Raw genomic sequence first — 55,191 nt, 5'->3', positions numbered from 1 at the left:
AACTGAAAAATGGAAATTGTAAATTGGGGGTGGGTGTGCGGGCACGCTGGTGCTTTGCGTACGCTTCAGGCGGTGCGCATTTTTGACCCGTTTTACTCACGCGAAGCGCCTTGACCGAGGACCCATTCTTCGCTGAAGCTACGAAGGGCAAGCTGAGTTCGAGTAGGAGGACGAGGACGATTCCGGGGTCAGGCCGGGGTCTTCTGCGTGCGCGGTGGGAGCTGGATTCTCGCGGTGAAGGTCTGTTCGGTGTCGAGGTCGCCGAGGCAGCCGAGGTAGTCGAGGAGCTCCATGGTGCAGGCGTTGGTCCAGCCGAAGCCGGGCTCATTGGAGGGGTAGCCAAACTGGATCTTGCCGGTGACGTCGCTGGTCATGCCTTCGAGGTCGTATTTCTCAAAGAGCATGCCGGTGCGGCGGAACTCGGAGATGACGAGGGTGACGAAGCGGCGGGCGATGCGGCGGGCTTCGTGGCGGTAGCCGTAACGGTGCAAGCCCATGACGGCGAGGTAGTTCAGCGGCGCCCAGCCGAAGGGTTTGTCCCACTGGCAGCCGCTGAGGTGCAGGCTGGTGAGCAGGCCGCCCATGGCCTCAAAATCCGGGAGGCGCTCCACCACGCGCGCCGCCTGCTCACGGGTGGCAAATCCGGCCCAGAGGGGCCAGAAGGTGGTGGCGAAGGGGTAGGCGCGGCGGCGTCCGGCGCGGCCGTCGAAGTCGTAGAAGAGGCCGGCTTCTTCATCCCACAGGTGCTCATTGATGGCGGTGGCGCGCTGCTGGGCGCGCTCCTGCCAGACACTGAGCGAGGCGGTGGCATCGAGAAAGGCGCGTACTTTGGCGATGTCCACCTCCAGGCGCCAGAGGAGGGTGTTGAGGCAGGCGGGCATGATGTCGAGGATGTCGAGATTGGCGAAGCCAAAGCGGCCGCTGACGTCGAAGCCTGACTCGCGCATGCTGCGGTCTGCATGGTAGGCGTGGGTGGTGAGCGCGCCAGTTTCTGGGTCGAGGAAGGCGCTGGCATCCTGGACGTACTCGCCACCGGCGGCGAGATTGAGGCGGAGGCGCTCATAGTGGTTGCGGCCGTGCTCATCCACTTCTCCCAGGGCGACTTCGGGGGCGGGGCCCTGGGCGAAGTCGTAGTAGCGGGAGAGATTCATGCCGGGCACGAGATGGGGAGGCACCGTCCAGTAGTAGTAGAATTTTTCCAGCAGGGGGAGGGTGCGCTTGAGCCAGACGAGGTCGCCGCTGGCGCGGTAAACGGCCAGCACCAGGCGTCCGAGAAAGGGCGGGTGGGAGCGGGTGAGGTAGTAGGTACGATTTGCCGTGAGGACGGTGCCGTAGTGCTCCACCTGGTAGAGGCACTGATCGGCGATGGCGCGGGCCATGGCCACGCGGCCCTGGCGGAGCAGGCCGAGGGCGATGAAGTAGCTGTCCCAGCCATACATTTCATTGAAGCGGCCGCCGGGCACCACGTAGCGGCCTGGAAGAAAGAGCAGGCCGTGCTCATCGATGCGTGCGGGGTCCGGAGGCAGCACCTTCAAGCGCAGAGTGGTCATCTGGCCGGAGGAGAGGGATTTTTCGAAGATGTGCTGGACGCGGGGGAGATCCTCGGAGCGGGAGACGTAGATGGGGCAGCCCTGAGCGCCCTCCGCGCCGAGTTTCACATCGGACACGGCCTCGGCCACCTGGCGCAGCCCGCGGCTGAGTCCATGCCATTCCGTTTGAATGTGATGCACGAGGCGGGCGATGTCGCCCGTGGACGGAAAGGGTTGTTCTTCCTTGTTCACGGCTGGGTGGTTTTTTACCTCCTGCGGCCCTGCGGCATGCGATTTCTCAGGGGTAACCACTATTCGGCCCACAGGTGGGTGGTAGCTGTGCCGACATTGCAAAATAATCTGACCGCCCCTCAACCGAGATGACACTATGATCTCCAGCCGCAGATGGACGAAGGAGGAACTACGAGAGCTGATCGAGACACGTCTGAGCGGCGTGAAATTCATTGTGGTCTCCAACCGGGAGCCGCACATGCACCGGTATGGGGAAGGGGGGGATCTGGAATGCATTGAGACGACGGGGGGGCTGGCGACGGCGCTGCGGCCCATCATGGCGGCCTCAAAGGGGACGTGGATCGCCCATGGGGCGGGGAATGCGGACCGGGACACGGCGGACGCGCAGGGGCGGCTGGCGGTGCCGCCGGGAAACCCCAGCTACATGCTGCGGCGGGTGTGGCTGACGCCGGAGCAGGAGGAGGGGTATTACTATGGATTTGCGAACGAGGGGCTGTGGCCGCTGTGCCACATCGCCTTCAAACGGCCGGTGTTCCGGCTGGCGAACTGGGAGGCGTACCAGGAGGTGAACCGCATCTTTGCGCAGGCCGTCATTGAAGAAGCCGGGGGAGAGCGGGCCATCGTTTTCGTCCAGGACTACCACTTCTGCCTGCTGCCGCGGATGGTGAAGGAGATGGGCGGGGAGAAGCTGATCGTGGCGCAGTTCTGGCACATCCCGTGGCCGAACCGTGAGATGTTCCGCACCTGCCCATGGGGCCAGGAGCTGGTGGAGGGGCTGCTGGGAAATGACCTGCTGGGCTTCCACATCCGAAACCACTGCCAGAACTTTTTTGAGACGGTGGACAGCACGCTGGAGGCCCGGGTGGACCGGGAAGGATGGAACATCACGCGCGGCGGGCACATCACCAGCGTGCGGCCGTTTCCCATCAGCATCGACTTTGTGGCGAATGAAGCGCTGGCGCTGAGCACGGAGGTGGAGGAGGCCATGGAACGATGGCGCCGGAAGCTAAGGCTGGGCGACCGCCTGCTGGGGGTGGGCATTGAAAGGCTGGACTACACGAAGGGCATTCCGGAGCGGCTGCGCGCGCTGGATTATTTCATTGAGACTCATCCTGAATGGCGCGGAAGATTCAGCTTTGTGCAGATCGCGGCGCCGAGCCGCTCCCACCTGCCGGAGTACCAGGCGGCGGAGGACGAGATCGAAAAACTGGTGGAGCATGTGAACTGGCGGTGGGGACGGCAGGGGTGGCAGCCGGTGACCTTTCTCAAGAAGCAGCATGGGCTGGTGGACATGGTGGCGCTGCACCGGCTGTGCCGCTTTTTCATCGTGAACTCGCTGCATGACGGCATGAACCTGGTGGCGAAGGAGTTTGTGGCGAGCCGTGCGGACAATGACGGGGTGCTGATCCTGAGCAAATTCACCGGCGCCGCGCGCGAGCTGGACACGGCGCTGGGGGTGAACCCCTTTGCCATCCATGACACGGCGGAGGCCATGCACCGCGCGCTGACCATGGAGCCGGAGGAGCGGCAGCGGCGCATGAAAAGCATGCGTGAAAAGGTGGCCAGCAACAACGTGTACCGGTGGGCGGCCAACATCCTCAGCCACCTCATGAAACTGGATACCGCCGAGAGCACCGTGAACCATGACACCTGACTGGACCGACCCCGCCACCCGTGAAGCGCTGCACGCGTGGCTGACATCGCAGCCGCGCATTCTCATCGGGTGTGATTTTGACGGGACCATCGCCCCTCTGGTCTCGCACGCGGATGATGCGCGCCTGCCCATTCCCACGCGGCAGGCGCTGCAGCGGCTCATGGCGCAGCCCGGAGTGGCGCTGGTGCTGATCTCGGGCCGCTCGATTGCAGATCTGCAGCAGCGGACGGCGCTGGAGGGCGTGCTGTATGCAGGGAACCACGGGCTGGAGATGGCCTCGTATGAAGGAGGCACGCTGCTGGCGCCAGCGGCAGAGGCGACGGTGGGCGTGCTGGGTGAGGTGATGGCGCGGCTGGCGCGGGACCTGGCGCCGCTGCCCGGGGTGTGGATCGAGGACAAGCGGCTGAGCGCCTCCGTCCACTACCGCATGGCGGAAGAAGGGGCGCATGCTGAAATCGAGGCGCTGGTGAGAGCCGCGGTGGAAGGCGTGAAGGGGCTGATGATACGGCCCGCGAAACGCATCTGGGAGATCCGCCCCGCCATCGAATGGGACAAAGGCACGGCGCTGCGCTGGTTCATGTCCCGCTGCCAGGTGCCTTCCAGCGCGACGGCGTTCATGGGGGATGACGTGACGGACCTTGATGCCTTTCGTGAGCTGGAGGACGGCTGGACCTTCATGGTGGGGGCCGAGGTGGACTCCGCCGCGCGGGTGAGGCTGCGCGATCCGAGTGATACTGCGGCGCTGGTGGAATGGATGGCGGCGGTGCGGGAGGGGGCGCGGTTTGAAAACGTGCCTGCATGAGGCGGGGAGAGCAGGGATTTTGCCGCCGCTGTTTCAGCGCCTGTGTTTTCAAGTCTTGACTCCACCGGGGTCAATCGACATCCTCGCGGCCCTCGGACAAATTCACCAACCATCTTAATCAATCACCTTTTTTATGGCCATCAAAGTAGGAGTCATCGGAGTCGGCGGCATGTTGCAGTATCACGCGGCGGGATTCCGCAAAGCAGGGGCGGAAATCATCGCCGTGTGCGACGCGGCGCCCGGAGCAGCGGCCAAGGCGGCGGCGAAGTGGGGCATCACGACGCCGTATGAGACGGTGGAGGCCATGCTGGCTGCGCCGGAGGTGGATGCGGTGAGCGTCATCGTGCCGAACAAATTTCACAAGTCCCTGGCCATCCAGTGCCTGGAAGCGGGCAAGCACGTCTTCTGCGAGAAGCCGCCGGCGCTGCATGCGGATGAGGTGAAGGAGATCATCGCCGCCGCACAGAAGGCGGGCAAGCAGGTGCTTTTCAACTTCAACAACCGCGCGCGCCCGGAATCGCAGGCGATGATGAAATATGTGAAGCAGGGAGCGGTGGGCACCATCAACTCCGCGCAGGCGAAGTGGATCCGCCGCACGGGCATTCCTGGATTTGGCGGCTGGTTTACCACGAAGGAGCTGGCCGGTGGCGGCTCCCTCATCGACCTGCTGCACATGGTGGACCTGGCCATGTACTTCATGGGCTATCCCGAGCCTGCGCATGTGCTGGGGCAGACCTTCTCCGACTTCATCACGGACAAGCAGTTCAAGGGCCCCTGGGGCATCCCGGACCGCGTGGGCGGCATCACCGATGTGGAAAACTCCGCGCACGGTTTTGTCACCTTCAAGAGCGGGCAGGTGCTCTCCCTGCAGGTGTCCTGGGCGGAAATGGTGAAGCGTGAGGAAGTGTCCGTGGTCTTCCAGGGCACCAAGGCCGGCGGCTGCGTGCAGCGCCTCTTCGGCATCGACGGGCTGGACAACACGGCCATCGACGCGTGCGAGCTCTACGTGCAGGAAAACGGCCACAGCGTGAACCGCAGCATCACCGTCCCCGCGTGCGAGGACATGGGCCGCATCGACTCCGCCGCGAACTTCATCGAAGTGCTGGAAGGCAAGGCCGAGCCGCTGAACACGCTGGAGCAGGCTCTGCGCCTGATGCAGGTGATCGACGCGATCTATGCGTCTGCAGCCAGCGGCAAGCCGGTTTCGATCTGAGCCTGATAAGATTCACTGCAGCGGGGAGAATGAGCGTGAGGCTTGTTCTCCCCGTTTTGATTAAAGGTGAACTGGGAGTGCGGAGAGATAATCAAGCTGTCCAATCCTCAAGCGACAGGCCCGGGGTGTGTTCAGGCATCATCCAGCCGCACCGCCGGTTTTGTGGCGGTGCGTTCGGGTGCGGTGAAGGTCTCGTCGTCGATGCTGCCAAACAGTCTGAGCCAGCCGGGGGGATGACCCGTGACTTCCGCCTCTGTCTCCATGGCGGCGATCCGCAGGCGTTCGCGTGCCCATGCCGCCACGGGCTTGTGCTCACGGCGCGCAGATTCCTCAAGGGAGCGCGCCAGCGCGCTGTCGAGTTCGAGGGTGAGCGTGGACATGCCTGTTCTTACCTCAGAAAGAGGTGAATGCCAGGCGCGGCTCACTTAGGGGGCAGGCGGGGACGACGGGTGCTGTCTGGACCGCTCCGGGGGAAGGCGGGTGCGTCTAACACTGTGACTGCTGACATCTTGGAAGCCCACATTTCGTGCATGAAGATGCTGCGGCCGGTGTCTTTCGTATGACACTCTCTTTATGATGGACGCCCACCAGCATCTGCTCTCACGCTACCACCGCCAAGGTGACGCGGAGGCTTTTGCCGTGCTGGTGCGGGAGCATGGGGGGATGGTGTTTGCGACGGCGCGGCGGGTGACGGGAGATGCGGCGCTGGCGGAGGATGTGGCGCAGGAGACGTTTCTGGAACTGGCACGCAGCGGGCAGGGCAGGGTGAAAACGGTGGCGGCGTGGCTGCACCGCGTGGCCTGGAGCAAGGCCTGCAACGCGCGGCGCGGTGAGTCCCGCCGCAGGCGGCATGAGGATCAGGCGGCGGTGGCGGCGGAGATCGCCAGCAGCAGTGCGAGCGGCGAGCCTGCGTGGGAGGAACTGGAGACGCAGGTGGATGCCGCGCTGAACGAACTGCCGGAAGCACTGCGGGAACTGCTGGTGGCGCATTATCTGGAAGGCCGCACGCAGCAGGAAATGGCGGCGCGCGCCGGAGTGAGCCAGTCCACGATCTCGCGTCAGATCGAGGCGGGAGTGTGCGAACTGCGCACGAACCTGCGCCGCCAGGGCATGATGTGCGGTGCCGGGCTGGCGGTGTTCCTGAGTGCGCAGCACACAGCGGCCGCCGCCCTGCCTGCGACGCTGAGCGGCTCGCTGGGGAAGCTGGCTTTAAGCGGCGCGGGAAGCAGCGCCGCGCCGCCTGCCACGGTTTCCGCGACCTCCACATTCCTTGCCATGACCACGTCCACGAAAGTCCTGATTGCCACGGCCACGGCCACGGCCGCCGCCGCACTGAGCTTACCCCTGATGCAAGAGCCTCTTCCGCCCCATCCACCTGCCGAGGCGCGCCGGCCTGCGCCGCGGGTGACACCCGTCGTTCAGGGCAAACCGGAGCCTGCGGCCGTTTCCGCAAGGCCGCATTACCGGCCTCCCGCTGTCTCTCCCCAGGTGCAGCAAAAAGTGGATGCCATGCTGAAACGCTTCGCTGGAATGAAAAAGGGGCAGGCGCAGGAGAGCGAGGAGCTCAACGCTCTGCTGGACCGCGTCATCAGCGCGACGACGAATGATCCTGAGTTCAGTGAGGAAATGGAAAAACGCGCTTCCGCACTGCCTCGCACTGACACCAAAAAGCTGCTGAGGATCGATTTTGACATTTTTGATGGCGCGAGGGGCCGCGCCATGCTGGAGGCCGCTGTGTCAAATGATCCGAAGCTGATGCGAGACTGGTTTCTCAACACCCTGGACGGGGCGATCTTTGAATTCGCGTTTGATCCCAATCTTGAGCGCACCAGCAACGGGGTGAGCCTGGAGGCTCCGCCCCAGCAGCAGCCCGCGGCTTCAGCACCGCCGGAGGACTGAGGTTATCCGCCATGATGATTCCTGATGAGAATGATGAGATCCCGCCGTAACCAGAGGCGGACCTGCCACCATGAAATGCAGCATTCTCAGCATTCTTTCTGCGCTGCTGATTCCTTGCACGCGCGAGGCCGCGGCCGCTGACGGTGACAACGCCGCGCCAGCGGCCACGGTGGTTGAACGCGCAGGCATCACGGGTGCGGGATGGGCGGTGGTTGCAGGAGAAGCGGGAGCGAGCCGGGTCACGCTGGTCTATCCGAATCATCCCGACGACTTTGGCGGCACGGCGGGCACGGGTGCGAGCCATTCGGCTGACGGTGGAAGAACATGGACGCAAGGCCCGGACGACTGGCCGGTGGCGAAATGCATCGATCTCTGGCAGGATCGCATGAAAGACGGCAGCCTGGCGGCCTTTGGCATTCGATGGGTGCCGGACCCCAAAAAGCGTGGCGAGCAAACAGGTGCGGATGTGCCCGCTGACGCGTATGCCATCGCCGTTTCAAAGGACCAGGGGCGCACCTGGAGCACCGGGGTGGCCACGCTGCATTGTCCGCCGGAGATGGGGATCATCGCACGACCGCTGCCGCATCTCCTGGAAGATGGAAAAGGGGCGTGGCTGATGCCTGCGTATGCCTGGGGAAAAACGGGCACGCGTGCACTGCTGCTGCGCTCGGCGGACCACGGGCGGAACTGGTCTGTGCTTTCCACCATCACCACCGCGGCGGAAATGGTCAAGGCGGGTGCCGCTCCCACCACGCCGTGGCTGGAGACTGCGGTGGCACGCACGGCGGATGGAGCGCTGCTGGCGGTCATACGAACCGGCAGCAGCGAGCAGGCGGCACTCGTCGCCGCGCGTTCGGCGGATGGCGGGACGACTTGGTCGCCGGTGGAAAAAATCGTGGCGGGTCCGCAGCGGCAGATCGTGGCGGGGAAACTGCCGAGCCTGCTGCTCATGCCGAATGGCACGCTGGTGCTGCTCACCGCGCACACCAAACTTGGCTGCTTCCTGCATCTCTCTCACGATGGCAACGGGCGCGAGTGGAGCGCCGCGCGGGTGGTGACCCAAGTCAGCGGCGGAAACACGTGCATGACCGCGCTGGATGCGGAGACCGTGCTGGTCTTCACGCCGAGCAGCAAGCGCATCTCCTGCTGGAAGGTCGCGCTGCCAGCCGTGTCTTCCGCGAGGCGATGAAAAACCCGACGGATAGAAAAAGAGCGATGCCAGCGCAGACCGGCATCGCTCCATGATTTCGTTTTGCGTTATCGCGCGCTCAAGAAAGGCCGCCGCGGTCGCTGCTCAGCGTGGCGTCGCCGTATTTTGCGCGGGTGGTTGGCGTGTAGTCCAGCGGGGTCCAGGCGGCGTTGTTGGCGGAGGAGGCGACGACGGCCTCGATGAAGGCCATGCCGGCCACGCCTTCCTCGATGGTGGGGTAGTCCATGTCGAGCGGGTTCGGCGGGGTGCCGGCATTCACGGCGCGGACGTGGTTGGCGAAGTTCTTGTAGATGTTGGCGAAGCCTTCGAGGTAGCCTTCCGGATGTCCGGAGGGGGTGCGGGTGGCGGCGGCGGCGGCGCTGCCGAGGTAACCGAGGCCGGTGCGATAGATCTGCTTGGGCTTGTCGAGGGAGGTGACGATCATGGTATTCGGGTCGAGCTGGGACCACTCGATGCCGCCGAGAGAGCCGTAGACGCGGAGGCTGAGGTTGTTTTCACAGCCGACGCTGATCTGGCTGGAGTGCAGCACGCCTTTGGCGCCGTTGGTGAAACGGAGGAGCACATTGCCGTCGTCCTCCAGGCGGCGGCCTTCCTTGGCGAGGAAGATGGTGAGGTCTGCGGCGAGCTCCTTGATGTGGAGGCCGGTGACGTATTCAGCGAGATTGATGGCGTGGGTGCCGATGTCTCCCATGCAGCCGGCGGCGCCGCAGATGGCGGGGTCCACACGCCAGGCGGCCTGCTTCTGGCCGGTGTTTTCCAGCATGGTGGCGAGCCAGCCCTGGGGATACTCGACGACAACTTTGCGGATCTCACCCAGCTTGCCTTCTTCGATCATCTGGCGGGCCTGACGCATGAGCGGGTAGCCGGTGTAGTTGTAAGTGACGCCGTAGAGCTTGCCGGTGGCCTTGACGATGCCCGCCAGTTCCTTGGCCTGGGCGAGATTGAAGGTGGCGGGCTTGTCAGAAAGGACGTGGAAGCCGGCCTCCAGCGCGGCTTTGGCCGCAGGAAAGTGCATGTGATTGGGGGTGACGATGGAAACGAAATCCATGCGCTTGTCCGCCGGGAGGGAGGCCTCCGTGCGGATCATTTCTTCAAAGTTGCCGTAGCAGCGTTCGGCAGGCAGGAAGAAGTCGGCGCCGCTGTCCTTGGAGCGCTGGGGATCGGAGGAAAATGCGCCGCAGACGAGTTCAATCTGCTGATCGATCGATGCTGCGATGCGATGGACGCCGCCGATGAAGGCGCCGCGTCCGCCGCCGATCATGCCATAACGAATTTTCCGGCTCATAAAAAGGTGTTCGGGGTTCTAGGTTCTCGGTTCAGGGGTGGGAGGAGTGAACGGCGAGTGTGCGCAGAGGGGGCGGGGGGTCAAGTGCATCCCGCCAAAGTAGTCATGAGCTTTAGCTCGTTCTGGCAAGAGCGTCTGCGCCTGAACGTGGTTTTTTTGCCCCCGTGGTGTCGGCCCGCCAAAGCCTCTGCACGGACAGGAACGCAAACAAAGCAGCGCGCCGAAAGGGCACCATTGGCCGCAGGCAGTCCGGGGGCAGTTGTGCGCTCCCAGAGCGAGCTAAAGCTCGCAAGTACTTTACACAAAAAACCCCGGAAAGGGTGGCCCAACGCGCTCAGGCGTCCTCTCCGGGGCAATGTCGTCGAAACACCGCAGAGCGATGCACATGGCGACAAATTTTTATGCGGCCATGAGGGCCGGACCGCCGTGCTTCATGCGGCTGCGGAATTCCGTGGGGGATTCGTCGGCGATGCGGCGGAAGCTGCGGTTGAAATGAGACAGGCTCTGAAAGCCGACATCGTAGGCCACTTCGGTGATGCGGGCGGCGGGCTTCATGAGCATGCGCTTGGCCTTTTCGACGCGGGCGCGGTTCACGAAGTCGGTGAAGGTGAGGCCGGTGGCGCGCTTGAAGAGCTTGCAGAAGTGGAAGGGGCTGACGTTCACGGCGCTGGCCACGGCCTCGAGGGACATGGGCTCGGCGAGGTGGGCGTGGATGAAGGACTTGGCATTGCGCACGGCTTCGGGCTCATGCGTGGCGGTGGCAAACAGGAGGCGGTGGGCGCTGTCTCCGAGCTGAAGGGCAAAGGACTGCAGGATGGCCACGGCGGCCTCGTAGCGGGCGGGCTCCATGACGGGGACGTGCTCAAACTGCAGCTTTGCCCCGCGGATTTCCGCGGCGGTGCGGTTGTCGTCAAGCAGCGCCTTGGCCACGGGGGCGAAGGTCTCGGCCGTGGCGGGCTGAAGGCGGACGCCGCCGGTGAGCATGACGGCGATGGTGTTTTTTCCCACCCGCACAGGGACCTGGGTTTCCACCACGCCGGCCACGCCCTGTTTTGTGACGATGGAGTCGATGTGGGCGTCGTCTTTGGCCGCTTCCAGGCTCAGGGGCAGGCTGGTGAGCGTGTGGAAGGCTTTCTGGTAGTGCTGAAACAGCTCGCTCTCGGCGAGGTTCATGATGAAACGTTGACGGGGGGTGGTGTGGGTGGTGGTGGTGTTCATAGCGCGTTCGTGGTTTGAGTTCACGAGGGCTATGATGCCGCGAGGCGGAGTTTGCGATATTGTGGGCCGATACGGTACGTGGGCTCGTGAGAGACCGCAATTTTGGCATAGTGGTTTCCAGTAGGCCTGCACGTGCCTTGTCTTTGCCTGCGCGCGGCCTGCTCACTTCAGCACTTCCTTTGCCCACGGCAGGCCGTGAGTGAAGAAGAGGCCGGGCCCGGGAGGTCCATGGAATGCCAGTGATCGGCGTGCGGGCCTGCGCGGTTTAACCTGGGGCGTGCTTTGCCCCACCGTGGCCGGCCCTTCCCACATACAACCCATCCACACCCGGCACTCGATCTATTTCATGAGAGGCGGTGCATGCGCTGACTCGGCTTGAAAAAAGGCATTTTGGAGCTATTGTTTCTTCAGACAAACCAACCAACAGAAAGGGAAGTTATGAATGCGAATGGTGCTGCTCTTTCCGCGCTGCAGCCGCGGTTTCCCACGGTGGCGGAGTGGAAGGCCATTGTGGCCAGGTTTCAAAAGCCGTCGCTCTGGCGGGCGGTGGTGCAGTTAGTGGATACCCTGGTGCCTTACGTCCTGCTGTGGGCGGGCATGTATTTTGCGCTGAAGGTGTCCTGGTGGCTGGCGGTGCCGCTGGCCGTGCTGGCGGGCGGGCTGCTGGTGCGCGTGTTCATCATCTTTCACGACTGCGGGCACGGCTCGTTTTTCAAGTCGCGCCAGGCCAATGACATCACCGGCTTCATCACGGGCATGCTTACCTTCACGCCCTACTATCAGTGGCGGTGGGAGCACTCCCTGCACCATGCCACCACGGGAAACCTGGACAAGCGCGGCGTGGGAGATGTGTGGACGATGACGGTGCAGGAGTACCTGGAGTCCTCCCGCTGGAAACGCTTTGCCTACAAGCTGGCACGAAACCCGGTGGTGCTGTTTGTCATCGCGCCGTTTGTGCTCTTCGTCCTTCTGCAGCGTGTGCCGCGGAATGGCAGTGACAGGCGGGAGCGGGACTCCGTGTGGCACATGAACCTGGCGCTGCTGAGCATGGTGGTGATCATGGGCTGGATCTATGGCCCGCTGAACTACCTGATCCTGCAGGCCATCGTGACCGGGGTGTCCGGGGCATGCGGTGTGTGGCTCTTCTACATTCAGCACCAGTTTGAAGACGCGTACTGGGAGGAGCATGAGGACTGGGACTTCACGGCCGCAGCTCTGCAGGGCAGCTCCTACTACAAGCTGCCGCGCGTGCTGCAGTGGCTGTCTGGAAACATCGGCTTTCACCACATTCACCACCTGAGCTCGCGCATCCCGAACTACTATCTGGAGCGCTGCCACAAGTCGCACCCGGTGTTTCAGCAGGTGAAGCCCATCACCATCCGCATGAGCTTCAAATCCCTGGCCTACCGGCTGTGGGACGAGCAGCACAAGAAGCTGGTGGGCTACCGACGGATGCGGGAGGTGCGCCGGGAGCAAAGGCGGGCGAAGGAAGAGCGGTAAGGGAACAGGCTGGCTGCTGTGCTCCCGGAGGCGGGCTGGCTGGCTGGCGGGTGCGCGGCCTGGGGAGCGCCCCGACGCGGGAGTTTCATTTTATCCCAGGGTCTTGGACATCATCGAGATCGCCATCATGACTTTGGACAGCTTCATGCCCATGCGGATGGCGATCATCTCGGGCGTCTTGCCGCGGGCGTAAAGGGTTTGGATTTCCTTTTCTTTGGGGGTGAGGGGGGTGGGTTTGGAACTCATATAGGAAGTGGTGACAGTCGTACCTATGAATACGTTCATCGGCGGGCATGGGACTTCCTGCGCGAAAATTGCGCTGCCTCCGCAGGGCCCGGGGGGGCGTCACTCCGCACTCGTGCCGGTGACAGGGGGATCGGAATTCTGGAAGACGCCGGCCTGGTAGCCTGCCTGCTGAAGGGCTGCGCATATCTTTTCCATGGTGATGGTGTCTGCGTGGTAGCTCACCCAGGCGCCGCCCTGAACGACGCGGCCGGCGCGGACACCGCGGAGGCCATCCAGGATCTTCTTCACCTCCATCTCCTGGGAGGCGGTCTCCATGTTGTCGATCATGAGGTCCAGCTCCTCCAGATCCTCCCCGGGGGATGTTGATGCATGTTTAGACATGCCAAGGAATCGTCCGCCGCGGGCGGGCCGGACTTGTCTGCCGACTGCCTTTCCCCATACCGCGGGGAATGACCAGGTGCCGATGGCCGGACTCGAACCGGCAAGGGAGTTGCCTCCCAGCAGATTTTAAGTCTGCTGTGTTTACCATTTCACCACATCGGCATCCAAGGAGGAAAAGCCTGAGGCGGGGAGTGTAGCGAAAAAGCCGGCCGCCTCAATAGCTGAAAATCTCGCCGTCTTTGAAGAAGCGCTTCAGCTCCACGGCAGCGGCCTCGGGGGAGTCGGAGGCGTGGACGACGTTGGTCATCTTGTCCGTGCCAAAGTCGCCGCGGATGGTGCCCTTGGGGGCGGCCTTGGAATCGGTGGGGCCCAGGAGGTCGCGCACATGGGAGATGATGTTTTCACCGGAAATGGCGACGGCGATGACGGGCTTGCTCTTCATGAAGCTGGCCACGTCAGGGAAGAAAGGCTTGTCGGCGATGTGCGCGTAGTGCTCCTTGAGCAGCTCGTCGGTGAGCTGGATCATCTTGCAGCCGCGGATGCGGAAGCCTTCGTCTTCGAGGCGCTTGAGGACTTCGCCATTGATGCCACGGGCGACGCAGTCGGGCTTGAGCAGGATGAGGGTGGTTTCTTGGGCCATGAGGTCTTGGGGGAAAAAGGGTGTGCATAGTGCCGCCCGCCGCTGCATCCGTCAAGGCTGGGAATGTTTTGCCAGATGGAAACGCGGCGCTAGGGTCCTGGTGTCGTCTTTCCGCCGACCCACGTGTCATGCCCGCACGCACCTACGCCTTTTTTGATCTCGACCACACGCTGCTGCCCTTCGATACGCAGGCGCTGTTCTGCAACTTCGTGCTGCACCGCGAGCCCTGGCGGGTGCTGCTGCACGCGCTCTTTGTGCCGGTGGCCCTGGCGCGGGCCTGCGGCCTGGCGAGCACGGCCACGGCGAAGCGCGCCTTTTTGAGCTACCTGCGCGGCATGCCGCGGGAGCGGCTGGCGGCGTATGCCCACGAATTCGCCGAAGTCTGTGTGCCGAAGTGGGCCTACCCCTCCCTGCGCGCGGAAGTGCTGCGCCACAAGCATCAGCACCGCGTGCTGGTGCTGAACACCGCGAGCCCGGACTTCTACGCGCATGAGATCGCCCATGCGCTGGGCTTTGACTACTGCATCGCCACGCGGTTTGAGGTGGGGGCCAGGTTTCCCGGCATGCCGCGGCTGGTGACGGGGAACAACAAGCATGAGGCGAAGATCGTGGCGATGGAGGAAGTCGTGCCCGGCCTGACGGAGCTCACGGATCAGGAGCGCGCCCACTGCTGGAGCTACTCAGACAGCGCCGCGGACCTGCCGCTGCTGGAATACGCGGGCTATGCGGTGCTGGTGCATCCGAACCGCAGCCTGGCCGCCATTGGCCGCCAGCGCGGCTGGTCCATCCTGCACCCGGAGCGGCCCTACGGCAGCAAAATCGGCGACATGTTCCGCGTGGTGCTGCAGATGTTTGGACTGCACGAGGAATAGGAGGCGACGGGGGGCAAAGGTTCCCTGCTTCTGCGCAGGATCGCGCAAGAGCATTGACTCGATCCGGCCCGCCGTTTTATACAGCCTGCATGAACGACGAGATCGCCGCCTTGGAAAAACAGCTTGAGGAGATCCGGCGGAAGATTGCCGAGCTGCGGCAGGCAGCACCGCCTGTGGAGGTGCCGAACTACACCTTTGAGACGCCGACCGGACCGGTGACGCTCTCCTCCCTCTTTGCGGGCAGGGACATTCTCTTTGCCATTCACAACATGGGGCAGGCCTGCCGCTACTGCACGCTGTGGGCGGACGGGCTCAACGGCTTCGTACCGCATCTGGAGGACCGCTTTGCGCTGGTGCTGCTTTCCAAGGACACGCCGGAGGTGCAGCGGCGCCTGGCCCAGTCCCGCGGGTGGCGCTTCCGCATGGCCTCGCACGGCGGCGGCGCCTACATCCACGAGCAGGACGTGGTGCCGGGAGAGTCGGGCAATCCCGGCATCGTCTGCTACGAGCGAAAGGATGGAAAAATCCTGCGCAAAGGGGCGGCCACCTTTGGCCCGGGCGATGACTACTGCGCCGTCTGGCACATCCTGGTGCTGGCGGGGATGGGTGTGGACTTTGGGGAATGGACTCCACAATACACCTACTGGCAGCGCCCGGAGCGCAAGGACATGGAGGACGGCGGGCAGAACCTGCAGTAGCCGCCCGATCCCGCCCCAAGTGAATGAAGCGCGCCCTTGCTCAATGGGCAGATGGACTTATGATCGCGCCGCAGTCAGCTTTTCCGCATTTTCTGTGAAGCACCTGTAGCTCAGTGGATAGAGCAGCCGATTTCTAATCGGCCGGTCGCAGGTTCGATCCCTGCCGGGTGCGCCAGAGAAACGGGGCGGGCTGATATGTTCAGGCTGCAGCCTGCTTGCATGGCTTGATGCGTTTCAACACCGTCTGCATCCCGGCTTCGGCGATCTGGCGGTCGTAACTTGCCTGGAGGTTCATCCAGACTTCTGCCGGCCATTCAAAATATCGGGACAGCCGTAGCGCGGTATCCGCAGTGATGGAACGCCTGCCCTTGACGATTTCATTGATGCGACGCGGCGGAACGCCGATGTCCTGGGCCAGACGGTATTCCGATAAATCCAGCGGCACGAGGAAGTCCTCGCGGAGGACTTCTCCTGGATGAATGGGGGCGTGCTTTTTCATGGCGGCTGGATGTCAATGGTAGTCCACGATTTCAACGTCATGCGGGCCGTCGGCATCCCAGCGGAAACAGACGCGCCATTGGTCGTTGATACGAATGGAATGCTGTCCTTTGCGGTCTCCCTTGAGGCTTTCCAACCTGTTGCCAGGCGGAACTCGGAGTTGGAGCAATTCCGTGACGGCGTGAAGCTGGGCCAGCTTCCGCAGCGCGGTACGCTGGATGTCCGGCGGGAAAGCGCGGGCTTTCTCCCGCTGGAACAGCCGGGCGGTGTCGTCGCAGGCGAAGGAGCGGATCATGCATCGCGGTAGTCCAATAGTAACGGACGGCGTTATGGATGGCAAGGAGGAACTGACCTGTGGCTTCATGCCCGAGTGATGCATTCTGGGCGGGCGATGTCATTCCACTGACCTGCCTTAGTTGGCCAGCTATCGGCGGAAGTTCATCTGGATGAAAATAGGCCACATGAGCCAAGTCAGGATAAGGCGAGATGACCGGCTCAAACCGAAAAAAGTGCTCCCGGTGGGATTCGAACCCGCAACCAAGGGATTATGAGTCCCCTGCTCTAACCGTTGAGCTACAGGAGCGTAGCACAGAATTTACGAAGGGAAATACGACACATCCTGTTTTCCGCAACTTGCATTTTCACGGTCCTGTTCTACGGTCACGGCATGAAAGCCGAGACGACCGTGAAAACATGGGAGAAAACGAGGCTGCAAAATTTGGTGCGCCATAAATCAGGCCGCTACTATGCCCGTCTCTACCTGAATGGCAAAGAAGTTTGGAAGTCGCTCAAAACATCGCACTTCTCAGTTGCCGAGGCACGCCTCGCCACAGCCCAGAAAGAACACCGTGAACACAAGGGCAGGGAAGTCAGCGCATCCGGCGCGAAAATGACTTTCAAGCAAGCCGCTGAACTGCATTCCAAACGTCTCGCCGGAAGAGTGAACATTAAATCGGCAACACGCCATTATTGGGCGCAGATACTGACTGCTGTCCTGAAAAGCTGGCCCGGGCTGGCTGAAATGGAAGTCAGGAAAGTCACAAAAGCCGCCTGCCGCGATTGGGCAGCAGAATACGCAAAGGATGCCAGTTCTACGCGTTACAACAACTCGCTCGCCCTTGTTCGTCATGTGCTGGCCATCGCTATTGAAAACGGCATCCTGTATTCCAATCCCGCCGAAGGGTTGGAGCGGATGCCAGTTCGCCTGAAAATGCTTGAGCTTCCGACACTCACTCAGTTTGCCGCGTTCATTGAATTCATACGGACACGTCATGGCAGGTTCTCGGTGCACTGCGCGGATTTCGCCGAAGGCCTTGCCTATACCGGCTGCCGGATTTCCGAGGCGGCAAGGATAGCCTGGAAAGACCTCGACTTCGCCTCCAAGGAAATCGTGGTGATGGGAGATGCCGTTGAACGAACAAAAAACGGTGAGATCCGCCGCGTGCCGATGATTCCAGCCGCATATGCGCTGTTTAAACGGCTCCGTGATGCGCGGGCAAATGAGCCTCTAAAAACACCAGTTTTTAAAGTGAATGAATGCCAGAAGGCCATGGACCGTGCAGCCAAAGAAATCGGCATGACGCGAATTACACATCACGATCTGCGGCACTTCTTCGCCACCATTTGCATTGAAAGCGGTGTCGATATTCCAACCGTTTCACGCTGGCTTGGGCACAAAGACGGCGGTGTCCTTGCCATGAAAACATATGGTCATCTCAGGCGCGAACATTCTGTCGCGCAGGCGCAGAAGGTTTCCTTTGCTGCAGCGGCTTAACCGCCTTTACGCCATGATTTGGCAAGCCGCTGCATTGTCGAACTGCGGGACACTTTGCCACCAGTCGTCTTGCGCTGAGTAGCCTCTTTTTTCGGCTGCGCCTGCGCACCAGTTCCCGGTTCCCTGCGCAATTCAAGGAATCGCTGCCAGATGCTCTTTTGTTCAGGCGTCATCTTTTTGATTCTCTCCTCGGCCACCTTCGGCTTTTCCCGCCCATTGTAGATGCCAGCGCTTTCAAGAACTCGTTCAACCTCCTTCGCGGGGATCAGAATCCGCCCATGTTCTGTTATAGCGTTGACATTGCCTCTGTAAATTTCCCGATATCCCCAGGTCTGGGATTTCCCAAACATCTTTGCAAATTCACCAGGAGAATACGCAACGCGATTGATTGTTGTCTCGGGCATATCGGCTCCGGTATGAATTTGTTATGACTTTCTCTCGTTTAGAAAGAGGTACTGATTCGATGCAGGAAAAAGAGAGGGAATGGGAATTTTGAGCGCTTTTGAAATCTGCGTTAATTCAACATCCGTAACACATCGGATGCCTGATTCGATTTTGGCCAGCGTCTCACGTGAAATGTCCCATCCCAGCCTTTGACAGTGCGCCGAGAAGTCCGCCTGCGACATGGAAAGGCTGTTTCGATGGCGGGCGAGCTGTGGTCCGATGGCGTTCTGTGTGTGCTTCGGCATTTTAGCTAGCACCCAAATAGCTAAAACACCGCTTGAAACGGTTCGGAATTCAGAACAATGTTCTGATTACGGAACAATTGTTCCGATTTCAGCACAAACATCCACCATCATGAACATCACCGTAAAGCGTCGCATCGGTCCCGACCCTCACGAGGGCGGGAGACAATCATCGAGTTCATCAGGCTGCCCTGACATCCTGGAACTCGACAGTGGCGATTTCGCCATCATCGGCCAGGACATCACCGCAGCAGCCATCCCAGCGCTTCCCGCTTCCGCAGGCTGTGCAGCAGAGGAGCGGGTCATCCGCATACCACGCGAGATTCTTCTTCGCGCCAAGGGCGACATTGCTCGCCTTGCGTGAGATCGCACCCCTCTTGCCTTCATTCCCACATTCTGTTACAAGGCAGGGTGTGGGAATTTTTGTAGAGTGGTTCGGGTCGCACTGGTTCAACCTGTTGCAGACCACAGGTATCGTTGCCGGTTTGTTCTTCACCGGGCGTTCCTTCCTCCTGGACACCAGAATCCGCCGCATTTCCAACTTGCTCAACATCACCGAGCATCACCGCTCCATTTGGCAGCAGGTGATCGACAAGCCGAACCTTTTGCGGGTGCTGAGCGCAGACGCAAAACTCGACATCAAGCCGGTCACACTTGAGGAGCGCATCTTTGTGAACCTCATTATTCTGCATCTGACCGCCGTCATGGCTGCCATCAGGGGGCGGGTTCACGAGCAACCGGCAGGACAGGATGAGGATTTGCGCGAGTTCTTCAGCTTGCCCATTCCAAACAAGGTTTGGAATGACTCCAAACGATTTCGAGAGCCGGAGGTTGTCGAATACGTTGAGTCGCTTCTGAAGGTGAAGCAGAGGAAGGACCGAAAAAGCTTACGCAAGCCAAGGCGATAAACGCATCAGTTCAGGAGTCTGCCACGGAACCATTGCCATGGTTTTCCATCTCTGCTGCCACACCACCGCCAACACTTGTTGACGCGGAAAAAACACTCGTTGAATGATGCCATGAAGGAACCAAGGCTGCCTCAGTAGCTCACTTTAAAAGTTGGTGAGTCCTCGGGCTTGGTTTTGCGCCTGTCATACAGCCGTGTAGTTGCGATGCTCGCATGCCCGAGCCACTCCTGAACCTTGGCAATGTCAGCTTCATGATCGAGTGCGTTTGTGGCGGCTGTGGCTCTCAGCCCATGTACACACACCGCGCTTGCATCAAGTCCGAGCTTCTGCGCATACTTCCGAACCACGTCTTTGTAAACGCCGTGCCCCGTGAGCGAATTTTCCAACCCTCCTGTCGAATTTTTCACCGGACGAAAGAGCGCGTTGTCAGGTTTGTCTCCATGTCCAGATCGCTCCAGATATTCGCTGATTCGTTGTGAGCTGTGCGGATGCACCGGCAGGAACCGGATTTTGCCGCCCTTGCCTTGAACGCAGAAATGCACCACGCCCCGACGTGATTGCAGATCACCCACAGAAAGCGAACAGAGTTCAGCGCGGCGAAGCCCGTGAAACAGCAGGACTGAAAGAATAGCCCGGTCACGAAGCCCTTTGATCGTGTTTGGCGATGGAGCTTCGAGAATCGCCTTTGCCTGCTCATCACCAAGTGCGGGGGACTTGCCCTCGTTCGCACCCTGATTTGGGCGCTTCACACCATCCGCAGGATTAAAGGGGACAGCATTGCATTCGCACAGGTAGTCAAACAATGAAGCCACGGCAGAGAGTTTGCGCCGAACCGTTGCCGCCTCTAGCACACGTGTCTCAAGCTGTTTGCGCCACGCTATCAGGTGCGACCGCTTCACCAGGCGAAATTCTTCCGCTTGGTGGATGCCTGCGAAGCGCATGAATTCCTGAACGTCACTTTTGTATGCCCGCCGCGTGTTCGCGTTTTCGATGTTTGCAAACCATTCGACTTCCGGTGGCACATTCGCCAAATTCTGAAACTCTGATGCCGTCAGCAAACGCCCGCTCGTTTCGACTACCAACCCTGAAGAACCATTAAGCATTCTAATCACCTCACCATGAATGAATTATAGTAGTGATAAAATACATTATCAATACCATTCCGGCTGGCTGAGCGATTTGAATACTGAGTGTTGCACTTGCGCTACGGTGGAAGCCAAAGTTGAGTGCGAGACCTATCAAAATCTGAATCGGCTTGCACCAAACCTGACCTCAAGAACACTCTTTTTCCTATGACAGCTGAAAAATATACACTGCCACCAGACCCGGCCCGGATGGTGGAAGGCCTCCGCGATACAGGATACGTTTTCAAAACAGCCGTCGCGGACGTCATCGATAATTCGATTGCTGCAGAAGCTTCTGAAATAGATGTGGAACTGAAAATGGCCTTCCGTGGCAGCATCTCCTTGCGGATCTTCGATAATGGTACTGGCATGGACAGAGAAGGGCTGATCAATGCAATGCGATATGGTGCGAAGGTGCGCCCGTCACTTGCTAGCCTCGGCAAATTCGGGCTGGGACTGAAAACAGCGTCCACGGCTTTTTGCCGCAAGCTTTCAGTGATTTCCCGTGCGAATGCTGATGATGAACTCATCAAAGCCACTTGGAGCCTCGATCACGTAGCGAAAGAAGGATGGGAGCTGCTGCTGAGCGATCCAACTGAGGAAGAAGCCAAAGCCTTCAATGCCAAAATTGGCAAGCGGGCAGGCACGCTCGTAATCTGGGACCAGGTTGACCGACTTCTCAGAAATTTTGCACAGCCAGACGGCGCACACGCTCGAAAAGCTCTGACAAAATATGAAGATGAACTCCGGGAGCACCTGGCGTTGATCTACCAGCGCTATCTCGATGGAAAAGACACTCGGGCGAGAACTGTGATTCTGCGACTCAACGATAAGGCAGTGAGTGCATGGGACCCATTCTGCGAAGAGCACGCGCTGCTTGCCAAAGAAGAAACTTTTCCATGCCAGATGCCCAATGGCACCGAATCAAGCATCCGTTTACGAGCATTTATTCTGCCTAGGAAGGAAGAGTTCAAAACTGACGAAGCCTTCAAGGCCGCAAAACTTTCAAATTTTAATCAGGGCATATACATCTACCGGGAAAACCGGCTTATCCACGGGCCAGACTGGCTGAAACTGTTTTCAAAGGAACCCCACTATACCCTTCTGCGTGTCGAATTCTCGTTCGACCACAAGCTTGACGAGGCTTTCCATATTGATATCAAGAAGTCCCAGATCATTCTGGACGAAGCTCTCTACGAGCACCTGACTGATTTTCTCAATCCAGTCCGTCGTGAAGCGGAGCGCATTTATCGGAGCGGACAACGAAGCCAGACCAGCCGCAAGGCAGCAGGCGCTCACGACACTTCAAACCGTAACATTGGCGGCAAGGAAGAATCCATCAAAGGACCAGCAGTTCTTGATTCTGATGAAGCAAAAGGAGAAGCAACGATCCAGAACCCACGGGGCAAGGTTAAACTGAAAATTGGCGTCGCGGCTCCCAAAAACCCCAATGAAATTCATATCCAGCCAGTTGATTCCCTGGAGGACGGATTGTTGTGGCAACCTGCGATTTCGAAAGGACCCGATGGCAGCACCCACATTGCTGCCAAAATCAACACAGGGCATCCCTATTATCAAAAAGTGTATGTGCCTAACCTTTCGACAGGCGTCACCATCCAGGGAATGGATGCTCTTCTCTGGGGGCTCAGTGTCTCTGAGCTGAATTGTACCACAGATGCCGACAAGCGTCTGTTCGATGATCTGCGCTTCGACGTTTCCCGAAACCTTCGGAAGCTCGTGGAGGACCTACCCGAACCTGAGGTCGAATGAACGCCGCCAGCTGCGATCAGATTTGCTCCATGGTTCAGCGCAAGCTTGGACTACAGCTCTCGGGAGAGGTGTCGGACGGCCAGATGTTACTCTGGCCATCCGCATTCCATGAAAACGAGTCGTTCAGCCTTCGGTTCAAACCTGGCTGGCGAAGTGCCGAGGCGATGCTGACACCAGGAACATTTGCAGGAGAGATGGTCAGGTCAATGGGGGCCTGCAGTGCTTCTGCCAAACTTCTCTTCTCAAGCTACGCCCAGTCGCTTGCCCGCGCCGGTGTGCACATCGGAATTCGTGTCAACGGCACCACGGTTGATGCACAGAATCCCTCGGCTTGGGCTACGGATTGGACCTCATTTGATTTCACTCTGCGAAAAAGTGCCCTTGTATTTGACCTGAACAAGGATGTTGAACTGCTGCCAGTTGCTGACCTCCTTATCACGCCACTGATAGGAATGGCAATGTCGCTGATTGGCACCGTATCCGAGGAGGAACATGCAGGGGAAATCGAAGGCGCTGCAGTCCAGTATCTTGCAACCCGATACGAAAGGAAAAAGCTCAACAGGGATGCCTGTATCAGAATTCACGGCACGCGCTGTCATGGATGCGGTTTCAGCTTCGGTGAAAATTATGGAGAAATTGCCTCTGATTATATTGAAGTGCATCACATTGAGCCACTTGCAACGACAGGAGAAGTGCTGATCAATCCAGCAACCGATCTCATACCACTTTGTTCAAACTGCCACTCCGTAGTTCACCGAGTCACTCCTCCGCTTGGAATCGAAGAACTGGTCAGAATCGTAAAAGAGAGGAGGCCAAAATGATCAAGTGCACCAATGGCCTGATTCTGTTTGAAACACCTGCCGGAATTATTTATCCAGACGCTGGTGAAATTTACGCTGTCGTGCATGAGGGAGCCTCATTGATCCGGGGCCACATTGTAACCGAAACAGACTTCACCAGCCTTGGTATAGAATATTCACGCTTTGCTGCCGAGCCCCAGATCGAACTGTTGCCTTCTGCTGACTCTGCGCATCCTGAAATTCAGGTGCGTGTCCTTGCGCGGGAAGGTGAAATGATTGTTCCGGTTCCGCAGCTTGATGAAGGCTTTGCCGATTATGGATGCGATGGCCGCTTCTGGACACCACTGCCATCCGACACTTCGGAGCAGGTATCGAAGGTTGTGGGCCAGATCTCACGAACCGCCACGATAAATCTGAAGCAGTATCTGGACTGCACCGGAGTGAGAAAACACAGCATTACTCTTCTTGACCGGGTTCCAGAACTCCTGGCCGAATCAAAGGCTTATCCTGCCCCGAATATTTCGATGCCAAGAGACTTTGCCGGGACTCTTTACCCATATCAGGCGAGCGGTTTCAGATGGCTTGCATACATGGCGGGGCAAGGCGTTCCAGGATGTCTGCTTGCCGATGAAATGGGTCTTGGAAAGACGGTCCAGATCATCTGTGCATTTCTGGCGTGCAGGGAACGCGGCATGACTCAGCCAGTTCTAATTGTAGCGCCTGCAACACTCCTCGAAAACTGGCGCCGCGAGTTCAGGAAGTTTGCACCATCTGTTGTTCCACTGATCCATCGTGGTGCTGACCGCGCTGGAATTGCGCGTCTACTTGAAACGAGGGATGCGATCATCACATCGTACGACACCATGCTTTCCGACATTTCGCTTTTTCGGAGCATTTCATGGGGACTCGTAATACTCGACGAAGCGCAGGCAATCAAGAACCCCGACGCCCGGCGCACGCAGGCGATCAAATCTCTGAACAGGATTGCTGCCATTGCCGTCACGGGGACACCAGTTGAAAATCGTCTCACCGATCTATGGTCCATCTCGGATTTCCTGTTGCCTGGCAGGCTGGGAAGCCGACATGAGTTCGAGCGGGATTTTCCAGAAACCCGTGATGGGGCTGCCATGCTGGAACAACGCGTGACGCCATTCATTCTGCGACGTCGGGTTGCTGAAGTGGCAACCGACCTGCCTCCACGAATCGACATACCTCAGGCTATTGATCTGGATGAAAAGTCAGCTGAGGCATATGAGCGGATTCGACTCAGCGCCGACCCAAATTCAAAGGGATCGGCGCTTGCGGTACTTCAGAAACTGCGACTATTCTGCACGCATCCTTGGCTTGTCGATGAACTGAAGGACTCGACTAATGCGACCGATTGTTCCACCAAACTCGTTCGCGCGCTTGAAATCCTTGAGGAACTTTTTGGCAACGAGGAGAAGGCGCTCGTTTTCACATCCTTCCTCGAAATGTCCGACAACCTCGCAAGGACCATTGCACGGAAGTTTCAGGTCCCAGTCTGGCAGATTGACGGACGCACTGACGTGCCGCAACGGCAGGAAATCGTGGATAAATTCTCGAACACTACAGGGCCGGCTGTGCTGGTTCTTAATCCGCGTGCAGCCGGAACTGGCCTCAATATCACTGCGGCCAACCATGTGATTCATTTTAATCTCGAATGGAACCCGGCAATCGAAGATCAGGCATCTGCCAGAGCTTTCCGGCGTGGACAAACAAGACCCGTTACCGTTCATCGTCTGTTTTACTCTGGCACAGTTGAGGAATTTATTGATGCCCGAGCCACCACGAAGCGTGAACTGGCACAGGAGTCTGTAGTTGGCTCCGACGGCAGCGACCTTGACGCAAGCGAGATCATCAGAGCGCTTAATCTCACACCCAAATCCCTCATATGAGCAAAGCCGTCGAAAAAGAACTCAGTGAAACAGATACTGGCCAGGCACGCACCCACCAGGCAGGGATGCTCATCCCCAAATCCGGGGAAATCATGGAGTTCTTCCCCAAGCTCGACCGTACTATCAAGAACCCACGAGCCGTCATCGATCTGGTTGATGAAACTGGCAAGGACTGGACATTCAATTTCATCTACTATAATAACAAGTTCTTCGGCGGAACCCGTAATGAATACAGACTCACGGGAATGACCGACTTCATTCGCAGCTTCAATCTGAAGGCTGGCGATTTCATCGTCCTGGAGAGAGTCAGTGATCGTTATTCCCGAATCAGATATCGCCGCCAGCATGCGCCACTTAAAGGTGGCCCGATTAAACTCGGACGAGCTGGGTGGCGCGTCGTTGAGTTTACTGCTGACGACGACTAGCGCCGCTTTTTTTTGAGCGTGATTTTTTTTGAAATTGGAGATCCACGATCTTGCCCTGGGTGTTTCGTGCACCATCCGTCTTGTTCACAAGACTGTTAATGATTTCAGCAGTCTCAGGAAGAACATGAATGTTCAGTCTGACTCGTCCCTCGTGTGGTCTTCCCGCAGGCATCAGGCTTCCCCAGAACTTTCTTGCAGGACGAGAGCGAGTTCAACGCCCAATGCTGTTTCAAAGAAACGCTTTTTCATTTCTTCGTTATCTCTGCCATCAAAAACCTGCGCATTGCCTCGCAACACCAAAGCTGATCCGAATTTATCGTCGAATCCGGCGCAAAGCCCGTCAATAGACTCAAGCCGCCATCTGATTTTTGCCAGCTCCTGTCTTCTCGCTTTTGTATTCGGCTTCGTAGTAGCACAGGCAGCCGCGATCCTTTCGCGAAGAATTTCCATCTGTGACTTCATGGCTGGAATTTTATCTGATTAATTGTTGGCGTCAACAATTCACTCAAACTGCTTTTACGCTTCCTGCCGTGTTTTGACCAGACGGGAAAAATCAGCGACACTCATCAACCACTGCCGCTGGGTATCTGTATAGCTTTTCTGCAGACTGGAAGGCACTACAAGGTTCAGCCCCCTGCTTTCCATTTCAGCGGTCTGATTGGCGCTGATCGCAGTCTCAAGTGTGAGGAGATGCTTTCGCGGAATCCGGTCTGCCTCGGTCAGGACTTGCCGCCAGCGGTCTTTGCAGGTGCTTTTCACACCCAGCATCGTTAGTCTCAATGGGTCAAAGTTGAGGTTGCGATATTCCGCATCACCAGGAAATAGGAAGTCCGGTTTCGACTTGATTTCGGTGACGGCAGCCCGGGCATATTTAATGCCACACTGCGAGAAGACGACTTCGAGGTGATTTTCAAGCGCCAGGCCGACGCGACGCTTTCGCCGGTTCTGCACTGACAGCGAAAAACCCATGAAGTCTTCGACGGCTTCATTAAACCCCTTGGTCAGACGCTCGGCTATGAGGTGACGTTCCAGTGTCCTGAAAAGGATTTCTTCGCGCTCCATCCATGCAATAACCGCCGCATCAGGGTCATCAGATGCATTGATGTCCTTGAGTGTGGAACGGCTGTATTCTGAAAAATCAGTAGTTGCAGGAAATGCCCCGCCAAATTTCGCAAGCATCGCATCGAGGAAACTTTCTTCGTGGGTTTCGACGACAACTCCAATGTTTTCCAGAATGAACCGCGCTGCGAACTCCACGCGATCCTGTTCGCTTTCCAGTTCCTCACGGACCGAAAATCCCGGATGCTTCAGATCATTCAACCCGAAAAGCCACTGAACCTGATTGGCTATTGTGGAAAATGCTTCTGCAATGACAACGAGAACAGAACCATCAGGCCGCCGTCCGAGGACAAGCACATCACCTTCTGCTGCGCACTGTGATACGCTCGTGGTGGGAAAGTACAACCGGTGCTCCGATCTTTTCGCATGTTTCTTTCGTGCGTCGTACCATGTGAGAAACCCGTCATCAGCTACCGGTTCATCATCGTGATCGTTCAGATAAATGAATCTCGCCTTGAACGTCTGCTTGCCGGGTTCATTCCCGAAAACTTTCTTCAGTGCATCAACACCATTGAATTCATGCTGATGGCTCCGAAATACATCGGCTTCCACAGCACTCAGATTCTTGGCCGCAACTCCGGTAAAGTACTCAGAAAGATGCCCTGCTTTCATTGCCCCTCCCCATCAAATTCTGAGGAATTTCGATTTCGTCCACGCAACTGTGAAGCCACTTTTTCAGTGTGTTTCCTAGCTCATCAGTGTTCATTCTTGTATCGCCTCTCATAGCGCATTCCCAGATGGTTGCAACTCGCCATCCATCTTCTCGGAGCTTCTCAACAGTCCTGGCGTCGTTGATTCGGTTCCGCCCGATTTTCTGACGCCAGAATTCCGGCCTGGTCGCCGGCCATCTGAAAAGTGCACATTCATGACCGTGCCAGAAGCATCCATGTATCAGGATAGCCGCTTTGAATCGCGACAGCACAATATCCGGTTTTCCGGCCAGACGGCTCACGTGGAGCCGGAACCTGAAACCAAGCCGGTGAAGAATCTGTCTCACCTGGATTTCTGGTCGCGTGTTTTTGCCCCTTATACCAGACATCATCCGGCTCCGGGTCTCGCTATCCACGATGTCAGCCATGAACCCCTAAAAGAAACTGCTGTGTTACACCTGTTTCGGCAAATTCCTTGGATGCAATTATGTGAGGCAACATGATGCGGGCGACTTCTGAGATTACCGGCACAACGACACTGTTCCCGAATTGCCGGTAAGCCTGAGTATCACTGACGGGAATCTGGAATGTATCCGGGTATCCCATCAGCCTCGCACACTCCCTCGGAGTGAGCCGTCGCGGATTTTTGAGCTTGCCCCGCGATACCAGAATCTCTGATCCGTCCTTGTAGTATCTTGCAGACAGGGTCCGTGAAACATCATCCCTCGTTACCAAGCCGAAGCCAAAACCATTTCCAGCTTCCTTGTGCTTTTTGGCGTAAGCCTGGAGGTAGCGCCACATGTGGTCGGTCAGCGTGTATTTGGGATGCACTTTCGCAAGATCACCTGTGGTGTATGGTTCTTCTGCATCTTCAGTTCCATCTTCCGTGTGCAGGATCTTGTCCATTGTAGGAGGCACCTTGGGTAAGCGAAGATCATCCCAGCTAAATGCAGTTTTGTCCTTGAATCCCACTATCAGAATACGTTCACGATGCTGCGGAACCCAGTGCCTGGAATCCAGGACCTTGTAGTAAACATGGTAGCCAAGATCTTTTTCAAGAGTGTCGATGACAATGCGAAAGGTCTGCCCTTTGTCGTGGCTCAGGAGATTTTTGACATTTTCCAGCAGAAAGGCCTTCGGCTGCTTGGCCGCAATGATACGCGCCACATCAAAAAAAAGCGTTCCCTGCGTTGTACATTCAAAACCGTGCGGCCTTCCAAGAGCATTTTTCTTGCTGACTCCCGCGATGCTGAATGGCTGACATGGAAACCCTCCCAGCAGTACGTCATGATCCGGAATATCTTCAGCTGCATGAGTGACAATATCACCAATGAACTGGTGACCATTCCCGAAGTTTTCAACGTAGGTTTTCTTCGACCAGTCGTTCCACTCAGATGTAAACACGCATTGCCCGCCAGCTTCCTGAAAGCCGTACCTGATTCCTCCAATGCCTGCGAAGAGATCAATGAATGTAAACTTGCCTGCACTTGCAGGGATTCTCGGAGTTGTCATCAGAATATCTCTGAGCGCTGGCACAATCATTCCAGGACAACGCGTTTCTTTTCGTTCCCATCTTCCCACAGTTTTTGATGCGACGTTTAGTTTGCCAGCAAGGTCCCGTTGGGACAGCCGCCTGCGTGCCTCTTGAAGCAGCGGGAGTGGTTCTTGGAGAAATTCCTGTGTTTCGCTGGGCATTATTGGGGACAGTCTGTCCCCTCCGCGACCTTTTGCAATAGCTATTTCTTTGTTCTTTCGAACACCGTCGCGTCGCTTGCGAACAATCTGATTCGCCACCATTCCGCTCTTTTTCTGCGCCATGCCTCCTGTCCTCACCTCTGCCCACTACCCTATTGATACGCTCTCTCAGTGTCAATAGATCATAGCGGTACGGGCAACTCTCCTGTTATTATGTCAATCGCTGTAGTGTCTGCTCAAGACTTCCGTGGGGAAAAGTCTTTCCCTGGCCGCTACTGCGTGAGCGGCCACCCATTCATGCGTGGACACCCCGCAACGCCCCGTCTGACCGCGCCGTAGTTTCTGCTTTCGGTTCCTCACCTGCCGCCGTTTCATCTGCTCGGGTCTACTGGTCGGCCACGATTCGTGATTCTGCGCTCCTCCCTGTTTGGTCCCACTGCGGATTAGGCTCGGTTTTTGGCGGAAGCCGGCTGACCGTCAACCCCCGGCCCGCTCCATTCGCTTTGCTCCCGTGTTGGGGGCGTGACCGCCAGCCTCACAGCTCCCGCCCTGATACCGTCGCCCCGCAGTGGGGTGAAACCAAAACAAGGAGCTAAAATGACGCAGAAAACACTCACGAAAGAAGACCTCAGCCAGTTCACCGGAACCGAACAATGGTATCGTCACGGCATCGCACGAAACGTGCTCTACACCGACGGCGCGAAATATGTAGCCGAAAGCGGCGGAGCTTTTTGGCTCCTTGATGAAATTGCTTTCGCTCAATCCATCCAAGCCGTTGCCGCCGAAGCATTCCAAGTCTGGAAGCTGCAGGTCAATCCTGGCAATTCTGCCACGCTTGCCTGTGAAGACGGTAATTCAAAGATCGTCTTCACCAAGCAAATCGAATTCACCGATTTCCCGCTAGATGAAATTGCGTTCTACTTCACAGACAACGTGCTGATGCTGCCGAGCGAATATTAGCTTGGCAGCCTACCCGCCCAAGACAACTTGGGCGGGTTCCACACCTGCCGCCACAATGCAAACCGTCCTTCAGCAACTAAAGTCGCAATCTGCTATTGGCTCCTGCATGACGGCCTTGGGCTCCAAGGATCGGACTGTTCAATCCTTCAAAGCAGAGGCTCTGTTCAGGCGTCCCGAGGAGACATTTTGCCGTGGCAATATCGATGTCTCCTTTGATAATTTCAATGCGATGAGCGGATGGGAGATCAATTGTGATCCAGACATCATGAGCGGTTTTGGTATTCGACACGGCAATTTTAACTCGAATTGGCAGGGCTTCAGTTTTGACTCGGACACCAGGGAACTCACCATCACCGACAAGAACTATTGTTTCGTTTTCAGATTCTGAGCCATCCGCATCTTCTGGGAAAGGCCTTTCCCTCGCCGCAACGATGTGAGCGGCTACCCATTCTAACGGGAGGTGTCCCGTAACGCCCTCAAAATCCGCGCCGCACATCCACCACTAGCAAGCCCGCCATTCGTCGGCTCAATCGGGACAAGCCCTTCACTCACCGCCAAACGGCCAGCTTGCTCTCCTTCCTCATACAGGACCAAACCTCATCCGTGCTTTGGCGGCGACCACTTTGCCCTCCTTCACATCAAATGTTCCGCCCACCTTTCCTGTCGCCAGCCTACGCAGCGGCATCGGTTCAGTCCTCTTTTGAAAATGCCCGCCTTGCAGGGCGGGGAAGCGCGGTTCTGCGCAGGCTTGCAATCATGAAGCATCCGCAGGCGAAGCTCGCCTGAGCCGCTTCCCCCAATCTGTAAACTGCTCAGCAATTCACCCAACTGATGAGGAGCATATTCCCCCCGTTTTGCGCTTCAGATCTCTTTTTCCGCACTACCTTTGGTGTAAAACACCCCCCTGCCTCGTCCGTGTCGGATCAACAATCCGGCATCAACAAGCTCAGATATTTTGGCCTTCAACGTGTTCCGGTTTGCGCCAGTGGCACTAACCGCCTCAGCCAGCGTCACGCGATCCGCATCATCAAGGAGCCGCATTACGGACGCTGCCAGCGGTGAACTGGCTTCGACACGTTTTTGCTCAACCTGGATCTTCGCATTCAGATTGTCCTTTTGGCGCACAAGACAGCGCAAGAAGAACAACAGCCAAGCCTCCCACTCCACCCGCTTGCTGCGCAGCGTGCCCTGCGTCTTTCTCAGAGCCTTGTAATAGAACTCCTTGTTCTCCTCGATAACCGATTCCAGCGAAGAATACGGCACATAGCTATAGCCGTGACGCAGGAGCAGCAGAGTCGTCAAAACCCGCGAAAGCCTGCCGTTGCCATCCTGAAACGGATGGATGGCAAGAAACCAGACCACAAAGACACCGGTGACGAGCAGCGGGTGAAGATCCCCATCTCTCTCGGCTTCGAACATCCATTCCACCAGCCTCTTCATGGCAAATGGGGTCTCGAACGGGGATGCCGTTTCAAAGACGATGCCAAGCTGATTACCCTCTGCATCAAACGCGGCCACATGATTGTCCAGTGTCTTGTAGTCGCCACGGTGCCTCTCGTCCTTGCTCGAAAACTGGAGCAGCGTCCGGTGAAGCTGGCGAATGTGGTTTTCCGTGACCGGAATATGCTCAAAGGACTCAAACACCGTGTCCATCGCGGCAGCGTAGCCTGCGACTTCTTCCTCATCCCTGCTTTTGAACTCCTGAATTTTGAGTCCTGAAAGCAGCGTGGCAATCTGCTGATCCGTGAGCTTGCTGCCCTCGATACGGGTGGACGACCCGATGCTCTCGATAGTGGCGATTTTCTTGAGGTGCGAAAGCTGATCCCGTGAAAGGCGCTTGAACGCACGCCACTGCCCTTTGAACTCATCGAGCGAGGCGATGAGCTTCAGCATTTCTGTGGTGATTAGCGGTGCTGGGGCGAGATTTTGCAGCATTTCGTATCCATTCAATATCCGATTATATCCATTTCACCTCCAATCTGCAAGCCCCCTGTTTTAAGCTGATTTCCAGAGGGATAGCCCTTCCTCCATCCACTGAACGAGCGTATCGCCCTGTCTGAACCGCTGAAGTAAGTCCTCAGTTCGCCATCCGGCATGGGTGCTATTCACCGCAAAAAATGCGGTGAATAAGCCGGATTTTCACCGCACACACACTTTTGGAGGGATTTCGTCTTCCGAGAACCGCTCCCACAGAAGAATTTTGAAGAAAAATCGCCCTAGCACCTTGAATTGCCCCCTGGGGTTCACTCAATACCCACATGCAAACGAACTTAATCTCTGCTGTCGGGGGAGTTGAAAAGCTCCCAATCACCCAAGAAACACGAAATCAGCCCCAAATTGCTGATTTGAATCAAACCATCGCACGTGAATACCCGAACCCGGGCACCTCGCTTGACGAGATTGCCCTTTTCCCAAAAACGCAGAGATGGATGAAGCAGTACTCCATCATGCCGTCACAGTGGAACCTTTCCCCTGAGGAAGCGTCACGGATCACTGCAGCAGGCATTCGCATCAGCATTTATAATACACCAGCGTCATGGCTCCCGCTTGCTGCCTCCATCGAAGGAGGGTTAAAACATCTGGTCGTTGTAGATCCGGCCCCTCTCTCGTCTGGGATTTTCACGCCGCAGCAAATGATCGCCTCACTTCTTCATGAAATCGGGCATGTTGTGAATGCTCCGGTTCCCGGCTTTCTCAATGGTGACTACATGTTGCACATGATCGGCGTCGCCGAGGATGAGATCTTCGCTGACGATTATGCCCGTTACTGTGGATTCGGCAACGACTTGGCTGATGCACTTGAAGTCATGATGCAGACCGAGCCCAGAACATTCAATAACGAGGCAGTGAAATATCGCATTCAGCGCATTCGCAACAATGCCCAGATCTATCGCAACCTGCTTTCTCCTGTTGATGCCCAGCACTGAAGCGTCCGGTAGCTAGACTCACACCTGAATATGGAATGCGCTGGATGAATTCCACATCCGGCGCAAGCCATTGACTTCTCAACAGAGGATTTGTACACAGAGGAAAGAGGTACAACAGGTGAGAAGAGATTTGCAAAACAAGGCCCTTACATTTTTCGGAAGGCTCAGAATGCACATTCAAGCTGAAGAGGAGCCAATATTGCGGGCGGCTGCCCTCTACCTTTTGTTGGATAACGAGGCACTCGTTCGAGCATCTGCGGAATTTGCTCAAGGCAGTGTGACTTCTGATCAGCTCACTGAGGCTGGGTCTAATGCGATGAGAACTGCCGGAAAGAAATTTGCAGTCACTGCCAATGACATCAGTGCCTTGTTGGAAAAAAACTCAGCCGCTGCGTTCTCCAAATATTGAGTGTGCTCACCATTGGGGGGGCGCCTGTCGGCGGCATTATGAATTCAAAATGCCTCTCCGAGGTCTGGATGACACATCGTCTCGCGAAGCAATACTCATTCCATTCGCAAGCGCCACGCTGCTTGTCATTGATTTATCAATCTGTTAAAAACGCCTCAAGGGAGGAGGCAGCACATGAGGCGAAGAAATGGTTTTACGCTCGTTGAGCTATCAATTGTGCTGGTCATCATCGGTTTGCTCATTGGCGGCATCCTCGCTGGACAGAGCATGATTAGCACATCCAAGATTAATGCCACAGTACGGCAGATCGGACAGTTTGATGCGGGGGTGATGAGCTTCAAAGCCAAATACAACTACCTCCCAGGGGACGCGCCAGCATTTGGTGGAAATGGCGACGGCTTGATTGCAGCAGGTACTGATTCAACAGGCCCGGCGGCAAATTGTTTCATGGGCGAAATCTCAAATTTCTGGGGGCAGCTTTTCCCCGAGCAATATACAGCACCACCGGGTTATGGGGTAATGATCACAGTCATAACCGTCACGGGACCTGGAAAAAATGCGCCAGCCGCCAAAATTGGCAGGCCAAACTCGGCATTTATTGCGGGAGGAATAACGCTGGACGGCGCTTATATAGATTTGGCTCAAAGAGCTAATTATTATTCAATCGTAATAACAAGCCCATATCAAACGGATTGGGGAGCTTATCGGGTCAAAACCACTAGCTCAGCCACCGCTGCTGTTGCTCCGATGGATCTCCAGGCAATAGACACGAAAATGGATGATGGCATGGCTGATTCCGGAAACGTAAAATCTGGCAGTGTAGGCAATTGGCAGGGAGCAGGCTATGGCGCAGTAACGTCTTTGCCTGCTTCAGGATGCAGCTCAGGTAGTGCCTACCTCATTTCAGACCCGAGTTTTCAGTGCACCCCCATAATTCGCATTGGCGGAACAACTGGAGACTTGCTGTGAGGAAATAATTCACACTCGTTGAGCTGTCAATTGTGCTCGTTAGGTAGCTTTGCCCTGTTTGGCTCCCAGTACAAAATTGGGCAGCAACTCAGGATCATCCCATGCCGCCGTGTTCCGGTCGCCCCACTTGTTGAGTGATGCCATGAAGTCTGCGTTATCAAGACTGGCCAGCACGGTGTAAACCTTGTCCACGACTTCTTTCATCAGCGATTTCATTTCATCGTCGCTGATGCGGCTGAGTTCCTTCCATGGAATATCGCCATGGGGAGTGACAACTCGCACGTCTGAATAATCTCCTGTCTCTGACCGCGCCACCTTTCCTGTATGCAGATCCTCAATAGAGGTATTACGCACACAAGCCAAGACGATTGATTTAGCCAGACGCTTTGCCTGTTCTTCCATATCAAAGGTGATTACCAGATTGCTGAGTGTAGTGCAACAGGGTGTCTGAATTCGGGATTGTGCATTTAAAGGGAAAGGACTTTCCCTCGCCGCTACATTCTGTGGGCGGCTACCCATTCTAACGGGAAGTGTCCCGTAACGCCCTCGCCTGCCGCGTGACGCCATTCGTCCCGCCTTCAGCATGCTTTGAGGAGTCAAAGCGCGGCGGGCCGAACCACGTCACTGCAAGCCCCAGAAACACCGAAGAAAGCCGGACAGCTACGCTGCTGCCTAACCCTCCGCTTCGCTGCCGGCTTCTTCCGTGTGAATCCTGCTGCCAAAGGCAGTCATAAACGCCGCTCGCCTGCTTCGCTGCTCAGCGGCTTTGGTGCCTTCGGTCGTGATTCCGTCAAGGGCATCCAAAGGGGTCCCCAAATTGTCCTCTCTCGTGCCTCGCTGCGGGACTTTGGGGATGCCCCTCCTTCGGAGCCTCCCTCTGACTGCCTCCCGTTCCTCCGGCTTTGGTCACGCATGTTTTGCGCGCGCCTGAGTGCTGTTCGCGAAAACGCTAACCAGAGGAAACTATATGAAGCAAGACATCTACCAACAGGTCACAGACCGCATTATCAGCCAGCTAGAGCAAGGGACCGTCCCTTGGAAATCACCCTACTTTTCAAAGGTGGGGTTCCCCCGCAACTTCTCAACAAGCAGAGCCTATCATGGCATTAACGTCTTTCTGCTTGGAAGCCTGCGCTACACCTCGCCTTACTTCCTGACCTTCATTCAGGCCAAGGAGCTTGGCGGCCATGTGAGGAAAGGCGAACGCGGCTCCCTTGTTGTCAAATACGGCACCTACACAAAGCAGGAGGACGAAGCACCAGCACAAGGAGACGAAAGCGCCGAAACCCGCCGCTTTCTGAAGGCTTACACCGTCTTTCATGCCTCGCAGATTGAAGGAATTGAATTCCCGCAGCCTGAAAACCTGCCAGAGCTTACCATCACCGAAAAGACCGTCCGTGCTCGCGAGATTGTTTCAAGCATGCCGAATGCTCCGGCCATACGTGAAGGAAGCGCGGTTCCCTGCTACCGGCCACAGACTGACAGTGTCAACATGCCAGAGCGTGGCTTTTTCGAGAGTGAAGAAGCCTATTATTCAACGCTGTTTCACGAACTGGCACACTCGACAGGGCACGCCTCACGCCTTGCCAGAGCTTCCCTGCTTGAGAACAAGGGCATTGAAGCAGAGGGCACAGGCCGCAAGACCTATGCCGAGGAAGAACTCGTTGCAGAAATGGGCGCTTCCTTCCTGAACGCTCACGCCGGCATCATGGAGGATGAAATCAGCAATTCAGCCGCCTACCTGCAAAGCTGGATTGATGCCCTCAAAGGCAAAGACGCGAAAGGCTGGATCATTCGCGCCGCATCGCAGGCGCAGAAGGCAGCGAACTACATCCTGAACATTCAGCCGGAGGTTCTGCCATGAGTGCCCACGATAAAGCATTGCTTGCCCTCTCTGATGCCGAGCTCATGGAAACAGCAGACCTCACCGACGCGGAATTTGACGAGCTGGAAAGCCAGCTCGCAATCCGCGCTGGCTGCATGGGCTGGACTGGCGACCCCATGCGCCAGCCGCTAGAATCTGTGGCCGCGACTGTGCGAGGCATCATCTCCAGGCGCTCATAGAGCGCATATGGTGACGCCTCCAAGGGGGAGGCGTCACTTTGGGCGCTAACGTTCGCTGCGCTCACTTTGCGGTTTCGTGATGTGCCCGCCCTGCCCTCCCTTGTGGTTGCCGCCTGTCGGCGGCGTTATGAACCCAATGCGAGTCGTCGAGGACGTGATGCCACGATTGCTGGCGAAGTGAAGCTAATGCCCGTTCACAAGCGCCATTGCGCTTGTCTTTGATTTATCAATCTGTTATGCAGGCATCAAGGAAGGATGCAACGCATGAGGCAGAGAAGTGGTTTTACGCTCGTTGAACTGTCAATTGTGCTTGTCATTATTGGCCTTCTCATCGGCGGCATTCTTGCCGCGCAGAGCATGATTGGCACTGCTAAAATCAATGCTCAGGTTCAGCAGATTGGGCAGTTCGATGCCATGGTACTGAACTTCAAAGAAAACTATCACTACCTGCCGGGTGATGCCCCTGCTTTTGGTGGTGACGGAGATGGGGTTATTGCAGGAACAGCATCAGGTGGATACAGGGGGGATTTTACTACTTTTAGCTGTGAAATCGGAAATTTCTGGAATAATTTGATGCCTGAAAAATATAAAGGGGCGGGAGCCTGCATCCAACCTGGTATCGCCACACAAACTAACGGATTATTAATGGCCGCGCCCCTTGCAAAATTGGGCTCTGAAAATTCTTTTTTTATAGCATCTGCTATTGGGCTTTATGCTAGCTGCCTAACCCAGACTTCACAAAATTATTACGCTATACTTAACGCTTCACAGGGAAAATTTGCGAACGGTGGCACTGGCTGGTATGCATTTGATACCACCACTTCTTCCAACTCCTCATTGAAGCCTGTTGATCTACTTGCACTAGATTCTAAAATGGACGATGGGCTTGCTAATAGCGGTTATGTTCTATCAGGTAGTATTGGTAACTGCTACTCCAACTTGGGCGGAATTAATTCAACCCCTCTCGCCACCTGCTCATCTGGTGCAAGGTACGACCTAACTCATGATACTTACGAATGCACCCCTCTTATCCGTATTGGCGGCTCAGTCGGAATTCCACAGTGAGGAGTGATTACCTTCCCCACATCTCCACCGCCTGAATTCTCCCCACAGGTTGATTGAGTTTGGCAATCTCACGCAGTTCTGTGCCGTCCGTTTTCATTCTGAACAACGCATTGCGGGTGGCGAAGACCACCACACCAAGCTCGCGCATCAATGCCACCGGAGCCGACTTGTCGTAGCCGACCGGATAGGGTTCTTCCATCACCCGCTGCGGTTCACTGCCAATGGTTTTGAGCCAAGTGCCGCGAAGCTTCATGTCCGGAATCTCCCGTGAAAAAATAAATGTGTCGTCGTTCACCCATGCGAAGTGATTCCCCTGAATATCCACTCGTTCGGCCTTCTTCGTTTTCAAATCCACCTGCACCTGCCCGCTGCTCCCGGCGCACAGGACATACCGCCCATTAAGCGACGGCATGGAAATCCGCTGGCAGTCAATCGGCAGAGCTATCGCCCCGATCTTGCCCGAGCTGCGGTCGAAGATTCTCAACGTCTTGCCACTGAGAATCGCGCAAGCTTCATTGTTAAGCCACTGATAATCGGAAACCCTGCCTGTGGTGTTGGGGAACATCGCTGCCTCAGTCTTGTCGATGTCGAAGACAAAAAGCTGTCCTTCTTCCTCGCCGAGCATGATTTTGCAGTCCGGCGAACGTCGTTTCATGTTGTACTGCAATGGCAGTTTCATCTGCTTCAAATCACCCGTGCTCAAATCCACGCGCAGCAGCTTGTTCTGTTGGTTGACGAGGCAGGCCTTTTCAGAAGCAAGTGGCAGATTTGCCGAGAAATACGGGGCGCTGAACTGACCGTAACGGGTGGCCTGCCGCTCGTTTACAAACTTGAACGCAGTCCAGTCAATCCCGGCGACCCAGATGTCACCGTCCTTCACATACATCGCCTGGCTGCCGTCATTGGTGAATGCGGGGGGCGTATCAACGCCCATCACTCCGTCCTGCTTGCCATCCAGCCCGAATCTCATTATCCCACGTTCCGCCTGCACCATCAGGTTCCTGCTTTCAGGATAGTAAAACACGCGCAGAGGAATGCCCTTCAGCCAGTTTTTAAAAAGCAGCTCGCCAGTGCTTATGTCATAAAGGTCACTGCCCACCAGGGCCAGCCAACCCAGTTTGGCAGGGAGCGCATCAGCCTTGGCTTTGGTTGAAGCCACTAAAGCAGGAACAGGGCCTGTCTTTGTGCTCTCCTTATACGGTGCCGGTCGCTTTAACCACCACCATATGCCAAACAACCCCGTGCTCAGAACCACCACGCCAAGCGCGATGACATATTTTGGGAACGCCTTGAGGATGCGCCAGTTCATGTGGGTTTAGTTAGAGTCAGGTGTTTCCTCAGCAAATCCCTTCGGCGGTGTAATGCTGATTTCTTCAATGAAGCACTCGTTGTCCTTGTGGTCCTGAAGGCCACTATCAGCCTCCCTCACCCAGGCAACGCGCTTGTTTTTGACGCCCAGGAAAAGCGGTCGCAGGCCACGGCCTTTGATCGTGATGAGGAATCCGCCGATTTCCAGATCAATGCAGCCGCTCTCGGGGTCATGGTTGAACCACAGCAGATCCGCGTAGTTAAAGCAGGTTTGCAGTCCGTTGCGGAACTGCAGCTCCAGAAAATTTTCCTGCAACCCTTCGGCCATCAGAATGGAGAAGAACTTGTCGCCGTCAGGCGTCACTTCAGCGGGCTTTTCAGCCGCCTGCCGCTTTTTCAGAATTTCATCAATCTTGTCAGCCATGGTGCCTCATTTCTTGATGACGGGAGGAGGCGGAGCCGCCTGCTTCGTCTGGGTTGCTGTTTTTGATTTAACCTGTGCCGCGTCAGGTTTCTTCATACTGGCGGCCTTTTCCTTTTTGGAATGAGCCGCCGCCCGCGACGCATTGCTTTGCTGCACGGGTTTTACTGTCGCCCTGCCCATCTTGACCGTTTTTTCCTGATCTCCAGGCGCAGACTTGCCGCGCACTTTCTCAGCCACTTTTTTGAAATGACTGGCCGCTGACTGGTAAGCCTTCGTCTGCCGATCCTGACGTTTTTCAGGAGCTTTCGATACCACCGGCTTTTCCTTGGCCGCCTCCGCCTTTTTGGCCTCATGCGATGCTTTCAGCTCAGCCACCCTTGCCGCCGAGTGCTGGCTGATCTTGGGCCTTGTAATGCCTTTGCTCTGACCGCCTTTCCGAGGTGCAGCAGGATAGCCCTTGGAGCGGCTTTTGCCGTCTGGTCCAGCCAGCTTGCGGCGCATTTCGACATAACCCTTCCAGTCGATGACCTCGCCGGTTTTGCGCGGCTCAACCTTGCGATGCTCAGTGAGCTGCTTGACGAAGGTTTTCGCGCCGTCCAGCCCCTTGCGGCTCTGAACAGCCTCCCGCCATTGTTTTGCCCCCAGTTCGCCGTTCATGAAATTGGATAGTTCTTTCGGGGTCAGTTCCGCCAGTTCAACGCCGGACATCCGAGTGGATGTGTTGCCGACCGCCTGCTGTAATTCGTGGCGGTTGTCGGTGTAAATGCGAATGGTTTGTTTGCCACGGCTGCACGATACATAAAATTGTTCACGGGAACTGGCAAGGAACGAATCCGCGCTTTGCGCCACCAGCACATCGCGGACGCTCCTGCTCTGGCTGGAATGTGAGGTCTGGCAGTAGCCATGCGCGATATGGCCGTGGTTTGCCGGAAGAATTGCCCCATTGCTGAGGACGATTTCGCCCTTCCTGCCAAACTTCTCCACAGTCAGGAGGTTGCCATTGTTCAGGCGTTTACCGTTCGTGCTCTCGCCGTTTCGGGTGATGCGGATGCGATCCCCTTTTGCCAGGCCAATCTCGCGCTGCTCATAAACCAAAAACTTCGAGGCATCCTTTAATGGCAGCGTGCAGAGTTTCCCGACCTGATTCTGAACACGAACAGTTCCGTCCTCGCCCTGCCCCAGCACCTTGAAAATCTCGCCGCGCTTCACGCCTTTGGCATTTTGGTGGAACTGAACTACCAGACCTGCGCGGTAGTTCTCGGGAAGCTGCCGCTCCGCTTCCTCCCACTGCATATTCTGGTATTGAAGGAACCGCTTTTCCGCGCCGAGCTGTCCCGCCTCCCGTCGAGCCTCACGAATGGCATTCGTGACCTTGGCGCTCTCCGCGTGAGTCGGGGAGACGACCAGGGGGAAATCACCCCGTCGGCCCAGGGCAATAAAATCAGCCGCCAGTTCCCGGTAGCGTTGATCTTCATCGGCGATCTCAATAAAAGCTCCAAGACTGTCCAGACGCCTGAAACCACTTCTGAGGTCGCCTTTGCTGATGGCCTCGATGGCCTTTTTGTAATCCTCGACCTCCTGACGCCGGATCTCCGACACTTCAGCGACCCGAAGGCCAGCATGTTGTTGCAGGATGCGGAACGCATCACCCCTCGCCACTGGCGCATGCTGCGCGGTATCGCCAGTCAGGATGACACGGGTCGAAGGCCCGGCTATTTCCATGATGTACCACAAATCACGGGTGCCGAGTAGGCCCGCCTCATCGATCCAGATGACCTGCCCGCGAACCTCCTGCTGCAGCTTTGTATTGAGCATCAGATGGGCAACCGTATCAGCACCGGCAAATCCCGCTTCCCGGAGAGTTTCCCGCGAAGCGACGGCAGAGGGAGCAAAGGCGAACACTTTGAGCCCCCGCGCCTCAATGGCTCCCACAGCATCCTTCATAAGAGTCGTCTTGCCCACGCCTGCCCCGCCGCGAATTGCCATCACCTGATCGCGGCTGGTGAGCAGGTGCCTGACCGCTGCCCGCTGTTCTTCGGAGAGCTTTTCAGAAAATGTAAGCCTGCCTTTGCCGCCTAGCGGCATGGAAGAATTCCGGCCAGCACGGACAAAGGCCAGAAGGGCGATTTCTTCCGCCAGTACATCTACCGAGGTGCAAAGATGCTCATCGCCGATCTTGCGGCCAATCAGTTGCCGCCGCTCGAATTCAGCCTTGATGGCTTCCGGCGATGTGTGGCCTACCCCGTGGCGGAGTGCCGCCGCCAGAATGTGGCCGCGCTCCACCACCGATTGCCGCTCGAAGAGTTTTGCAATGGCGTAATCCACAGCCTGAGCGGCGGTTACTCTTTCGGCCCCGCCCTGCCCGCGATCATAGCAAACCTTTGAAATCTGCGCCTTTTCATCATCCGTGAGCCGGACACTCCACGCCGCCAGAAGTTCTGCAAACGTCATGCCATGCCTCTTCCCCTCCCGGCTCGCAGCCCCAAGAGCATCTTTTGCTTTGGCATCTTTGACCCCCATTTCATCGGCCAGCCGCTCAATCTGAGCGGTGCGCCGCGAAAACTTGGCAATGACACTGGCGGGCATCCCCTTGATTTCCCAGCCGCTTTTCCGGCGCTCAATGACATAACCCTGCGCCGTGAGACTCGCCGCCAGCCGCGCATGAAACGCCGCTTCGGCATAGTGCGCCTCGCGTTTGATGGCCCCAAACTGCGCCGCTTTCCATCGCGCCTCCGTCTGGTCGAAGGTCGCGTTAAAAGTGAAGCAATGGACGTGCAGGTGCGGATCGGGAATGCCCCCGACTGGCCGCGAGGTGAAATGCACAAATTCCGCCCAGGCCAGGTTGCCAGTGACGCGGTTTTCCTGACTGCCTTTCCGCCGGATTCGTGTCTCGGCCCGCGCCTCAAGCTCCGTCATGGTCTCGGCAACAGCCTGCCGGAACGCCGTCAGGACATCCTTGTCCTGGGTCATTGCATAAAGGACTGAGAGACTTTTTGGCGCGTGGAAGTTGAGGTCATATCCAACCCGGCGACCCTCCTTCGTGCGGGGTGTCAGCTTCTCTCCGGTGAGTGGATGCCGGTTCTCCACCAGCGCCGCGAACTGCTCCCGGTCCACCTGCCCGGACAGCCCAAGCAGGCTGGCAGCCTGGCCATGCCACTTGCCTACCACCTCCTGTTTTTCGGAGTAGTAGTCTTCGCGTTTCAGACCTTCCGCATAATATTTGCGGGCGGCTGCCGCGCTGGTATGCGCCACAACTCTGAGCATCGGGGGGCATTGTACCACATCTGAACCCCTGAATCCATATTCGCCGATTACCCGGCAAAACTTGCCTGCTTGCGAGCTGCCTAGTGAGCCAGCAAGGCAGCGAACTTGCCACCTTGTCAGGTTGCGAGCTAGCAAGCTGGGAAGGCGGCTCCCGAGCAAGTTTGCCGTCTAGCAAGGCGGCTACCAAGCTAGGAAACTAGCAAGCTAGCAACATAGCAATTTGATCTTCAGACATCTCCCCTAAGCAGTGCTTAGGCTGTCTTTTTGCTCGCCGCAGAACGGCTGCGCGGCTAGCTTGAAGAGTCCCCGAACGCTCTCCCCCTCATGGATGAATTCAGCCTCGCCAAGCGTCCCCAACCTGCCCCGGCAGGACAACGAAACTGGCCCGACGATGACGAAGCTCTCCTGGAACTGAGCGCAGACGGCAAGACCAGCAGGGCCGAAAACTACTGGTGCCTGAAAGATGCTTTTGAAGGTGTCCAGATTTTGGGAGCTACCGGGTCTGGCAAATCATCTGGCAGCGGGCAGGCGCTCGCCAAGGCGTTCATGGAGTCCAATCTGGGCGGGTTGGTTCTGACCGCCAAGAACGATGAAGTGCTGTCGTGGAAGCGTTACGCCAGAGCCGCAGGCCGTGAGTCAGAATTGCTCATTGTCGGTCCCGGCTCCCCCCACCGTTTTAATTTCCTGCGCTACGAACTGAAGCGGCCTGGAACAGGGGCAGGGCACACCGAAAATCTCGTGAACTTGTTTTGCAGCGTGTTGGAGGCCGCCGAGCGAAAACAAGGGCAGGGTGGTGGCAATGATGCCTATTGGCAGCGCACTCTGAAGCAGCTTCTGCGCAATGCCATCGACCTCGCCGTGCTGGCGCTCGACGACATTGACCTGCCTTCTCTCTACCGGATCATCACGTCAGCTCCGCGCAGTACGGACGAGGCGAACAACACCGACTGGCAGAAGAACTCGGCCTGCTTCGCACTGCTGGAAGTGGCGGCGGCAAAAACCCACGACAAGGGCAGGGCGAACGACCTGGAGCTGACGCGGGGCTTCTGGCTGCGAGAATTCCCGTCCCTTGCCCCGGAAACCCGCTCCGTCATCGTCTCCACCTTCACCAGCATGGCCGATTGTTTTCTCCGTGGACTGCTGCGGGATCTGTTCTGCACCGACCTCACCTTTACCCCTGAGGACACGTTCAACGGCAAGATCATCATCCTCAACCTGCCGGTGAAGGAATTTAATGAGCTGGGGCAGTTCGCCCAGGTACTCTTCAAGTTCATCTGGCAGCGGGCCGTGGAGCGAAGGATTTCTGCGGGCATGAGCCGTGAAGCGGCCCAGGCCGCAGTGCGTCCCGTTTTCCTATGGGCCGACGAATCACAGTTCTTCGTCAATTCCTACGATGCTCTCTTTCAGAGCACGGCTCGCAGCTCCCGCGCCTGCACCGTTTACCTGACCCAAAACCTCCCAAGCTATTTTTCCGCTTTCGGCGGCCACAACTCGCGCTCCGACGCCGAGAGCTTTCTTGGGAACCTGCAAACCAAGATTTTTCACGCCAATGGCGACCCCACGACGAATAACTGGGCAGCAGATTCCATCGGCAAAACCCGGCAGGCCACGTTTTACGGTGGCCTTTCCGAGGCGATGGCTCGCGGAGCCGGAGGACTCAGCCAGAACGCCGGGGGCAGCATGGTCGTTGAGTATGTTGTGCAGCCACAGGAGTTCACCATGCTGCGCACGGGCGGTGCAGAATCGGACTTCATGGTGGATTCCATCATGTTCCAGGGAGGGCGGCGCTGGCTCGCCACCAAGAAGGGTGAGCCAGTCGCGCAGAACTTCATCCGGCATGTCTTTTCGCAAAAGGCATAGGGCAGGGTAACGCTAAGCAGAACCACACATGAAGGACCGGCAAATTCAATCGACAGGAGCACAGCCGAGCGTTCCCATCCTGAGCCCCATCCTGCACTGGCTGGCAATGCCGGCCATCGTGTTCCTGCGCTCCGGGTTCGGTTTCTCTTTCCTCAGCCCCAAAGTCGTGTTTCTCGCCTTTGTCTGGGCGCAGCTTCTGTTCTCGATCTACGCGTGGACGGAGCAGGGCGCCTGGACCAGATATTGGGCCGTCGCGGGCTTCGGTCTTGTCGCTGCTGCATTGTATCTGCTGCACCTCCTGTTGGCCTTTTCAAGGGAAGTGGGCAGGCAGGGAAAGCACGATTTCTATTCAGGGACCTCGCACCTGCTGCGGCTCCCCGGCTTTAGCCAGCTTCGCGGCAACCCTCGCTCTGAACTCATCGTGCATCTCTGGGTCGAACCTTTTCTGGTTTTAACCTCAGCAGCTATGCTTCGGGCCTTTTTCGCAGAACACAGTCTTTCAGCATGGCTGCTCCTCGTGGCCGCTGCCATGTGGCTGAAGGAGTTCATCAATTTCTGGTATGGCCTCCGTTCTGAGAAAAAGCATGAGGACATCATCGAAGATGCCGAGGAGAAAATGCCAGGGAGCGGCGCTGCTGAAGTGCCATTGCCAACGGCAGGAACACGCAAGCCACGAGCGAAGCGACCTCCCCAGACAACGGTAGAAGCGCAGGAGGCGAAGGCTTTGGAGTTCCGCTTTGCAGAGGTGCTGAGGCTGATGCCGCCATATTCCCTGGAGCAGGCCGAACAGAATTACCGCTATCTCATCAAAGCCGTCCATCCCGACCCGAATAACGCTGACACAGGAACCACGGAAAAAGCTGCGACTTTGAATGAGGCCATCGAGTATTTTCGGCAGACTCTAGGCGGCTGATTTGCGGCCCTTTGTCTCGATGCGAACTGAATTCACAGGGTGCCCCATCGAATGCCATGCTGATTCCAGCTTGTGCTTGAAATTGTTTTCTACCCAGTCAGCCACGAATTTTAGGTTTGTGCGATAGGTGAGGGTGCCGTCCACCAGTTCGCCAAGCTGCAACTTTTCCAGCCACGCTTTCACCTGGTCTGTTCCTATTTGTTTGCGCATGATTTCCAGCACGTTCTCCCATGCTTCCTCAAGGGGTGAACGTTCGATAAGCACGAGCTGCTTCTCCTGAACTGGCATCTCCTTGGCTTCAATCGCGGCACGCTTTTCTGTACGCTCCATGAGAAGCATGTCTTTGCCTTGAGTCGAACTCACTTTCTCCAGTCGAAATCCGGGAAGGTCATTTTTCTGCACCAGCTTTCTGAGCGTGCTCGCATAGTGCTTGTACTCCTGTTGAGATGCCGATTTCTGATACAGGCTCTTGAAGGTCTCTTTCCATACGCCATTCGGCCCGCCCGTGGCTTTTCTCGCGTAGAGATAAAGCCAGCGCTCAACACCGCCAGGAATTTCAAAATATTTTTTGTCGAGGGTCAGGACATGGAACCCCTGAATGCTTTCAAACAGCCATTCAGCAAGAACCACTTCGATCCCGCGAACCTCACCTTGTTCCTCAGTGATTTCCCATTCAGAAATCCAGGAGAACTGACGGATGCGGTTACGCTTTCTTTTCGAGGAGTCAGAGCGAATCGTGGTCTGAATGCTGGTCATTTTGAGACGGTGCAGCGCATCCTTGAGCCGGTTGTATGCCGTGCCATGCGGAGCAATATTGAGCCACGCAAAAAATTGATATGGCGTGAAGTGAATCCGGCGTGAAGGCTCCATTCCAAGGCGTTTCGCGTCAATCCATTGCGAAATGGCAAAGATAAGCAGATCCTGATCGTAAATCGTGGCAATGCCATGCTCTGAACTGCCTGTGATGCGCACGGTTTCTGTCTGCCCCGTTTTGCTGTCCACGTATTCGTGTTCAATCGGTTTCGTTCTGCCGGGTGTCAGGCTGAACCAGTTTCGGGCCATCAGGTCGATTTGATCCTTGGGAGTGATGTCAGCAGTGGAGGCTGCGAATCTCGCAAGGTCTTGATGTTCTTTGATTCCGCCCTCTATCATTCTGCCCATGACTTCGTCTTATCAGGTTTCGGCCCGAAGTACAATATCGTGGTGCCAGCGACCTTTTGAAGGCTTTTGAGGTGTGACATTTATGCTATCGTCATGCCAGCGACCCCTGATAACGTGGGGCGAACGACCATATCGGGGCATCAGCGACTAACTATCGTGGGGGCAACGACTTTGGCATCGTGGGGGCAACGACCCATTATCGTGGGGCAAGCGACTTCAACAGCCCTCAAGTTCAAGCAACCAGCGCATCCTCAGATCCTTAAACCTTATTTAAACAGTAAAGAATAAAACACTTAAACCCGTCGGCAGCCGACGCGCCTTTTTGAGAGGCTCGTCTGCCGACGGCAAGTTTGACAAAACAGCATCGGTTCTATTCCGATCAAAAGCGCCCCGAAGCTTGTCTTTGATTTATCAATCTGTTAAGCAGACCTCAAGGGAGGATGCAACGCATGAGGCAGAGAAGTGGTTTTACGCTCGTTGAGCTTTCCATTGTGCTTGTCATAGTTGGCCTTTTGATCGGCGGCATTCTAGCCGCACAAAGCATGATTAGCACCGCCAAGATAAATGCTACAGTTCGCCAGATTGGGCAGTTTGATGCGATGGTGGCGAACTTCAAAGAAAACTATCATTACCTCCCTGGTGATGCTCCTGCCTTTGGGGGTGATGGGGATGGCGTTATTGACACCACGGCCAATTGCGGGTGGGATGATTTTGGCGACGCAAATGTTTGTGAAATAGCAAATTTTTGGCATGCGATGGCTCCCGATATATATGCTGCGACAGCTTGTGGTGCTTTTGGTGCACCGGTTTTTACCAGTGGTCCCTCACGTAATGTTCCAGCGTCACGATTAGGCCGTGCCAATTCGTTTTTCATCAGTCTTCCTCTAACATTAGATCAATTTCATGCCGACAAGTCGCGCCATCAAAACTATTACGTTATTTTATCCCCACTCCAAGTTGCCAATGATACATGGCATCATTTCATTACGAGTATAAGTGCAAACGCTGCGCTAACGGCGCGTGACATGTTATCTTTGGATAGTAAAATTGATGATGGATATGCAAATTCAGGCAGCTTTGTATCAGGAGCCATCGGCAACCGCGGTGATGGATATGGCGGGATAATATCATCTCCACTCTCGACATGCAGCTCGGGTCCAAATTACGACCTCACTCATGACTCCGAGGAATGCACACCGCTAATCCGTATCGGCGGCACAACCGGAGACCCGCAGTAGAACAGGTTCAAGAAAGCTAGCTTGCTAGCTAGCAAGCCATCCAGCTTGCTGTGTTGCAAGTTTACAACCAGCTCAGAGAAAATGAACCTGTGGGGCAGGGCAAAGGTGAGCATTTCCACCATGCTTTGAATGATGTGTTTATCCTGCATCAAGGAGCAGGAATGATTTACGGACTCACAAATTCAAAGGGCGGCGTCGGCAAGACAACCATTGCTGTTCACCTTGCAGCATGGCTCGCCAAAAAGAAACGCACTGTCATCTTCATTGATGCAGACCCTCAGTCTTCGGCTTCACAATGGATTCAGGAGCTCGGCCTTCCCATCACCTTGGAGAAAATCGACTCACCGGAAGACATAATTCATCGGGTCTCCAAACTGGCGACTGATGCGAATGACATTGTCATTGACGGCCCCGCAGGGCTTTCAGCCACAACCAGAGCAATCATGCTCCGCGCTGATCGTGTATTTTTGCCATGTGGACCGTCTATTCTTGATCTCCGCGCCGCTTCCAAAGCCGTGCAACTCCTTCGCGAGGCCCAAAAGACCCGCAAAGGAAAGCCTACAGGTTCTCTCATTCCCAACAAGCTCCAGAAGCGCGGACGTCTGAGCCGTGAAATGATGGCCGCCGCCAAAAAGCTTGGCGTTCCTATGCTGGCAGGACTTTCGATGCGCCAGAGCTTCGCAGATGCCGCAGGACAGGCCAAGGTTGTCTGGCAGATGGGGGCAAGTTCACTTCTGGCAGCACACGAGATGCAACAGCTCATGAAGGAAATGACCCGTGGTTAAACGACGCTCACTCGACGATGCGCTTTCACCAGAGGAACAGGCATTCCTGAATAAGGGCATGCCTGCGGAGCCCATGTCAAAAGCAAAACCGAAGCCAAAACCAAAACAAACCACGAGGAAGGAGGAACCACCAATGGCCAAACCAGCATTGAAACAAGAATTCATTCCGCAAGCACCTATGCCAGCACCCGCAATCGGGGCAGGGCAGTCATTCACCATGGCAGGAGTGGTATCCCTGAACGTCCGCATTGAGCCGGAAATCAGCACCGCGCTACTCAGGGCTTCGATGGAAAGGAAAATCCAAAGGCTCGATCCGTTCACACAGCGCGACATCGTGGCCGAGGCTCTTGCTTTATGGCTCAAAGCCAACGGCTACCTGCAATAGCTCACACATCACAATCGATTTCAGAGCCGATGCAGCATTCGAAAATCGGGTCTCTATTTTTCACGGTCCTTTTCTACGGTCGAACGTGAAAAGGGGGCAAAACCGTGAAAAGCTGTGCAAAGCCGCACCTGAATTAATCTGCTGATTTTCAATCAACTGATATGTTTTGCAAAACTGTGCAAAACCACGCAAAACGCCATTCTTGAATTATGAGTCCCCTGCTCTAACCGTTGAGCTACAGGAGCGTGCGCACGGAGGTGGGCGAGTATGCACCGCAGGGGAGTTGCGGCAACTGGTGGTCTTGACTAAATGAGACTGGGGCAGATCTCACGGGGGTGCGGTTTTCCCAGGCTGCGGCGTGGGATCAGCTGGCGCCGAAATGGCAGGCGGCGCTGCTGAAGGCTGTGGCTGCACGAAAAGCGTTGCTGTCATTCCCCAAATTCCGATGGCCACGGGAACAGCAAAATCGAACAAGGCGCGGAGCGATGAGATCGCGGAGCTCACCGCATAAGGAACATTGCGAAACTGGACGCTGAGCTCCTCCTCAACGGCCTGATGCAGTTCGGAGGCCGCCTGCGAGGCCTTGCGTTCGTGACGCGCGCGAGTGGCCGCGCGCATGGCGTTCAACCAGGCGACGCGCCAGGCCACGAAGTCGGATGCGGCGTAAAGAACGAACGCGACCACGAAGTAACCAATGACCCCTGCCAAAGCGCGGTAGAGCATTTTTTGGTCGGTGAAGGAAAAATCGATGCCAAGCGCGGAGATCTTTGAGGGCACGAAGCCGGTTTTGGCGACGATGATGCCGATCGTCGAAATGCCGAGCAATGCGGTGCGCTCCTTTCGTGAGACCTCGGTCAATGGGTCCCGAAGACGAATCTCTGTCGGGCTCAAAGGGGGCGACTGACTCATGATGCGGGGGAGATGACGATGTGGGAGCGGGCGAGGACTCTACACGCTGCGCTCCGCCTCGATGTCGAAGAGGAAGTCGAAGTCCTCCTTCTGCAGGAGGCTGGTGAAGCCGCCTTCGCCGAGGACGTTGCTGACCATGAGGTTCTTCTTGTGCTGAAGGGTCATGATCTTCTCCTCGATGGTGCTCTTGGTGAGCATGCGGTAGGCCATCACCGGCTGCGTCTGACCGATGCGGTGCGCGCGGTCGATGGCCTGGTTTTCCACGGCGGGGTTCCACCATGGATCATAGAGAATGACGTAGGAGGCGGAGGTGAGGTTCAGACCGGCGCCACCAGCCTTCAGAGAGAGCAGGAAGACGCTGGCTTTTTCATCCTCCTGGAAGGCCTTCACGATGCCCGCGCGGTCTGTGCTGGCGCCGGTGAGCCAGTGGTAGGGGAGGCCCAGCTCCTCCAGCTTCGTACGGATGATCTTCAGCATGGAGACGAACTGGCTGAAGAGCAGCACCTTGTGGCCCTCGGCATTCAGCTCCTGAATGAGCTCCAGCGTGGAGGTGAGCTTGGCGCTTTCTTCGTTTTCCGCGGATTTGTCGATGAGGCCCGGGTGGCAGCAGATCTGGCGCAGGCGGGTGAGGGCCTGGAGGATGGCGAAGCGGCGGCGGTTCACCATGTCAAAGCCGGAGCTGTTGAGCACCATGTGCTGCGCGCGGGCGAGCTCTTCCTTGTAGAGTTCGGCCTGGCGGCCGCTCATTTCGCTGAGCAGGTTTTCCTCGCTGCGGGAAGGGAGGTCGCGGGCCACCTGAGCCTTGGTGCGGCGCAGGAGGAAGGGGCGCAGGCGCGCGGCGAGGCGCTCCGAGGCGCGCGGGTCTTTGCGGCGGTCGAAATGGCGGTGGAAATAAGCGCGCTCTCCCAGCGCCCCTGGCGTGGCGAAGGTCATGAGGCTCCAGAGATCGAGCAGGCGGTTTTCCAGCGGGGTGCCGGTGAGCACGAGGCGATTGTCCGCACGGAGCTGGCGCGCGGCTTTGGCGGCCTTGGAGTCGGGGTTTTTGATCTGCTGGCCTTCATCGAGAATGGCAGCCAGCCAGCGCACGGCGGCGAGTTCGCCATCAAAGCCGCGGAGCTGCGCGTAGTTCATGACGACCACATCGATCTGGGTCATGACGAGGTTCAGATCAAAGAGATCGCGCTCATGCAGCACGAGCACGCGAAGGTCAGGAGAGCCTTTTTTGAACTCGAGAGCCCACACATCGAGCACGGACTTCGGGCAGACCACGAGCACGGGCAGGTGGGGGCCGTCCGCTTTTTTGCGCGAGCGCAGCCAGAGCACCCAGGTGATGGCCTGGAGGGTTTTGCCGAGACCCATGTCGTCTGCCAAAATGCCGCCGAAGCGGTTCGAGGTGAGGTAGGTGAGGAAATGGAAGCCATCCACCTGGTAGGGGCGCAGGGTGACGTTCAGCCCTTCGGGGACCGGCGGGCGGGCATCGAGCTTGGCCTCCTCCATGCGCTCAACGATCTTGCCCCAGGCCTTGGGATTGACGATCTCCGCGGCATTTTCCTGCGCGAGCTGGCGCCAGTGCATGCGGTGGGTTTCGTCGCTGTGCTCGTTGAGGTCGATGCCGAGGCGGTCCAGCATTTCCTGCTGCTCCTCGCTGAGCTCCAGCTTCACACGGCGCCAGGAGCCGTCTGCGAGACGCACGAAGTCACCCTTGGCGGCGATGAGCCGGCGGATGTCCGCGGGCTTGAGCTCCATGCCTTCGATGTCAAAGACGAGGCGCAGGTCCAGCCAGTCGATGCTGCCTGCCTGTGTGGCCTCCAGGCGCACGCGGGCGATGAGCGGATCTGCCAGGATGGTCTGCAGGCTTTCGTCTGTCTTGAGGTGAACATTGTCGGGCAGGTGCGCGGCCCAGCCGTGAAACATGTCCGGAAAATCCTTCGCCATGCGCACGCGCCAGGCATCGTTTTCCATGTCCCAGGTGCGGCGGAGCTGGTTCATGAGCTCCTCGGCATCGCGCAGGGCGCGGCGGTCGCGGCAGACGATGGCGTCGTCTGCTTCAGCCGTTTTTTTTTCATCCACAGGCTGCCAGCCGGAGAAGCGCAGGGTCTCGCGCACACGGCCCTCGGCATCCACGGCATCCGCCTTGAAGGTGACAAACTCCGCGCCGCTGGTGCCGGAGGTCTTGGCCAGGCAGGCGGCGGAGATGTTCACATGCAGGTCCTCATGGCGCACGCGGCTTTTGATGGCGTCCGGCACGGGAATGTCGATCTCGCGCATGAAGGCGATGCCCTCCGCGGTGGCGAGGGCCTCCAGCGGCATGAGGATGCCGGAGTCGATGCGGGACTCATCGTGCAGCCACACGGGGCCGCGGAAGAGTGTGTCGGCACTCAAGTAGAAGGTCTGCACGCCGCGCAGGATGCGCAGTGGCAGCGGGGCGGGGGTGCCGTCTGCCGTTTCGAGCTGCAGGGTGAGATTCAGGCCGTTCGGGCTCAGGCGGGTGGCCCAGCGGAGGGGTTCTGCCACGCGCTGAAATGGAGCCTCGTCCAGCGTGACGATGCGCTCATTGAGCGCGGACTGCTGGAACAGCGTGGCAAGCCACTGGGCGTGGTGCTTGGACTCCAGACGGAAAGAGTCATTCCAGTCTTCCTCGCTCTGGCCCAGGCAGGAGACGAGGAGCAGCTCGGAGTTGCCGGAGGTCACGATGCGGCCATCCCGGTGCTCCCGGCGGAGGTTGTCCAGCAGAGCGGCATCCACCGTAGTGTAGGGGGAGGGCGTTTCGCCTTCCAGACGAATCTGCAGACGCGCGTCATTGACCGTGACCAGCAGGCGGAAGTCGCACTGGCGCGGCGGCTGGCGGTGGGTGTGGCGGTCGTCCTGGCGTGAGTCGATGAATTCGCGGATGCGCTTCTGCCAGGTGGGCACGGTGCTGGCGTGGCGCCACTCGCGCAGGGCCTCGCGCGTGCCTTCGACATCGCACATGCCGCGCAGGAAGACGGGGACGGCCAGTCCCTTGTCTGCGAGCGCGAGCGCGATGTAGTTCCAGAAATCACGCAGGGACTTGGGTGTCTCCGGCCACAGCGTCAGTGGCTCCACGGTCTGGATGGCCCAGCGTGAGTGCAGGCGCACCATGTCCTGGTCAAAGATCTTGCCGGTGAGGCGCACGCGCTCGTAGCGCTTCTCCACCTTGCTCAAATAATTCTCTTCATCCGGAGTGAGCTGGCGGCCCAGCTTCGTGCTGAGCTGATGCTCGAAATCTTCCTCCTCCACCGGAGTCATGGGCAGCGTGCCGCGGGCCTCGCGGCGCTGCAGCGCCACCAGCGTGGTGCAGAGGGCGAGATTTTCCAGCGTGTCGTCATCGTCCACGTCTGTCTCGCCATGCCAGCCGCGCTCACCACGCAGCCAGCGCACCTGGGCGGAGCGGTCGTCCAGCCGCACCTCGGCCATCATCTCGTCCTCCATCAGCTCCAGCCCGCGCACCGCGTCGTCATCCACCAGACGCTCCGCCTCCTGGCGGGTGCGGGCATCAAACGGGCGGAGAAGGACGGGAAGATCGGTGATGAGGCTGGACATGCGTGTGGGGAAGGCCCCGCACGGGTCAGCGGCGGGGGAACCGGAACGGTAGCAGGCCTGGCCCTCTTGGAAAGGGCCGCTACGCTGTTTTTTTGGCGGGCGTGATCGCGCCTTGTGAACAGCCCGGGACTCGTCCAGAAACAGGGCATGCTCGCCCCGGCCATCACTCCCGAAGGATTTCTCACCTGCGAAGGCGGCGTGGAGTCGGCAGCGGAGAGGAAACTCGCCGCGGCGGGCACCGCCGGGGCGATTTTGCGCGTGCTGAGCACCGAGCTGCTGACGGCCGAGCTGGAACCGCCCTGGCGCTGGCTGCGGGAGTATGGGCAGCAGTTTTTCACCCGGCTCTGCCAGACCAGGGACGCCCTGGGCACCACCGTTCCCACGGTGGGGGAGCGCAGTGCTTTGCTGGCCGCAGCACCGCCTTTTGCCGGCGCGGAGTATCTCACTCCGGACGTTCTTGAGCGCTGGTGGCTGGATCTGGCGCAGGACATCGCGCAGAGAACGGCCACGCAGGGCGTGGAGGCCTGGCTGCGGGAGGAGTGCCCGGTGTGGCATGTGGTCGGGCGCGTGACCTTCCACCTCGCGGAAAACAAGACCGACACGCAGCGACCCTTTGCCTTTCTGGCCACCTTTACGGAAAAACTCAGCGCCACGGGGCAGCCGCAGCACCTGCCGCTGGCGCGCGCCCTGCAGCTGTATGCCGGGCAGCAAAACCAGACCGCGCTGAACGCCCTGCTGGCTCCGGTGCGCACGGCGGCGGAGAAATCCAAACTCCTGCGCGAGTGGCTGGAGACGAAGCGGCTCTTTCAGCCGATGGCGATGTCTCCGCAGGAGGCCTTCCGTGTGCTGCGGGAGACGGCGCTGTTTCAGGAGAGCGGCATTGTGATGAAGCTGCCGGACTGGTGGCGCAGCGGGAAGGGGCCGCGCCCGGCTGTGGCGGTGACGATTGATGCGCCGAAACAAACTTCGCTGCATGCCGGGACGCTGCTGAAATTCAAAATTGAGGCCAGCATGGATGGAGAGCCTCTGACCGATGCGGAGTGGGAAAAGCTGCTGAGCGCGGACACGGGGCTGGTATCATTGCGCGGCAGATGGGTGGAGGTGGATGGTGCCAAGCTCCAGCAGGTGATGTCCCACTGGGAAAGAGTGCAGCATGCCGCGGGTGAAGGCGGGATCGGCTTTCTCGATGGCATGCGGCTGCTGGCGGGTTTTGATCCACGCCAGGCGGCGGTGGAGGAGGAAGGCACGGAGATGGTGCATGACTGGAGCGACATCTTGGCTGGGAAAAACCTGGCCGCTGTGCTGGAGCGGATGCGTGACCCTGCGGCATCGCCCCCGCCGCCAAACCTGCTGGCCACGCTGCGGCCGTACCAGATTAAGGGGTTTGCGTGGATGCAGTTCATGACGCGGCTGGGGCTCGGCGCGTGTCTGGCGGATGACATGGGGCTGGGCAAGACGCTGCAGGTGATCGCGCTGCTGCTGGCACGGCAAAAGGAAACGAAAGCACCGGGGCTGCTGATTGTGCCGGCCTCGCTGGTGGGAAACTGGAAGGCGGAGGTGGCGAAGTTTGCGCCGGATTTGAGGCTCTTCATGGCGCATCCTTCGCAGACCGCGCGTGAGGAGCTGGACTTTGCGATGAAGCGGCCTGCGGAGGCTTTGCACGGATTTGATGCGATGCTGACGACGTATCAGTTTCTTCAGCGCACGGAGTCATGGCAGCAGCAGCCGTGGAGCATCGTGATTCTGGACGAGGCGCAGGCCATCAAGAATCCCGGCAGCGCCAGCGCCAAGGCGGTGAAGAGGCTGGAGGCGCCGGCACGAGTCGCCCTCACCGGGACGCCGGTGGAGAACCGGCCCGGTGATCTGTGGAGTCTCTTCGATTTTCTCAATCCCGGCCTGCTCGGTGGCTCCGCGGCCTTTGCCGATGCGGTGAAGCGCTGTGCGAAAAGCAGCGAGGGCTTTGCACCATTGCGGCGGCTGGTGCAGCCCTACATCCTGCGGCGCATGAAGACGGACAGGAGCATCATCAGCGACCTGCCGGACAAAATCGAAACGAAGGCCTTCTGTGGTCTCACCAAGCGGCAGGCCACGATATATGCGAAGCTGGTGGATCAACTGGGGAAGATGCTGGCGGATAAAACCATGGAGCCGATCAAACGGCAGGGGCTGGTGCTCGGCTTTCTGCTGAAGTTCAAACAGATCTGCAACCACCCCAGCCACTGGAA

General features: G+C 57.6%; 53 protein-coding genes, 3 tRNA genes and 1 pseudogene (1 of these 57 only partly in view). 31 read left to right on the top strand and 26 right to left on the bottom strand.

Annotated elements, in window-relative coordinates; all coding sequences use genetic code 11:
* Positions 1-188: 188 nt before the first annotated feature.
* The gene (locus tag ACILSQ_RS18600) at positions 189-1,781 is read right to left on the bottom strand and encodes a trehalase family glycosidase (RefSeq protein WP_395745149.1); all 1,593 of its coding nucleotides are present in this window, start codon (positions 1,779-1,781) and stop codon (positions 189-191) included.
* Between the two features lie 136 nt (positions 1,782-1,917).
* Between ACILSQ_RS18600 and ACILSQ_RS18595 the strand changes: the two genes are divergently transcribed.
* The 3 genes from ACILSQ_RS18595 to ACILSQ_RS18585 all read left to right on the top strand — a co-directional run bounded on the left by ACILSQ_RS18595 (position 1,918) and on the right by ACILSQ_RS18585 (position 5,450).
* Positions 1,918-3,435, top strand: a complete 1,518-nt coding sequence (locus ACILSQ_RS18595) for a trehalose-6-phosphate synthase (protein WP_395745148.1) — start codon at positions 1,918-1,920, stop codon at positions 3,433-3,435.
* Complete coding sequence (otsB, locus tag ACILSQ_RS18590; RefSeq protein ID WP_395745147.1) at positions 3,425-4,237, top strand: trehalose-phosphatase; 813 nt, start codon at positions 3,425-3,427, stop codon at positions 4,235-4,237. Before ACILSQ_RS18595 ends, otsB begins: the two co-directional genes overlap by 11 nt.
* Before the next feature lie 133 nt (positions 4,238-4,370).
* A complete protein-coding gene (locus tag ACILSQ_RS18585) occupies positions 4,371-5,450 on the top strand; it encodes a Gfo/Idh/MocA family protein (protein ID WP_395745146.1) in 1,080 nt (359 codons plus the stop codon).
* Positions 5,451-5,581: 131 nt separating this feature from the next.
* Here the strand turns inward: ACILSQ_RS18585 and ACILSQ_RS18580 are convergent, their stop codons facing one another.
* On the bottom strand, positions 5,582-5,830 hold the full coding sequence (locus ACILSQ_RS18580) for a hypothetical protein (RefSeq protein WP_395745145.1): 249 nt from the start codon (positions 5,828-5,830) through the stop codon (positions 5,582-5,584).
* A gap of 193 nt (positions 5,831-6,023) precedes the next feature.
* Between ACILSQ_RS18580 and ACILSQ_RS18575 the strand changes: the two genes are divergently transcribed.
* Together ACILSQ_RS18575 and ACILSQ_RS18570 are read left to right on the top strand one after the other, a co-directional pair.
* Positions 6,024-7,349, top strand: coding sequence for an RNA polymerase sigma factor (locus ACILSQ_RS18575; RefSeq protein WP_395745144.1), 1,326 nt, complete (start codon positions 6,024-6,026; stop codon positions 7,347-7,349).
* Positions 7,350-7,419: 70 nt separating this feature from the next.
* Positions 7,420-8,538, top strand: coding sequence for a sialidase family protein (locus ACILSQ_RS18570; protein ID WP_395745143.1), 1,119 nt, complete (start codon positions 7,420-7,422; stop codon positions 8,536-8,538).
* 79 nt (positions 8,539-8,617) lie between these two features.
* Here the strand turns inward: ACILSQ_RS18570 and ACILSQ_RS18565 are convergent, their stop codons facing one another.
* Both ACILSQ_RS18565 and ACILSQ_RS18560 read right to left on the bottom strand, forming a co-directional pair.
* Positions 8,618-9,844, bottom strand: coding sequence for a Gfo/Idh/MocA family protein (locus tag ACILSQ_RS18565; RefSeq protein ID WP_395745142.1), 1,227 nt, complete (start codon positions 9,842-9,844; stop codon positions 8,618-8,620).
* 399 nt (positions 9,845-10,243) lie between these two features.
* Positions 10,244-11,062, bottom strand: a complete 819-nt coding sequence (locus tag ACILSQ_RS18560) for a helix-turn-helix transcriptional regulator (RefSeq protein ID WP_395745141.1) — start codon at positions 11,060-11,062, stop codon at positions 10,244-10,246.
* 438 nt (positions 11,063-11,500) lie between these two features.
* On the opposite strand from ACILSQ_RS18560, the gene ACILSQ_RS18555 reads away from it, so the two are divergent.
* Entirely contained in the window at positions 11,501-12,562 is a 1,062-nt protein-coding gene (locus ACILSQ_RS18555; protein WP_395745140.1) for a fatty acid desaturase, read from the top strand.
* A gap of 90 nt (positions 12,563-12,652) precedes the next feature.
* On the opposite strand, the gene ACILSQ_RS18550 is transcribed toward ACILSQ_RS18555, so the two are convergent.
* The 4 genes from ACILSQ_RS18550 to ndk form a co-directional block, all read right to left on the bottom strand.
* Complete coding sequence (locus ACILSQ_RS18550; protein WP_395745139.1) at positions 12,653-12,808, bottom strand: helix-turn-helix transcriptional regulator; 156 nt, start codon at positions 12,806-12,808, stop codon at positions 12,653-12,655.
* Positions 12,809-12,907: 99 nt separating this feature from the next.
* Entirely contained in the window at positions 12,908-13,189 is a 282-nt protein-coding gene (locus tag ACILSQ_RS18545; protein WP_395745138.1) for a hypothetical protein, read from the bottom strand.
* 77 nt (positions 13,190-13,266) lie between these two features.
* Positions 13,267-13,351, bottom strand: a tRNA-Leu gene (locus tag ACILSQ_RS18540).
* A 52-nt stretch (positions 13,352-13,403) separates the two neighbouring features.
* The gene (gene ndk / locus ACILSQ_RS18535) at positions 13,404-13,829 is read right to left on the bottom strand and encodes a nucleoside-diphosphate kinase (RefSeq protein WP_395745137.1); all 426 of its coding nucleotides are present in this window, start codon (positions 13,827-13,829) and stop codon (positions 13,404-13,406) included.
* A gap of 128 nt (positions 13,830-13,957) precedes the next feature.
* Here ndk and ACILSQ_RS18530 point away from each other — a divergent pair, with 128 nt between their 5' ends.
* From ACILSQ_RS18530 to ACILSQ_RS18520, 3 genes are all read left to right on the top strand, one after another.
* Complete coding sequence (locus tag ACILSQ_RS18530) at positions 13,958-14,701, top strand: HAD family hydrolase (RefSeq protein WP_395745136.1); 744 nt, start codon at positions 13,958-13,960, stop codon at positions 14,699-14,701.
* Between the two features lie 89 nt (positions 14,702-14,790).
* A complete protein-coding gene (locus tag ACILSQ_RS18525; protein WP_395745135.1) occupies positions 14,791-15,399 on the top strand; it encodes a DUF899 family protein in 609 nt (202 codons plus the stop codon).
* A 99-nt stretch (positions 15,400-15,498) separates the two neighbouring features.
* Positions 15,499-15,574, top strand: a tRNA-Arg gene (locus ACILSQ_RS18520).
* Between the two features lie 24 nt (positions 15,575-15,598).
* Here the strand turns inward: ACILSQ_RS18520 and ACILSQ_RS18515 are convergent.
* The 3 genes from ACILSQ_RS18515 to ACILSQ_RS18505 all read right to left on the bottom strand — a co-directional run bounded on the left by ACILSQ_RS18515 (position 15,599) and on the right by ACILSQ_RS18505 (position 16,480).
* The gene (locus ACILSQ_RS18515; protein ID WP_395745134.1) at positions 15,599-15,898 is read right to left on the bottom strand and encodes a HigA family addiction module antitoxin; all 300 of its coding nucleotides are present in this window, start codon (positions 15,896-15,898) and stop codon (positions 15,599-15,601) included.
* Between the two features lie 12 nt (positions 15,899-15,910).
* Positions 15,911-16,192, bottom strand: coding sequence for a type II toxin-antitoxin system RelE/ParE family toxin (locus tag ACILSQ_RS18510; protein WP_395745133.1), 282 nt, complete (start codon positions 16,190-16,192; stop codon positions 15,911-15,913).
* 215 nt (positions 16,193-16,407) lie between these two features.
* Positions 16,408-16,480 (bottom strand) — tRNA-Ile (locus ACILSQ_RS18505).
* 84 nt (positions 16,481-16,564) lie between these two features.
* On the opposite strand from ACILSQ_RS18505, the gene ACILSQ_RS18500 reads away from it, so the two are divergent.
* Complete coding sequence (locus ACILSQ_RS18500; protein WP_395745132.1) at positions 16,565-17,671, top strand: tyrosine-type recombinase/integrase; 1,107 nt, start codon at positions 16,565-16,567, stop codon at positions 17,669-17,671.
* On the opposite strand, the gene ACILSQ_RS18495 is transcribed toward ACILSQ_RS18500, so the two are convergent.
* Together ACILSQ_RS18495 and ACILSQ_RS18490 are read right to left on the bottom strand one after the other, a co-directional pair.
* Entirely contained in the window at positions 17,668-18,075 is a 408-nt protein-coding gene (locus ACILSQ_RS18495) for a hypothetical protein (RefSeq protein WP_395745131.1), read from the bottom strand. The two genes, ACILSQ_RS18500 and ACILSQ_RS18495, sit on opposite strands and share 4 nt — an antisense overlap.
* Positions 18,076-18,096: 21 nt before the next feature.
* Positions 18,097-18,360: a helix-turn-helix domain-containing protein gene (locus tag ACILSQ_RS18490; protein WP_395745130.1), complete on the bottom strand. Its 264-nt coding sequence runs from the start codon at positions 18,358-18,360 to the stop codon at positions 18,097-18,099.
* Positions 18,361-18,469: 109 nt separating this feature from the next.
* On the opposite strand from ACILSQ_RS18490, the gene ACILSQ_RS18485 reads away from it, so the two are divergent.
* On the top strand, positions 18,470-18,721 hold the full coding sequence (locus ACILSQ_RS18485) for a hypothetical protein (RefSeq protein ID WP_395745129.1): 252 nt from the start codon (positions 18,470-18,472) through the stop codon (positions 18,719-18,721).
* Entirely contained in the window at positions 18,714-19,265 is a 552-nt protein-coding gene (locus ACILSQ_RS18480; RefSeq protein WP_395745128.1) for a hypothetical protein, read from the top strand. Before ACILSQ_RS18485 ends, ACILSQ_RS18480 begins: the two co-directional genes overlap by 8 nt.
* Before the next feature lie 131 nt (positions 19,266-19,396).
* Here ACILSQ_RS18480 and ACILSQ_RS18475 read toward each other — a convergent pair whose 3' ends face one another.
* Positions 19,397-20,368, bottom strand: a complete 972-nt coding sequence (locus tag ACILSQ_RS18475; RefSeq protein ID WP_395745127.1) for a tyrosine-type recombinase/integrase — start codon at positions 20,366-20,368, stop codon at positions 19,397-19,399.
* 189 nt (positions 20,369-20,557) lie between these two features.
* On the opposite strand from ACILSQ_RS18475, the gene ACILSQ_RS18470 reads away from it, so the two are divergent.
* The 4 genes from ACILSQ_RS18470 to ACILSQ_RS18455 are packed head-to-tail and all read left to right on the top strand — an operon-like array spanning position 20,558 to position 25,300.
* Positions 20,558-22,159 (top strand): ATP-binding protein, encoded by a 1,602-nt coding sequence (locus tag ACILSQ_RS18470; protein WP_395745126.1) that lies wholly within the window; start codon positions 20,558-20,560, stop codon positions 22,157-22,159.
* Positions 22,156-22,980, top strand: coding sequence for an HNH endonuclease (locus ACILSQ_RS18465; protein WP_395745125.1), 825 nt, complete (start codon positions 22,156-22,158; stop codon positions 22,978-22,980). The genes ACILSQ_RS18470 and ACILSQ_RS18465 overlap by 4 nt, the downstream gene beginning before the upstream one ends.
* Complete coding sequence (locus ACILSQ_RS18460; RefSeq protein ID WP_395745124.1) at positions 22,977-24,875, top strand: DEAD/DEAH box helicase; 1,899 nt, start codon at positions 22,977-22,979, stop codon at positions 24,873-24,875. The genes ACILSQ_RS18465 and ACILSQ_RS18460 overlap by 4 nt, the downstream gene beginning before the upstream one ends.
* Positions 24,872-25,300, top strand: a complete 429-nt coding sequence (locus ACILSQ_RS18455; RefSeq protein ID WP_395745123.1) for an EcoRII N-terminal effector-binding domain-containing protein — start codon at positions 24,872-24,874, stop codon at positions 25,298-25,300. The genes ACILSQ_RS18460 and ACILSQ_RS18455 overlap by 4 nt, the downstream gene beginning before the upstream one ends.
* A gap of 171 nt (positions 25,301-25,471) precedes the next feature.
* On the opposite strand, the gene ACILSQ_RS18450 is transcribed toward ACILSQ_RS18455, so the two are convergent.
* Genes ACILSQ_RS18450 through dcm form a run of 4 tightly spaced genes read right to left on the bottom strand, consistent with a single transcriptional unit; the run spans position 25,472 to position 28,764 of the window.
* The gene (locus ACILSQ_RS18450) at positions 25,472-25,762 is read right to left on the bottom strand and encodes a hypothetical protein (protein WP_395745122.1); all 291 of its coding nucleotides are present in this window, start codon (positions 25,760-25,762) and stop codon (positions 25,472-25,474) included.
* A 54-nt stretch (positions 25,763-25,816) separates the two neighbouring features.
* Positions 25,817-27,031, bottom strand: coding sequence for a type II restriction endonuclease (locus ACILSQ_RS18445; protein WP_395745121.1), 1,215 nt, complete (start codon positions 27,029-27,031; stop codon positions 25,817-25,819).
* Complete coding sequence (locus ACILSQ_RS18440; RefSeq protein WP_395745120.1) at positions 27,009-27,497, bottom strand: very short patch repair endonuclease; 489 nt, start codon at positions 27,495-27,497, stop codon at positions 27,009-27,011. The genes ACILSQ_RS18445 and ACILSQ_RS18440 overlap by 23 nt, the downstream gene beginning before the upstream one ends.
* On the bottom strand, positions 27,490-28,764 hold the full coding sequence (dcm, locus tag ACILSQ_RS18435) for a DNA (cytosine-5-)-methyltransferase (protein ID WP_395745170.1): 1,275 nt from the start codon (positions 28,762-28,764) through the stop codon (positions 27,490-27,492). Before dcm ends, ACILSQ_RS18440 begins: the two co-directional genes overlap by 8 nt.
* Before the next feature lie 522 nt (positions 28,765-29,286).
* Here dcm and ACILSQ_RS18430 point away from each other — a divergent pair.
* Together ACILSQ_RS18430 and ACILSQ_RS18425 are read left to right on the top strand one after the other, a co-directional pair.
* Positions 29,287-29,724, top strand: coding sequence for a DUF6876 family protein (locus ACILSQ_RS18430; protein ID WP_395745119.1), 438 nt, complete (start codon positions 29,287-29,289; stop codon positions 29,722-29,724).
* Positions 29,725-29,779: 55 nt separating this feature from the next.
* Complete coding sequence (locus ACILSQ_RS18425; RefSeq protein WP_395745118.1) at positions 29,780-30,112, top strand: hypothetical protein; 333 nt, start codon at positions 29,780-29,782, stop codon at positions 30,110-30,112.
* Between the two features lie 473 nt (positions 30,113-30,585).
* Here ACILSQ_RS18425 and ACILSQ_RS18420 read toward each other — a convergent pair whose 3' ends face one another.
* A complete protein-coding gene (locus ACILSQ_RS18420) occupies positions 30,586-31,617 on the bottom strand; it encodes a Fic family protein (protein ID WP_395745117.1) in 1,032 nt (343 codons plus the stop codon).
* A 365-nt stretch (positions 31,618-31,982) separates the two neighbouring features.
* Here ACILSQ_RS18420 and ACILSQ_RS18415 point away from each other — a divergent pair, with 365 nt between their 5' ends.
* From ACILSQ_RS18415 to ACILSQ_RS18405, 3 genes are all read left to right on the top strand, one after another.
* A complete protein-coding gene (locus tag ACILSQ_RS18415) occupies positions 31,983-32,651 on the top strand; it encodes a hypothetical protein (RefSeq protein WP_395745116.1) in 669 nt (222 codons plus the stop codon).
* Positions 32,652-32,820: 169 nt separating this feature from the next.
* Positions 32,821-33,060 (top strand): hypothetical protein, encoded by a 240-nt coding sequence (locus ACILSQ_RS18410; protein WP_395745115.1) that lies wholly within the window; start codon positions 32,821-32,823, stop codon positions 33,058-33,060.
* Positions 33,061-33,234: 174 nt separating this feature from the next.
* Positions 33,235-34,029, top strand: a complete 795-nt coding sequence (locus ACILSQ_RS18405; protein WP_395745114.1) for a prepilin-type N-terminal cleavage/methylation domain-containing protein — start codon at positions 33,235-33,237, stop codon at positions 34,027-34,029.
* A gap of 39 nt (positions 34,030-34,068) precedes the next feature.
* Here ACILSQ_RS18405 and ACILSQ_RS18400 read toward each other — a convergent pair whose 3' ends face one another.
* On the bottom strand, positions 34,069-34,431 hold the full coding sequence (locus ACILSQ_RS18400) for a hypothetical protein (protein WP_395745113.1): 363 nt from the start codon (positions 34,429-34,431) through the stop codon (positions 34,069-34,071).
* A gap of 565 nt (positions 34,432-34,996) precedes the next feature.
* On the opposite strand from ACILSQ_RS18400, the gene ACILSQ_RS18395 reads away from it, so the two are divergent.
* The 3 genes from ACILSQ_RS18395 (at position 34,997) to ACILSQ_RS18385 (ending at position 37,158) form a co-directional block, all read left to right on the top strand.
* Positions 34,997-35,893 carry an ArdC family protein gene (locus ACILSQ_RS18395; protein ID WP_395745112.1) on the top strand — a complete coding sequence of 299 codons (897 nt, stop codon included), beginning with the start codon at positions 34,997-34,999 and terminating at the stop codon, positions 35,891-35,893.
* Entirely contained in the window at positions 35,890-36,093 is a 204-nt protein-coding gene (locus ACILSQ_RS18390) for a hypothetical protein (RefSeq protein ID WP_395745111.1), read from the top strand. Before ACILSQ_RS18395 ends, ACILSQ_RS18390 begins: the two co-directional genes overlap by 4 nt.
* Before the next feature lie 255 nt (positions 36,094-36,348).
* On the top strand, positions 36,349-37,158 hold the full coding sequence (locus ACILSQ_RS18385; RefSeq protein ID WP_395745110.1) for a prepilin-type N-terminal cleavage/methylation domain-containing protein: 810 nt from the start codon (positions 36,349-36,351) through the stop codon (positions 37,156-37,158).
* A 7-nt stretch (positions 37,159-37,165) separates the two neighbouring features.
* Here the strand turns inward: ACILSQ_RS18385 and ACILSQ_RS18380 are convergent, their stop codons facing one another.
* Genes ACILSQ_RS18380 through mobF form a run of 3 tightly spaced genes read right to left on the bottom strand, consistent with a single transcriptional unit; the run spans position 37,166 to position 42,154 of the window.
* Entirely contained in the window at positions 37,166-38,467 is a 1,302-nt protein-coding gene (locus ACILSQ_RS18380; RefSeq protein ID WP_395745109.1) for a hypothetical protein, read from the bottom strand.
* A gap of 6 nt (positions 38,468-38,473) precedes the next feature.
* Positions 38,474-38,890 (bottom strand): hypothetical protein, encoded by a 417-nt coding sequence (locus tag ACILSQ_RS18375; RefSeq protein WP_395745108.1) that lies wholly within the window; start codon positions 38,888-38,890, stop codon positions 38,474-38,476.
* Between the two features lie 6 nt (positions 38,891-38,896).
* Complete coding sequence (gene mobF / locus ACILSQ_RS18370; protein WP_395745107.1) at positions 38,897-42,154, bottom strand: MobF family relaxase; 3,258 nt, start codon at positions 42,152-42,154, stop codon at positions 38,897-38,899.
* A gap of 324 nt (positions 42,155-42,478) precedes the next feature.
* Here mobF and ACILSQ_RS18365 point away from each other — a divergent pair, with 324 nt between their 5' ends.
* Positions 42,479-44,014: a type IV secretory system conjugative DNA transfer family protein gene (locus ACILSQ_RS18365; protein ID WP_395745106.1), complete on the top strand. Its 1,536-nt coding sequence runs from the start codon at positions 42,479-42,481 to the stop codon at positions 44,012-44,014.
* A gap of 28 nt (positions 44,015-44,042) precedes the next feature.
* Entirely contained in the window at positions 44,043-44,927 is an 885-nt protein-coding gene (locus ACILSQ_RS18360) for a J domain-containing protein (RefSeq protein ID WP_395745105.1), read from the top strand.
* On the opposite strand, the gene ACILSQ_RS18355 is transcribed toward ACILSQ_RS18360, so the two are convergent.
* Positions 44,916-46,088, bottom strand: coding sequence for a replication initiator protein A (locus ACILSQ_RS18355; RefSeq protein ID WP_395745104.1), 1,173 nt, complete (start codon positions 46,086-46,088; stop codon positions 44,916-44,918). The genes ACILSQ_RS18360 and ACILSQ_RS18355 overlap by 12 nt on opposite strands.
* A gap of 440 nt (positions 46,089-46,528) precedes the next feature.
* Between ACILSQ_RS18355 and ACILSQ_RS18350 the strand changes: the two are divergent.
* The 4 genes and pseudogenes from ACILSQ_RS18350 to ACILSQ_RS18335 all read left to right on the top strand — a co-directional run.
* Positions 46,529-46,609: pseudogene (locus ACILSQ_RS18350) on the top strand (prepilin-type N-terminal cleavage/methylation domain-containing protein); the annotation flags it as partial.
* Between the two features lie 21 nt (positions 46,610-46,630).
* Positions 46,631-47,326 (top strand): hypothetical protein, encoded by a 696-nt coding sequence (locus tag ACILSQ_RS18345; protein ID WP_395745171.1) that lies wholly within the window; start codon positions 46,631-46,633, stop codon positions 47,324-47,326.
* A 53-nt stretch (positions 47,327-47,379) separates the two neighbouring features.
* Positions 47,380-48,111 carry an AAA family ATPase gene (locus ACILSQ_RS18340; protein WP_395745103.1) on the top strand — a complete coding sequence of 244 codons (732 nt, stop codon included), beginning with the start codon at positions 47,380-47,382 and terminating at the stop codon, positions 48,109-48,111.
* The gene (locus tag ACILSQ_RS18335) at positions 48,104-48,496 is read left to right on the top strand and encodes a hypothetical protein (protein ID WP_395745102.1); all 393 of its coding nucleotides are present in this window, start codon (positions 48,104-48,106) and stop codon (positions 48,494-48,496) included. The genes ACILSQ_RS18340 and ACILSQ_RS18335 overlap by 8 nt, the downstream gene beginning before the upstream one ends.
* Positions 48,497-48,823: 327 nt before the next feature.
* Here the strand turns inward: ACILSQ_RS18335 and ACILSQ_RS18330 are convergent, their stop codons facing one another.
* Both ACILSQ_RS18330 and ACILSQ_RS18325 read right to left on the bottom strand, forming a co-directional pair.
* Positions 48,824-49,405, bottom strand: a complete 582-nt coding sequence (locus ACILSQ_RS18330) for a hypothetical protein (RefSeq protein WP_395745101.1) — start codon at positions 49,403-49,405, stop codon at positions 48,824-48,826.
* Between the two features lie 39 nt (positions 49,406-49,444).
* Positions 49,445-52,966 (bottom strand): DEAD/DEAH box helicase, encoded by a 3,522-nt coding sequence (locus ACILSQ_RS18325; protein ID WP_395745100.1) that lies wholly within the window; start codon positions 52,964-52,966, stop codon positions 49,445-49,447.
* A 147-nt stretch (positions 52,967-53,113) separates the two neighbouring features.
* Between ACILSQ_RS18325 and ACILSQ_RS18320 the strand changes: the two genes are divergently transcribed.
* Positions 53,114-55,191: the 5' portion of a DEAD/DEAH box helicase gene (locus tag ACILSQ_RS18320; protein WP_395745099.1), read on the top strand. The gene runs 577 nt beyond the window's last position; 2,078 of the gene's 2,655 nt are visible here — the first part of the coding sequence; the start codon lies at positions 53,114-53,116; its stop codon lies beyond the right edge, outside the window.

Origin of the sequence: Prosthecobacter sp. (genome assembly GCF_044227185.1) — a bacterium.
GTDB lineage: Bacteria > Verrucomicrobiota > Verrucomicrobiia > Verrucomicrobiales > Verrucomicrobiaceae > Prosthecobacter.
Note: the sequence above shows the minus strand (reverse complement) of the source record. Positions and strands in the feature narration are given on the sequence as shown.

Bases quoted from the DNA above. Each gene is read 5' to 3' on its own strand.
- ACILSQ_RS18460 (WP_395745124.1), top strand. From the start codon at position 22,977: ATGATCAAGTGCACCAATGGCCTGATTCTGTTTGAAACACCTGCCGGA.
- ACILSQ_RS18525 (WP_395745135.1), top strand. From the start codon at position 14,791: ATGAACGACGAGATCGCCGCCTTGGAAAAACAGCTTGAGGAGATCCGG.
- ACILSQ_RS18325 (WP_395745100.1), bottom strand. From the start codon at position 52,966: ATGTCCAGCCTCATCACCGATCTTCCCGTCCTTCTCCGCCCGTTTGAT.
- ACILSQ_RS18495 (WP_395745131.1), bottom strand. From the start codon at position 18,075: ATGCCCGAGACAACAATCAATCGCGTTGCGTATTCTCCTGGTGAATTT.
- ACILSQ_RS18330 (WP_395745101.1), bottom strand. From the start codon at position 49,405: ATGAGTCAGTCGCCCCCTTTGAGCCCGACAGAGATTCGTCTTCGGGAC.
- ACILSQ_RS18575 (WP_395745144.1), top strand. From the start codon at position 6,024: ATGATGGACGCCCACCAGCATCTGCTCTCACGCTACCACCGCCAAGGT.
- ACILSQ_RS18375 (WP_395745108.1), bottom strand. From the start codon at position 38,890: ATGGCTGACAAGATTGATGAAATTCTGAAAAAGCGGCAGGCGGCTGAA.
- ACILSQ_RS18360 (WP_395745105.1), top strand. From the start codon at position 44,043: ATGAAGGACCGGCAAATTCAATCGACAGGAGCACAGCCGAGCGTTCCC.
- ACILSQ_RS18385 (WP_395745110.1), top strand. From the start codon at position 36,349: ATGCAACGCATGAGGCAGAGAAGTGGTTTTACGCTCGTTGAACTGTCA.
- ACILSQ_RS18450 (WP_395745122.1), bottom strand. From the start codon at position 25,762: ATGAAGTCACAGATGGAAATTCTTCGCGAAAGGATCGCGGCTGCCTGT.
- ACILSQ_RS18550 (WP_395745139.1), bottom strand. From the start codon at position 12,808: ATGAGTTCCAAACCCACCCCCCTCACCCCCAAAGAAAAGGAAATCCAA.
- otsB (WP_395745147.1), top strand. From the start codon at position 3,425: ATGACACCTGACTGGACCGACCCCGCCACCCGTGAAGCGCTGCACGCG.
- ACILSQ_RS18345 (WP_395745171.1), top strand. From the start codon at position 46,631: ATGATTAGCACCGCCAAGATAAATGCTACAGTTCGCCAGATTGGGCAG.
- ACILSQ_RS18585 (WP_395745146.1), top strand. From the start codon at position 4,371: ATGGCCATCAAAGTAGGAGTCATCGGAGTCGGCGGCATGTTGCAGTAT.
- ACILSQ_RS18440 (WP_395745120.1), bottom strand. From the start codon at position 27,497: ATGGCTGACATCGTGGATAGCGAGACCCGGAGCCGGATGATGTCTGGT.
- ACILSQ_RS18490 (WP_395745130.1), bottom strand. From the start codon at position 18,360: ATGCCGAAGCACACACAGAACGCCATCGGACCACAGCTCGCCCGCCAT.
- ACILSQ_RS18415 (WP_395745116.1), top strand. From the start codon at position 31,983: ATGCAAACGAACTTAATCTCTGCTGTCGGGGGAGTTGAAAAGCTCCCA.
- ACILSQ_RS18400 (WP_395745113.1), bottom strand. From the start codon at position 34,431: ATGGAAGAACAGGCAAAGCGTCTGGCTAAATCAATCGTCTTGGCTTGT.
- ACILSQ_RS18555 (WP_395745140.1), top strand. From the start codon at position 11,501: ATGAATGCGAATGGTGCTGCTCTTTCCGCGCTGCAGCCGCGGTTTCCC.
- ACILSQ_RS18580 (WP_395745145.1), bottom strand. From the start codon at position 5,830: ATGTCCACGCTCACCCTCGAACTCGACAGCGCGCTGGCGCGCTCCCTT.
- ACILSQ_RS18570 (WP_395745143.1), top strand. From the start codon at position 7,420: ATGAAATGCAGCATTCTCAGCATTCTTTCTGCGCTGCTGATTCCTTGC.
- ACILSQ_RS18420 (WP_395745117.1), bottom strand. From the start codon at position 31,617: ATGCTGAAGCTCATCGCCTCGCTCGATGAGTTCAAAGGGCAGTGGCGT.
- ACILSQ_RS18410 (WP_395745115.1), top strand. From the start codon at position 32,821: ATGCACATTCAAGCTGAAGAGGAGCCAATATTGCGGGCGGCTGCCCTC.
- ACILSQ_RS18365 (WP_395745106.1), top strand. From the start codon at position 42,479: ATGGATGAATTCAGCCTCGCCAAGCGTCCCCAACCTGCCCCGGCAGGA.
- ACILSQ_RS18395 (WP_395745112.1), top strand. From the start codon at position 34,997: ATGAAGCAAGACATCTACCAACAGGTCACAGACCGCATTATCAGCCAG.
- ACILSQ_RS18595 (WP_395745148.1), top strand. From the start codon at position 1,918: ATGATCTCCAGCCGCAGATGGACGAAGGAGGAACTACGAGAGCTGATC.
- ACILSQ_RS18380 (WP_395745109.1), bottom strand. From the start codon at position 38,467: ATGAACTGGCGCATCCTCAAGGCGTTCCCAAAATATGTCATCGCGCTT.
- ACILSQ_RS18475 (WP_395745127.1), bottom strand. From the start codon at position 20,368: ATGCTTAATGGTTCTTCAGGGTTGGTAGTCGAAACGAGCGGGCGTTTG.
- ACILSQ_RS18465 (WP_395745125.1), top strand. From the start codon at position 22,156: ATGAACGCCGCCAGCTGCGATCAGATTTGCTCCATGGTTCAGCGCAAG.
- ACILSQ_RS18515 (WP_395745134.1), bottom strand. From the start codon at position 15,898: ATGAAAAAGCACGCCCCCATTCATCCAGGAGAAGTCCTCCGCGAGGAC.
- mobF (WP_395745107.1), bottom strand. From the start codon at position 42,154: ATGCTCAGAGTTGTGGCGCATACCAGCGCGGCAGCCGCCCGCAAATAT.
- ACILSQ_RS18545 (WP_395745138.1), bottom strand. From the start codon at position 13,189: ATGTCTAAACATGCATCAACATCCCCCGGGGAGGATCTGGAGGAGCTG.
- ACILSQ_RS18470 (WP_395745126.1), top strand. From the start codon at position 20,558: ATGACAGCTGAAAAATATACACTGCCACCAGACCCGGCCCGGATGGTG.
- ACILSQ_RS18485 (WP_395745129.1), top strand. From the start codon at position 18,470: ATGAACATCACCGTAAAGCGTCGCATCGGTCCCGACCCTCACGAGGGC.
- ACILSQ_RS18560 (WP_395745141.1), bottom strand. From the start codon at position 11,062: ATGAACACCACCACCACCCACACCACCCCCCGTCAACGTTTCATCATG.
- ACILSQ_RS18500 (WP_395745132.1), top strand. From the start codon at position 16,565: ATGAAAGCCGAGACGACCGTGAAAACATGGGAGAAAACGAGGCTGCAA.
- ACILSQ_RS18530 (WP_395745136.1), top strand. From the start codon at position 13,958: ATGCCCGCACGCACCTACGCCTTTTTTGATCTCGACCACACGCTGCTG.
- ACILSQ_RS18425 (WP_395745118.1), top strand. From the start codon at position 29,780: ATGCAAACCGTCCTTCAGCAACTAAAGTCGCAATCTGCTATTGGCTCC.
- ndk (WP_395745137.1), bottom strand. From the start codon at position 13,829: ATGGCCCAAGAAACCACCCTCATCCTGCTCAAGCCCGACTGCGTCGCC.
- ACILSQ_RS18455 (WP_395745123.1), top strand. From the start codon at position 24,872: ATGAGCAAAGCCGTCGAAAAAGAACTCAGTGAAACAGATACTGGCCAG.
- ACILSQ_RS18355 (WP_395745104.1), bottom strand. From the start codon at position 46,088: ATGGGCAGAATGATAGAGGGCGGAATCAAAGAACATCAAGACCTTGCG.
- ACILSQ_RS18510 (WP_395745133.1), bottom strand. From the start codon at position 16,192: ATGATCCGCTCCTTCGCCTGCGACGACACCGCCCGGCTGTTCCAGCGG.
- dcm (WP_395745170.1), bottom strand. From the start codon at position 28,764: ATGCCCAGCGAAACACAGGAATTTCTCCAAGAACCACTCCCGCTGCTT.
- ACILSQ_RS18390 (WP_395745111.1), top strand. From the start codon at position 35,890: ATGAGTGCCCACGATAAAGCATTGCTTGCCCTCTCTGATGCCGAGCTC.
- ACILSQ_RS18405 (WP_395745114.1), top strand. From the start codon at position 33,235: ATGAGGCGAAGAAATGGTTTTACGCTCGTTGAGCTATCAATTGTGCTG.
- ACILSQ_RS18445 (WP_395745121.1), bottom strand. From the start codon at position 27,031: ATGAAAGCAGGGCATCTTTCTGAGTACTTTACCGGAGTTGCGGCCAAG.
- ACILSQ_RS18565 (WP_395745142.1), bottom strand. From the start codon at position 9,844: ATGAGCCGGAAAATTCGTTATGGCATGATCGGCGGCGGACGCGGCGCC.